This window comes from Streptomyces sp. NPDC020681, from assembly GCF_044334895.1.
GTDB lineage: Bacteria > Actinomycetota > Actinomycetes > Streptomycetales > Streptomycetaceae > Streptomyces.
This window is the reverse complement of the sequence record NZ_JBIRTX010000014.1, coordinates 1-54,076: the sequence shown is the minus strand read 5'-3', so window position 1 is coordinate 54,076 and position 54,076 is coordinate 1. Positions and strand designations below refer to the sequence as shown.

General features: G+C 67.1%; 64 protein-coding genes and 4 tRNA genes (1 of these 68 cut by a window edge). 9 read left to right on the top strand and 59 right to left on the bottom strand.

The genetic code is table 11. The features are described from left to right. Nucleotides 1-314 carry the beginning of an ABC-F family ATP-binding cassette domain-containing protein gene (locus ACH4YL_RS28420; protein WP_398510281.1) on the bottom strand. Its footprint begins 1,306 nt before the window's first position, so the window shows 314 of its 1,620 coding nt (coding positions 1-314); its start codon is at nt 312-314; the stop codon falls past the left edge of the window. 56 nt (nt 315-370) lie between these two features. Here ACH4YL_RS28420 and ACH4YL_RS28415 point away from each other — a divergent pair, with 56 nt between their 5' ends. Then, a complete protein-coding gene (locus tag ACH4YL_RS28415) occupies nt 371-1,294 on the top strand; it encodes a hypothetical protein (protein WP_398510280.1) in 924 nt (307 codons plus the stop codon). Here the strand turns inward: ACH4YL_RS28415 and truA are convergent. The 31 genes from truA to rpsJ form a co-directional block, all read right to left on the bottom strand. After that, a complete protein-coding gene (gene truA, locus ACH4YL_RS28410) occupies nt 1,265-2,134 on the bottom strand; it encodes a tRNA pseudouridine(38-40) synthase TruA (RefSeq protein WP_398510279.1) in 870 nt (289 codons plus the stop codon). The two genes, ACH4YL_RS28415 and truA, sit on opposite strands and share 30 nt — an antisense overlap. 85 nt (nt 2,135-2,219) lie before the next feature. Next, the gene (rplQ, locus tag ACH4YL_RS28405) at nt 2,220-2,711 is read right to left on the bottom strand and encodes a 50S ribosomal protein L17 (RefSeq protein WP_398510278.1); all 492 of its coding nucleotides are present in this window, start codon (nt 2,709-2,711) and stop codon (nt 2,220-2,222) included. A gap of 80 nt (nt 2,712-2,791) precedes the next feature. Beyond that, entirely contained in the window at nt 2,792-3,814 is a 1,023-nt protein-coding gene (locus ACH4YL_RS28400) for a DNA-directed RNA polymerase subunit alpha (RefSeq protein WP_146481858.1), read from the bottom strand. Nucleotides 3,815-3,930: 116 nt separating this feature from the next. After that, nucleotides 3,931-4,335, bottom strand: coding sequence for a 30S ribosomal protein S11 (gene rpsK / locus ACH4YL_RS28395; protein ID WP_003956432.1), 405 nt, complete (start codon nt 4,333-4,335; stop codon nt 3,931-3,933). A gap of 65 nt (nt 4,336-4,400) precedes the next feature. Next, nucleotides 4,401-4,781 (bottom strand): 30S ribosomal protein S13, encoded by a 381-nt coding sequence (gene rpsM, locus ACH4YL_RS28390; RefSeq protein WP_398510277.1) that lies wholly within the window; start codon nt 4,779-4,781, stop codon nt 4,401-4,403. A 199-nt stretch (nt 4,782-4,980) separates the two neighbouring features. Beyond that, nucleotides 4,981-5,094, bottom strand: a complete 114-nt coding sequence (rpmJ, locus tag ACH4YL_RS28385) for a 50S ribosomal protein L36 (protein WP_003956441.1) — start codon at nt 5,092-5,094, stop codon at nt 4,981-4,983. A 58-nt stretch (nt 5,095-5,152) separates the two neighbouring features. Continuing rightward, nucleotides 5,153-5,374, bottom strand: coding sequence for a translation initiation factor IF-1 (infA, locus tag ACH4YL_RS28380; protein WP_003956442.1), 222 nt, complete (start codon nt 5,372-5,374; stop codon nt 5,153-5,155). 196 nt (nt 5,375-5,570) lie between these two features. Continuing rightward, nucleotides 5,571-6,407 (bottom strand): type I methionyl aminopeptidase, encoded by an 837-nt coding sequence (map, locus tag ACH4YL_RS28375; protein WP_398510276.1) that lies wholly within the window; start codon nt 6,405-6,407, stop codon nt 5,571-5,573. Between the two features lie 106 nt (nt 6,408-6,513). Beyond that, entirely contained in the window at nt 6,514-7,182 is a 669-nt protein-coding gene (locus ACH4YL_RS28370; RefSeq protein ID WP_398510275.1) for an adenylate kinase, read from the bottom strand. Then, a complete protein-coding gene (secY, locus tag ACH4YL_RS28365; RefSeq protein ID WP_398510274.1) occupies nt 7,182-8,501 on the bottom strand; it encodes a preprotein translocase subunit SecY in 1,320 nt (439 codons plus the stop codon). The genes ACH4YL_RS28370 and secY overlap by 1 nt, the downstream gene beginning before the upstream one ends. A gap of 249 nt (nt 8,502-8,750) precedes the next feature. Next, on the bottom strand, nt 8,751-9,206 hold the full coding sequence (gene rplO / locus ACH4YL_RS28360) for a 50S ribosomal protein L15 (protein WP_142214197.1): 456 nt from the start codon (nt 9,204-9,206) through the stop codon (nt 8,751-8,753). A 1-nt stretch (nt 9,207) separates the two neighbouring features. Continuing rightward, nucleotides 9,208-9,390, bottom strand: a complete 183-nt coding sequence (rpmD, locus tag ACH4YL_RS28355; RefSeq protein ID WP_398510273.1) for a 50S ribosomal protein L30 — start codon at nt 9,388-9,390, stop codon at nt 9,208-9,210. Between the two features lie 2 nt (nt 9,391-9,392). Further along, nucleotides 9,393-9,998, bottom strand: coding sequence for a 30S ribosomal protein S5 (gene rpsE, locus ACH4YL_RS28350; protein ID WP_005313527.1), 606 nt, complete (start codon nt 9,996-9,998; stop codon nt 9,393-9,395). Between the two features lie 45 nt (nt 9,999-10,043). Then, nucleotides 10,044-10,427 (bottom strand): 50S ribosomal protein L18, encoded by a 384-nt coding sequence (rplR, locus tag ACH4YL_RS28345; protein ID WP_329022220.1) that lies wholly within the window; start codon nt 10,425-10,427, stop codon nt 10,044-10,046. A 3-nt stretch (nt 10,428-10,430) separates the two neighbouring features. Continuing rightward, nucleotides 10,431-10,970 carry a 50S ribosomal protein L6 gene (gene rplF / locus ACH4YL_RS28340; RefSeq protein WP_398510272.1) on the bottom strand — a complete coding sequence of 180 codons (540 nt, stop codon included), beginning with the start codon at nt 10,968-10,970 and terminating at the stop codon, nt 10,431-10,433. A gap of 21 nt (nt 10,971-10,991) precedes the next feature. Further along, a complete protein-coding gene (rpsH, locus tag ACH4YL_RS28335) occupies nt 10,992-11,390 on the bottom strand; it encodes a 30S ribosomal protein S8 (RefSeq protein ID WP_006347222.1) in 399 nt (132 codons plus the stop codon). 210 nt (nt 11,391-11,600) lie between these two features. Continuing rightward, nucleotides 11,601-11,786, bottom strand: a complete 186-nt coding sequence (locus ACH4YL_RS28330; protein WP_003956452.1) for a type Z 30S ribosomal protein S14 — start codon at nt 11,784-11,786, stop codon at nt 11,601-11,603. 5 nt (nt 11,787-11,791) lie between these two features. Further along, the gene (gene rplE / locus ACH4YL_RS28325) at nt 11,792-12,349 is read right to left on the bottom strand and encodes a 50S ribosomal protein L5 (RefSeq protein WP_398510271.1); all 558 of its coding nucleotides are present in this window, start codon (nt 12,347-12,349) and stop codon (nt 11,792-11,794) included. Next, nucleotides 12,349-12,672 (bottom strand): 50S ribosomal protein L24, encoded by a 324-nt coding sequence (gene rplX / locus ACH4YL_RS28320; protein ID WP_385576793.1) that lies wholly within the window; start codon nt 12,670-12,672, stop codon nt 12,349-12,351. The genes rplE and rplX overlap by 1 nt, the downstream gene beginning before the upstream one ends. A gap of 2 nt (nt 12,673-12,674) precedes the next feature. Further along, nucleotides 12,675-13,043 (bottom strand): 50S ribosomal protein L14, encoded by a 369-nt coding sequence (gene rplN / locus ACH4YL_RS28315; RefSeq protein ID WP_003956455.1) that lies wholly within the window; start codon nt 13,041-13,043, stop codon nt 12,675-12,677. A 143-nt stretch (nt 13,044-13,186) separates the two neighbouring features. Beyond that, nucleotides 13,187-13,474, bottom strand: coding sequence for a 30S ribosomal protein S17 (gene rpsQ / locus ACH4YL_RS28310; RefSeq protein WP_398510270.1), 288 nt, complete (start codon nt 13,472-13,474; stop codon nt 13,187-13,189). Next, complete coding sequence (gene rpmC, locus ACH4YL_RS28305) at nt 13,474-13,698, bottom strand: 50S ribosomal protein L29 (protein WP_006347226.1); 225 nt, start codon at nt 13,696-13,698, stop codon at nt 13,474-13,476. The genes rpsQ and rpmC overlap by 1 nt, the downstream gene beginning before the upstream one ends. After that, on the bottom strand, nt 13,698-14,117 hold the full coding sequence (gene rplP, locus ACH4YL_RS28300; protein WP_014047785.1) for a 50S ribosomal protein L16: 420 nt from the start codon (nt 14,115-14,117) through the stop codon (nt 13,698-13,700). The genes rpmC and rplP overlap by 1 nt, the downstream gene beginning before the upstream one ends. A gap of 5 nt (nt 14,118-14,122) precedes the next feature. Next, nucleotides 14,123-14,968 (bottom strand): 30S ribosomal protein S3, encoded by an 846-nt coding sequence (rpsC, locus tag ACH4YL_RS28295; protein WP_398510269.1) that lies wholly within the window; start codon nt 14,966-14,968, stop codon nt 14,123-14,125. After that, entirely contained in the window at nt 14,968-15,315 is a 348-nt protein-coding gene (gene rplV / locus ACH4YL_RS28290; protein ID WP_004571827.1) for a 50S ribosomal protein L22, read from the bottom strand. The genes rpsC and rplV overlap by 1 nt, the downstream gene beginning before the upstream one ends. A gap of 41 nt (nt 15,316-15,356) precedes the next feature. After that, on the bottom strand, nt 15,357-15,638 hold the full coding sequence (gene rpsS / locus ACH4YL_RS28285; RefSeq protein ID WP_003956461.1) for a 30S ribosomal protein S19: 282 nt from the start codon (nt 15,636-15,638) through the stop codon (nt 15,357-15,359). Between the two features lie 12 nt (nt 15,639-15,650). After that, complete coding sequence (gene rplB / locus ACH4YL_RS28280; protein WP_398510268.1) at nt 15,651-16,487, bottom strand: 50S ribosomal protein L2; 837 nt, start codon at nt 16,485-16,487, stop codon at nt 15,651-15,653. A gap of 39 nt (nt 16,488-16,526) precedes the next feature. Continuing rightward, on the bottom strand, nt 16,527-16,850 hold the full coding sequence (gene rplW, locus ACH4YL_RS28275; RefSeq protein WP_352205676.1) for a 50S ribosomal protein L23: 324 nt from the start codon (nt 16,848-16,850) through the stop codon (nt 16,527-16,529). Next, nucleotides 16,850-17,509 (bottom strand): 50S ribosomal protein L4, encoded by a 660-nt coding sequence (gene rplD / locus ACH4YL_RS28270; RefSeq protein ID WP_398510267.1) that lies wholly within the window; start codon nt 17,507-17,509, stop codon nt 16,850-16,852. The genes rplW and rplD overlap by 1 nt, the downstream gene beginning before the upstream one ends. 5 nt (nt 17,510-17,514) lie before the next feature. Further along, nucleotides 17,515-18,159 (bottom strand): 50S ribosomal protein L3, encoded by a 645-nt coding sequence (rplC, locus tag ACH4YL_RS28265; protein ID WP_398510266.1) that lies wholly within the window; start codon nt 18,157-18,159, stop codon nt 17,515-17,517. A gap of 14 nt (nt 18,160-18,173) precedes the next feature. Next, nucleotides 18,174-18,482: a 30S ribosomal protein S10 gene (gene rpsJ / locus ACH4YL_RS28260; protein WP_003948644.1), complete on the bottom strand. Its 309-nt coding sequence runs from the start codon at nt 18,480-18,482 to the stop codon at nt 18,174-18,176. A 711-nt stretch (nt 18,483-19,193) separates the two neighbouring features. Between rpsJ and ACH4YL_RS28255 the strand changes: the two genes are divergently transcribed. Further along, a complete protein-coding gene (locus tag ACH4YL_RS28255; protein ID WP_398510444.1) occupies nt 19,194-21,281 on the top strand; it encodes a PIG-L family deacetylase in 2,088 nt (695 codons plus the stop codon). Between the two features lie 106 nt (nt 21,282-21,387). Here the strand turns inward: ACH4YL_RS28255 and tuf are convergent, their stop codons facing one another. From tuf to ACH4YL_RS28185, 14 genes are all read right to left on the bottom strand, one after another. Then, nucleotides 21,388-22,581, bottom strand: a complete 1,194-nt coding sequence (gene tuf / locus ACH4YL_RS28250; RefSeq protein ID WP_398510265.1) for an elongation factor Tu — start codon at nt 22,579-22,581, stop codon at nt 21,388-21,390. Between the two features lie 144 nt (nt 22,582-22,725). Further along, nucleotides 22,726-24,852, bottom strand: a complete 2,127-nt coding sequence (gene fusA / locus ACH4YL_RS28245) for an elongation factor G (protein WP_398510264.1) — start codon at nt 24,850-24,852, stop codon at nt 22,726-22,728. 38 nt (nt 24,853-24,890) lie between these two features. After that, nucleotides 24,891-25,361, bottom strand: a complete 471-nt coding sequence (gene rpsG / locus ACH4YL_RS28240) for a 30S ribosomal protein S7 (RefSeq protein WP_398510263.1) — start codon at nt 25,359-25,361, stop codon at nt 24,891-24,893. 2 nt (nt 25,362-25,363) lie between these two features. After that, nucleotides 25,364-25,735 (bottom strand): 30S ribosomal protein S12, encoded by a 372-nt coding sequence (gene rpsL / locus ACH4YL_RS28235; protein ID WP_003948652.1) that lies wholly within the window; start codon nt 25,733-25,735, stop codon nt 25,364-25,366. Between the two features lie 321 nt (nt 25,736-26,056). After that, entirely contained in the window at nt 26,057-29,956 is a 3,900-nt protein-coding gene (locus ACH4YL_RS28230) for a DNA-directed RNA polymerase subunit beta' (protein WP_398510262.1), read from the bottom strand. Between the two features lie 97 nt (nt 29,957-30,053). Then, on the bottom strand, nt 30,054-33,536 hold the full coding sequence (rpoB, locus tag ACH4YL_RS28225) for a DNA-directed RNA polymerase subunit beta (RefSeq protein WP_398510261.1): 3,483 nt from the start codon (nt 33,534-33,536) through the stop codon (nt 30,054-30,056). A 568-nt stretch (nt 33,537-34,104) separates the two neighbouring features. Then, on the bottom strand, nt 34,105-34,488 hold the full coding sequence (gene rplL, locus ACH4YL_RS28220; RefSeq protein ID WP_398510260.1) for a 50S ribosomal protein L7/L12: 384 nt from the start codon (nt 34,486-34,488) through the stop codon (nt 34,105-34,107). Nucleotides 34,489-34,594: 106 nt separating this feature from the next. Then, the gene (gene rplJ / locus ACH4YL_RS28215) at nt 34,595-35,125 is read right to left on the bottom strand and encodes a 50S ribosomal protein L10 (RefSeq protein WP_398510259.1); all 531 of its coding nucleotides are present in this window, start codon (nt 35,123-35,125) and stop codon (nt 34,595-34,597) included. Nucleotides 35,126-35,415: 290 nt separating this feature from the next. Beyond that, on the bottom strand, nt 35,416-36,351 hold the full coding sequence (locus ACH4YL_RS28210) for a hypothetical protein (protein WP_398510258.1): 936 nt from the start codon (nt 36,349-36,351) through the stop codon (nt 35,416-35,418). Between the two features lie 142 nt (nt 36,352-36,493). After that, a complete protein-coding gene (gene rplA, locus ACH4YL_RS28205; RefSeq protein ID WP_398510257.1) occupies nt 36,494-37,216 on the bottom strand; it encodes a 50S ribosomal protein L1 in 723 nt (240 codons plus the stop codon). A 73-nt stretch (nt 37,217-37,289) separates the two neighbouring features. Then, nucleotides 37,290-37,724 carry a 50S ribosomal protein L11 gene (gene rplK, locus ACH4YL_RS28200; protein WP_003956479.1) on the bottom strand — a complete coding sequence of 145 codons (435 nt, stop codon included), beginning with the start codon at nt 37,722-37,724 and terminating at the stop codon, nt 37,290-37,292. 146 nt (nt 37,725-37,870) lie between these two features. After that, a complete protein-coding gene (gene nusG, locus ACH4YL_RS28195; RefSeq protein WP_398510256.1) occupies nt 37,871-38,743 on the bottom strand; it encodes a transcription termination/antitermination protein NusG in 873 nt (290 codons plus the stop codon). Nucleotides 38,744-38,819: 76 nt separating this feature from the next. Next, a complete protein-coding gene (secE, locus tag ACH4YL_RS28190) occupies nt 38,820-39,104 on the bottom strand; it encodes a preprotein translocase subunit SecE (protein ID WP_398510255.1) in 285 nt (94 codons plus the stop codon). A gap of 108 nt (nt 39,105-39,212) precedes the next feature. Next, nucleotides 39,213-39,285 (bottom strand) — tRNA-Trp (locus ACH4YL_RS28185). 271 nt (nt 39,286-39,556) lie between these two features. Between ACH4YL_RS28185 and ACH4YL_RS28180 the strand changes: the two genes are divergently transcribed. Next, nucleotides 39,557-40,783: a pyridoxal phosphate-dependent aminotransferase gene (locus tag ACH4YL_RS28180; protein ID WP_398510254.1), complete on the top strand. Its 1,227-nt coding sequence runs from the start codon at nt 39,557-39,559 to the stop codon at nt 40,781-40,783. Between the two features lie 118 nt (nt 40,784-40,901). Further along, nucleotides 40,902-41,921, top strand: coding sequence for an adenosine deaminase (locus ACH4YL_RS28175; RefSeq protein WP_398510253.1), 1,020 nt, complete (start codon nt 40,902-40,904; stop codon nt 41,919-41,921). On the opposite strand, the gene ACH4YL_RS28170 is transcribed toward ACH4YL_RS28175, so the two are convergent. Further along, nucleotides 41,918-42,523, bottom strand: coding sequence for a TetR/AcrR family transcriptional regulator (locus ACH4YL_RS28170; RefSeq protein WP_398510252.1), 606 nt, complete (start codon nt 42,521-42,523; stop codon nt 41,918-41,920). The two genes, ACH4YL_RS28175 and ACH4YL_RS28170, sit on opposite strands and share 4 nt — an antisense overlap. Before the next feature lie 87 nt (nt 42,524-42,610). Between ACH4YL_RS28170 and ACH4YL_RS28165 the strand changes: the two genes are divergently transcribed. Further along, on the top strand, nt 42,611-43,243 hold the full coding sequence (locus tag ACH4YL_RS28165; protein WP_398510251.1) for an NAD(P)-dependent oxidoreductase: 633 nt from the start codon (nt 42,611-42,613) through the stop codon (nt 43,241-43,243). 3 nt (nt 43,244-43,246) lie between these two features. Here ACH4YL_RS28165 and ACH4YL_RS28160 read toward each other — a convergent pair whose 3' ends face one another. The 10 genes from ACH4YL_RS28160 to ACH4YL_RS28115 all read right to left on the bottom strand — a co-directional run bounded on the left by ACH4YL_RS28160 (nt 43,247) and on the right by ACH4YL_RS28115 (nt 49,548). Further along, nucleotides 43,247-44,107, bottom strand: coding sequence for a hypothetical protein (locus tag ACH4YL_RS28160; protein WP_398510250.1), 861 nt, complete (start codon nt 44,105-44,107; stop codon nt 43,247-43,249). After that, nucleotides 44,104-44,628, bottom strand: a complete 525-nt coding sequence (locus ACH4YL_RS28155) for a SigE family RNA polymerase sigma factor (protein ID WP_398510249.1) — start codon at nt 44,626-44,628, stop codon at nt 44,104-44,106. Before ACH4YL_RS28155 ends, ACH4YL_RS28160 begins: the two co-directional genes overlap by 4 nt. Nucleotides 44,629-44,763: 135 nt before the next feature. Beyond that, entirely contained in the window at nt 44,764-45,864 is a 1,101-nt protein-coding gene (locus ACH4YL_RS28150; RefSeq protein ID WP_398510248.1) for a UDP-N-acetylmuramate dehydrogenase, read from the bottom strand. Nucleotides 45,865-45,923: 59 nt separating this feature from the next. Beyond that, a complete protein-coding gene (locus tag ACH4YL_RS28145; protein ID WP_398510247.1) occupies nt 45,924-47,372 on the bottom strand; it encodes a DHA2 family efflux MFS transporter permease subunit in 1,449 nt (482 codons plus the stop codon). Between the two features lie 83 nt (nt 47,373-47,455). Further along, nucleotides 47,456-48,007, bottom strand: a complete 552-nt coding sequence (locus tag ACH4YL_RS28140) for a TetR/AcrR family transcriptional regulator (RefSeq protein WP_398510246.1) — start codon at nt 48,005-48,007, stop codon at nt 47,456-47,458. 128 nt (nt 48,008-48,135) lie between these two features. Beyond that, entirely contained in the window at nt 48,136-48,564 is a 429-nt protein-coding gene (locus ACH4YL_RS28135; RefSeq protein ID WP_398510245.1) for a MaoC family dehydratase, read from the bottom strand. Beyond that, entirely contained in the window at nt 48,564-49,016 is a 453-nt protein-coding gene (locus tag ACH4YL_RS28130) for a MaoC family dehydratase N-terminal domain-containing protein (RefSeq protein ID WP_398510244.1), read from the bottom strand. The genes ACH4YL_RS28135 and ACH4YL_RS28130 overlap by 1 nt, the downstream gene beginning before the upstream one ends. Nucleotides 49,017-49,102: 86 nt before the next feature. Continuing rightward, nucleotides 49,103-49,267, bottom strand: coding sequence for a 50S ribosomal protein L33 (rpmG, locus tag ACH4YL_RS28125; protein ID WP_003956487.1), 165 nt, complete (start codon nt 49,265-49,267; stop codon nt 49,103-49,105). Between the two features lie 89 nt (nt 49,268-49,356). After that, nucleotides 49,357-49,429 (bottom strand) — tRNA-Met (locus ACH4YL_RS28120). A gap of 46 nt (nt 49,430-49,475) precedes the next feature. Further along, nucleotides 49,476-49,548: transfer RNA gene (locus ACH4YL_RS28115), tRNA-Thr, on the bottom strand. Between the two features lie 288 nt (nt 49,549-49,836). On the opposite strand from ACH4YL_RS28115, the gene ACH4YL_RS28110 reads away from it, so the two are divergent. From ACH4YL_RS28110 to ACH4YL_RS28100, 3 genes are all read left to right on the top strand, one after another. Continuing rightward, the gene (locus tag ACH4YL_RS28110) at nt 49,837-51,069 is read left to right on the top strand and encodes a hydrolase (RefSeq protein WP_398510243.1); all 1,233 of its coding nucleotides are present in this window, start codon (nt 49,837-49,839) and stop codon (nt 51,067-51,069) included. Nucleotides 51,070-51,145: 76 nt separating this feature from the next. After that, on the top strand, nt 51,146-51,802 hold the full coding sequence (locus ACH4YL_RS28105) for an SDR family oxidoreductase (RefSeq protein WP_398510242.1): 657 nt from the start codon (nt 51,146-51,148) through the stop codon (nt 51,800-51,802). Nucleotides 51,803-51,880: 78 nt separating this feature from the next. Beyond that, nucleotides 51,881-52,378: a GyrI-like domain-containing protein gene (locus ACH4YL_RS28100; protein WP_398510241.1), complete on the top strand. Its 498-nt coding sequence runs from the start codon at nt 51,881-51,883 to the stop codon at nt 52,376-52,378. 69 nt (nt 52,379-52,447) lie between these two features. Here the strand turns inward: ACH4YL_RS28100 and ACH4YL_RS28095 are convergent, their stop codons facing one another. Continuing rightward, nucleotides 52,448-53,101 carry a class I SAM-dependent DNA methyltransferase gene (locus tag ACH4YL_RS28095; protein WP_398510240.1) on the bottom strand — a complete coding sequence of 218 codons (654 nt, stop codon included), beginning with the start codon at nt 53,099-53,101 and terminating at the stop codon, nt 52,448-52,450. A 112-nt stretch (nt 53,102-53,213) separates the two neighbouring features. Next, nucleotides 53,214-53,295: transfer RNA gene (locus ACH4YL_RS28090), tRNA-Tyr, on the bottom strand. A gap of 195 nt (nt 53,296-53,490) precedes the next feature. On the opposite strand from ACH4YL_RS28090, the gene ACH4YL_RS28085 reads away from it, so the two are divergent. Next, nucleotides 53,491-53,979: a YajQ family cyclic di-GMP-binding protein gene (locus ACH4YL_RS28085; protein ID WP_398510239.1), complete on the top strand. Its 489-nt coding sequence runs from the start codon at nt 53,491-53,493 to the stop codon at nt 53,977-53,979. Nucleotides 53,980-54,076: the final 97 nt, after the last annotated feature.

Here is a 54,076-nt window from a genome sequence, read left to right as displayed (position 1 = left end):
GCCGCGTCCACGGCCTTGGCCGCCTCGCGGATCCGCGGCTGGGCGAGCGACACCAGCAGATCCCGTACGGTCCGCTCGTCCCGCACCGAGCCGATGAACTGGCGCATCACACCGAGCCCGCCGCTGACCGTGACCGAGCCTCCGTGCGGCTGGAGCTCGCCGGCGATCAGCCGCAGCAGGGTCGTCTTGCCCGCGCCGTTCGCCCCGACCAGGGCGACCACCGCGCCATCCCCGACCCGGAACGAAGCGTCCCCGAGGAGCACCCGCCCGTCCGGCAGGTAGTACTCCAGATGCGCGGCCTCGAGATGTCCCATGCTCCGCATTCTCACTGCCGACACCGCTCTCGCCCAACAGGTTTAAGATGCGCGGCATGAGCTTTGGGCAGGGGGGTCCTCAGTGGAGCCCCGGTGGACAGAATCAGGATCCGTACAACTCCGGTCAGAGAGTGCCGGATCCCTTCGGGCTGCGCGCTTCCGCCCAAGGGGACACACCTGACTGGGCCGCGATGGCCGACGCCTCCGCCTCCAGAGCCCGCCGCAGGCGCTGGCTGCTGATCGGCGGCGGCGGACTGGCGACCGCCGCGGTCGCCGCGATCGTGGCGACCGCGATCGTCTCCTCCAACAGCGACTCCGGCAACCAGTCGTCGGACAAGACCGCGAGCCAGTTGCCCGGTGCGCCCGATCTGCCCAGCGACACCACGCAGCCCGAGCCGTCCTTCTCCTCGGTCGCGCCGCTGCCGCCGCCGAACCCGAAGGACTTCGTCTCCAACGAGAAGAAGGACACGGCGCCGCTGACCGCCGAAACCCTCTTCCCGGGCAAGAAGCTGACCATGGGTGACCGGGTCTACGCCAAGGGCGCCACGGCCCGTACCGGCAACTGCGCATCCGCCACCCAGGGCGCGCTCGGCGCGATCCTCGAGAGAAACGGCTGCGACCAGGTCTTCCGCGCCACCTACAGCAAGGACGGCATCGCGGTCACCGTCGGCGTCGCCGTCTTCGGCACCGAGCCGGAGGCCAAGAAGGCGGCAGCGCAGGCGGACGGCAATGTCACCCCGCTCACCGGCGCCGGTGTCCCCGCGTTCTGCAAGGGCGGCCCGGTCTGCCGCTTCACCGCCAACTCCTACGGCCGCTACGCCTACTTCACCGCCACCGGCTACACCAAGGCCAAGTCCGTCACCAAGGGCGACAGCAAGGCGTTCCAGACCGGCGACGACCTGGCGGAGTTCACCTTCCGTCAGATCGTGCGCCGCGGCGAGGCCCAGGCCTCAGAAGCAGCCACCGCTCCCGCCGGCTGACCCCGGCAGCGACCGCTTGTTGCGCGCCTCCCGGTTCCGGGCGGCGAGCAACTCGTCGGCCGGGTAACCGACTTCCTCCAGCGTGAGGCCGTGCGGCCGTACGACATGGACTGCCGAGTCCCGTACGCCGCCGGCCAGCACCTTCGCCGGCCACTCCACCGGCCGGTGCCCGTCGCCGACGAACAGCAGCGCGCCGACCAGCGAGCGCACCATGTTGTGGCAGAAGGCGTCCGCCTTCACGGTCGCGGTGATGACCCCGGACGCGTCCCGCTCCCAGGACAGCCGCTGGAGCGTACGGATGGTCGTGGCGCCCTCGCGCTTCTTGCAGTACGCGGCGAAGTCGTGCTCACCGACGAGCCGTTCGGCGGCGGCGTTCATCGCCTCGACGTCCAACGGCCAGTCGTGCCACAGCACATGGCCGCGCAGCAGCGGGTCGACGCCGCCGGGATGGTCGGTGACGCGGTACGCGTAGCGCCGCCAGATCGCCGAGAAGCGCGCGTTGAACCCCGCCGGAGCCTCGGCCAGCCGCCAGATCCGCACATCGCGCGAGAGCCGCCCGGCGAGCCGCTTCAGCAGCTTGTCCTGATGCTCGGCCCAGACACTCTCGGGCAGATCGACGTGCGCCACCTGCCCGCGCGCATGCACCCCGGCATCGGTACGCCCGGCGACGGTCAGCTCGTACGTCTGCGAGGACCGCGTCACCGTACGCAGCGCATCCTCGATCTCCCCCTGGACGGTCCGCCGCCCGCCGGCCTGCTTGGCCCACCCGGAGAAGTCTTTCCCGTCGTACGACAGGTCCAGCCGCACCCGCACGAACCCGGCCTCAACTTCGTCACTCACGAAACAGTCCCTTTCACGGCTGTGGGCGGACGCGAAAGCGGGCCCACCCCGCAGGGGGTGGACCCGCTCAACACGAGGCGAAGCCTCAGGCGTCCTTGGACTCAGCCTCGGCGTCAGCCGGAACCGCGTCCTCGACGACCTCGTTCTTCTTGAGGGCGTCTTCCTTGACCGCGCGCTTCGTCGCGGCCTCGGCCTCGTCGACCGTCGCCTTCTTGGCGATCTCACCCTCGACCAGCTCGATCACAGCCATCGGGGCGTTGTCGCCACGACGGTTGCCGATCTTGGTGATGCGGGTGTAGCCACCGGGCCGCTCGGCGTACCGGGGAGCGATCTCGGTGAAGAGCGTGTGCACGATGCTCTTGTCCGTGATCGTCGCCAGCACCAGGCGACGGTTGTGGATGTCGCCCTTCTTGGCCTTGGTGATCAGTCGCTCCGCGACCGGACGAAGGCGGCGGGCCTTGGCCTCGGTCGTGGTGATGCGGCCGTGCTCGAAGAGCGACTTCGCGAGGTTCGCGAGAAGGAGCTTCTCGTGCGCAGCGCTGCCGCCCAGACGGGCGCCCTTGGCGGGCTTCGGCATGGTGTTTCTCCTTGTGATCTGCACCGGCCGTATCAGGTACCGGTGTCAGGACCCCGCAGGCGGACGCCTACGGGCAGCAATCAGTACTGCTCGGTCTCGACGAAACCGGCGTCCGCGTCGTCGTCGGCGCCAAAGGCGTCGGCGGCGGCGGTCGGGTCGAATCCGGGCGGGCTGTCCTTGAGGGCCAGGCCCATGCCGGCCAGCTTCGCCTTGACCTCGTCGATCGACTTCGCACCGAAGTTGCGGATGTCGAGCAGGTCGGCCTCGGAGCGCGCCACGAGCTCACCCACGGAGTGGATGCCCTCGCGCTTGAGGCAGTTGTACGAGCGAACGGTGAGCTCGAGCTCCTCGATCGGCAGCGCGAGATCGGCAGCGAGCGCGGCGTCCGTCGGGGACGGGCCCATGTCGATGCCCTCGGCGTCGATGTTGAGCTCGCGGGCCAGACCGAACAGCTCGACCAGGGTCTTACCGGCCGACGCCATCGCGTCACGGGGACGCATGGCCTGCTTGGTCTCGACGTCGACGATCAGCTTGTCGAAGTCGGTGCGCTGCTCGACACGGGTCGCCTCGACCTTGTACGTGACCTTGAGCACCGGCGAGTAGATGGAGTCGACCGGAATACGGCCGATCTCCTGGCCCACCTGCTTGTTCTGCACGGCGGAGACATAGCCGCGACCGCGCTCGACGGTCAGCTCCATCTCCAGCTTGCCCTTGCCGTTCAGCGTCGCGAGAACGAGGTCCGGGTTGTGGACCTCGACGCCGGCCGGCGGGGCGATGTCAGCAGCGGTGACCAGGCCGGGACCCTGCTTGCGCAGGTACATCACGACCGGCTCGTCGTGCTCCGAGGAGACGACCAGCTGCTTGATGTTCAGGATGAGGTCGGTCACGTCCTCCTTGACGCCCGGCACGGTGGTGAACTCGTGCAGGACACCGTCGACCCGGATGCTGGTGACAGCGGCGCCGGGGATCGAGGAGAGGAGCGTACGGCGAAGGGAGTTGCCGAGGGTGTAACCGAAGCCCGGCTCCAGCGGCTCGATCACGAACCGGGAGCGGTATTCGTCGACGACCTCTTCGGTCAGCGACGGACGCTGAGCGATAAGCATGAGAAATGCCTCCAGTCTTGGCACCCGCTATTTGATGCCAACGGAACAAGGGTACGGGCGGTACGGCACCGAAGCGCCATACCGCCCGCCAAACCATCCCCTGACGGGGACAGAAATCAGACGCGGCGACGCTTCGGGGGGCGGCAGCCGTTGTGCGGGGTGGGGGTGACGTCCTGGATCGAACCGACCTCGAGGCCCGTGGCCTGGAGGGAGCGGATCGCGGTCTCACGGCCGGAGCCGGGACCCTTGACGAAGACGTCGACCTTGCGCATGCCGTGCTCCTGCGCGCGGCGGGCGGCCGACTCGGCGGCCATCTGCGCGGCGAAGGGGGTGGACTTGCGCGAGCCCTTGAAGCCGACGTGGCCGGCGGAGGCCCAGGAGATCACGTTGCCCGAGGGGTCCGTGATCGAGACGATCGTGTTGTTGAACGTGCTCTTGATGTGCGCGTGGCCGTGAGCGACGTTCTTCTTTTCCTTGCGGCGCACCTTCTTGGCAGCGCCCTGACGACCCTTGGGGGGCATCTATTACTCCTACGGGAGGTGGTCGGTCCTACAGCGAAGACCGCTGATGAGCGTCCGGCTGAGGACTACTTCTTGCCCGGCTTCTTCTTACCGGCGATGGCGCGACGCGGGCCCTTGCGGGTACGCGCGTTCGTGCTGGTGCGCTGACCGTGGACCGGCAGGCCACGGCGGTGCCGCAGACCCTGGTAGCAGCCGATCTCGATCTTGCGGCGGATGTCGGCCTGGATCTCGCGACGGAGGTCACCCTCGGTCTTGAGGTTGGCGTCCACGTACTCGCGGAGCTTGACCAGGTCCTCTTCGGGCAGATCACGAACGCGGGTGTTCGGGTCGACACCGGTGGCCGCAAGGGCTTCCTTGGACCGGGTACGCCCGATGCCGAAGACATAGGTGAGGGCGATCTCGACGCGCTTCTCGCGCGGGAGGTCAACGCCGGAAAGGCGTGCCATTCATGGCTCCTGTTTGATTTCGGAGGTCTTCCACAGAGCCGTTCCGTGGCCGCCGACCCTTGGTGAAAGCGAGGGTGGTACGGACCAGGTCCCCGGCCTCCACCGGGGGTATCGCCGGCCGAAGCCAGGCGGACTCTGCGTATGTGCTTGCTTTACGTGCGTCGCGCGATGAACTGCGAGTCGTGCAGATGGTCGTGCGTCAGCCCTGGCGCTGCTTGTGGCGCAGGTTGTCGCAGATGACCATGACCCGGCCGTGACGGCGGATCACCTTGCACTTGTCGCAGATCTTCTTGACGCTCGGCTTGACCTTCATGGGATGTGAGGTTCTCCGGGTCAGTGCCTTCACCCCGGGAGCGGGGTGCGGGCAAGATCTACTTGTATCGGTAGACGATCCGCCCACGCGTCAGGTCGTACGGAGAGAGCTCCACCACGACCCGGTCGTCCGGAAGGATACGGATGTAGTGCATCCGCATCTTGCCGGAGATGTGCGCGAGGACCTTGTGACCGTTCTGGAGTTCCACCTTGAACATCGCGTTCGGGAGGGACTCGATCACGGTGCCCTCAATCTCGATGGCACCTTGCTTCTTGGCCACGCTTCGCCCTTCGAATCGGCTACCTTGATCAGCTCCCGGAAACGCGGTGTCCGAATGAGGACACACGGGTACACGAGAGCCGACGCATCAGTCTACGTCAGGCCATCCGAAAAGACGAATCCGCCAAGTTTGCCCATTGACGAAGATCGTTAAGCAGAGGCAACCGTTAAGCCGGGGCAACAGGACCGGGCATCGGTCAGCCGAGCGGGTCCGGCGCGGCCGTGATGCCGAGCTCCGCCAGCTTCGCCTTACCGCCGTCGGGAGCCGTCAGGACCACCAGGCCCTCTTCGGTCAGCGCGACCGAGTGCTCCCAGTGCGAGGACCAGGTCCCGTCGGTCGTGATGACCGTCCAGTCGTCCTCGAGCACCTCGGTGTGCGGGGTGCCCAGCGAGACCATCGGCTCGATCGCCAGGCAGAAGCCGGGCACCAGCTTCGGGCCCTTGCCCCGCTTCTTGGAGACGTAGTTCAGCAGGTGCGGGTCCATGTGCATCTCGGTCCCGATGCCGTGGCCGCCGTACTCCTCGATGATCCCGTACCGGCCGCCGCCCGGCTTCGGCTGGCGGCGGATGTACGTCTCGATCGCCCGGGAGACGTCCAGCAGCCGGTTGCCGTTCTTCATCGCGGCGATGCCGGCCCACATCGACTCCTCGGTGACCCGGGAGAGCTCGATCAGCTCCGGAGCGTGACCCGTGCCGACGAACGCCGTGTACGCGGCGTCGCCGTGCCAGCCGTCGACGATCGCGCCGGCGTCGACGGAGATGATGTCGCCGTCCTTCAGGACGGTCTTCTCGTCCGGGATGCCATGGACGACGACCTCGTTGGCCGAGGTGCAGATGGTCGCGGGGAACCCGCCGTAACCCAGGAAGTTCGACTTCGCACCGTGATCGGCGATCACCTTGCGTGCGACCTCGTCCAGATCCTTCGTGGTGGCGCCGGGCACGGCCGCTTCACGGGTCGCCGCATGGATCGCGGCGACGACCAGCCCCGCCTCGCGCATCTTCGCGATCTGTTCCGGGGTCTTGATCTGCACCATGCCCTCTGCCTTCCTGGGTCGGTCGCTGCTCGACAGTTCTGCTCAACAGTACGGCCGCGGTGCCCGTCGGACACCGCGGCCGTACAGAAGGTACTGCGGGTACTGCTCAGTCCTCGTCGCCCTCGTCGGGCTTCTTCAGCGCGTCCATCGCACGCTTGGTCACCTCGGTGACCTTGCCCAGCGCGGAGATGGTGACCACCAGGCCCTGGGCCTTGTAGTGATCGATGATCGGCTCGGTCTGCGTGTGGTAGACGTCGAGCCGGTTGCGCACCGTGTCCTCGGAGTCGTCCGCGCGCTGGTAGAGCTCGCCGCCGCAGGCGTCGCAGACGCCCTCCTTCTTCGGCGCCGAGTACGTCACGTGGAACACATGGCTGGAGTCGTTGCGGCAGATGCGGCGGCCCGCGATACGCCGTACGACCTCGTCCTCGGGGACCTCCAGATCGAGCACCGCGTCCAGCTGCATGCCCTCGGACTTCAGCATCGCGTCCAGCGCCTCGGCCTGCGAGACATTGCGCGGGAAGCCGTCCAGCAGGAAGCCGTTCTCGGCGTCCGGCTGTTCCATGCGGTCCTTGGCCATGCCGATGGTGACCTCGTCGGGCACCAGGTCTCCGGCATCCATGTAGGACTTGGCCTTGCGGCCCAGCTCGGTGCCCTGGCTGATGTTGGCGCGGAAGAGGTCGCCCGTGGAGATGTGCGGGATCGACAGATTCTCGGCGAGGTACGCAGCCTGCGTTCCCTTGCCGGCACCCGGCGGCCCGACGAGGACGATTCGCATCAGCGGAGGAACCCTTCGTAATTACGCTGCTGGAGCTGGCTCTCGATCTGCTTCACGGTCTCCAGACCCACACCCACGATGATCAGGATGCTTGTCCCGCCGAACGGGAAGTTCTGGTTTGCGCCGCCGAAGCCCGCCAACGCCATCGTTGGGACAAGAGCAATCAGACCCAGGTACAGCGAGCCCGGCCAAGTGATCCTGTTGAGCACGTAGCTCAGATACTCGGCTGTAGGTCGACCAGCCCGGATACCCGGGATGAAGCCACCATACTTCTTCATGTTGTCGGCGACTTCCTCGGGGTTGAACGAGATAGCCACATAGAAGAAGGCGAAGAACACGATCAGCAGGAAGTACGTGACGATGTAGTACGGGTGATCGCCCTTGACGAAGTGCTGCTCGATCCAAGTCTTCCAGCCGGACTGCTCGTTGGAGAACTGCGCCACCAACGCCGGGATGTAGAGCAGGGACGAGGCGAAGATGACCGGAATCACACCGGCCTGGTTCACCTTGAGCGGGATGTACGTGGACGTACCGCCGTACGACCGCCGTCCGATCATGCGCTTCGCGTACTGAACGGGGATGCGGCGCTGGGCCTGTTCGACGAAGACGACCAGGGCCACCATCACAAAGCCGATCAGGATGACCGTGCCGAACTCGATCCAGCCCTTGGCGAGCTTGCCGCTCTCCTTGATCGCCCAGAGGGCGCCCGGGAAGCCGGCGGCGATCGAGATGAACATCAGGATCGACATGCCGTTGCCGATGCCGCGGTCGGTGATCAGCTCACCGAGCCACATGACGGCCGCGGTGCCCGCGGTCATGGTGACCACCATCACGATGGTGGTGAAGATCGATTGGTTCGGAACGATCTGGTCGCCGACCGGGCATCCGCTGAACAGCGCTCCGCTGCGGGCAGTTGCCACCAGTCCGGTGCCCTGCAGCACGGCGAGCGCGACCGTGAGGTAACGGGTGTACTGAGTGATCTTCGCGGTGCCGGACTGACCCTCCTTCTTGAGGGCCTCCAGCCGCGGAATGACCACGGTCAGCAGCTGCAGGATGATGCTCGCCGTGATGTACGGCATGATGCCCAGCGCAAAAATGGTGATCTGCAGCAGCGCCCCGCCGCTGAACATGTTCACCAGGCCGAACAGGCTGTTGTTGCCCTTCGACGCCTGATCGACACAGATCTGCACGTTGCCGTAGTCGACACCCGGGACGGGGATGTGCGACCCGAGGCGGTACAGCACGATGATGAAGAGTGTGAAGAGCAGCTTCTTGCGCAGGTCGGGCGTCTTGAACGCCCGGGCGAACGCGGTGAGCACGGTGCCTCCTGCGACCCCCGCGCTACTGCGTCAGAGGTGACGGTATTGAGGATCGACGAATACGTAACAGGCAATCCGCACGATCTTACTTGGACAGACCGCGCGGTGAAGGGGCAGAACCCCCATTGTTCACAGCAACAGTGCACGCCACCTTACCGGCGGATGTGCCCCCCTAGGAACGACCAACCGGGGATGCCCCTTTTGGGAGGCATCCCCGGTCGTGTTCAGCTTTCAGCCATCGAACTCGTCTCAGACGAGCTCGGTGACGGTGCCGCCGGCAGCGGCAATCTTCTCCTTGGCGGAGCCGGAGACGGCGTCAACCGTCACCTGCAGCGCCACGGAGATCTCGCCCTGGCCCAGGACCTTGACGAGGCTGTTCTTGCGAACCGCGCCCTTGGCGACCAGGTCGGCCACCGTGACCTCTCCACCCTCGGGGTAGAGAGCGCCGAGCTTGTCCAGGTTCACGACCTGGTACTCGGTGCGGAACGGGTTCTTGAAGCCCTTGAGCTTCGGGAGACGCATGTGGAGGGGCATCTGCCCGCCCTCGAAGCGCTCCGGAACCTGGTAACGGGCCTTGGTGCCCTTGGTGCCACGACCAGCGGTCTTACCCTTGGACGCCTCACCACGACCCACACGGGTCTTGGCGGTCTTGGCGCCCGGGGCGGGCCGGAGGTTGTGGACCTTCAGCGGGTTGTTTTCCGCCATGTCAGTCGACCTCCTCAACCGTGACGAGGTGGCGGACGGTGTGCACCATACCGCGGAACTCGGGACGGTCTTCCTTGACAACCGTGTCGTTGACCTTCTTGAGGCCAAGCGAACGCAGGGTGTCGCGGTGGTTCTGCTTGCTGCCGATGTACGACTTCGTCTGCGTGATCTTGAGCTGAGCCATGATTACGCACCCGCTCCCGCACGTGCACGAAGGAGAGCCGCGGGGGCGACGTCCTCGAGGGGCAGACCACGGCGAGCCGCGATCTCCTCGGGACGCTGCAGGCCCTTGAGGGCCGCCACGGTCGCGTGCACGATGTTGATCGCGTTGTCGGAGCCGAGCGACTTCGACAGGATGTCGTGAACGCCGGCGCACTCCAGAACGGCGCGCACCGGGCCACCGGCGATAACACCGGTACCGGGGGAAGCCGGCTTGAGCAGAACGACGCCCGCAGCCTTCTCGCCCTGAATCGGGTGGGGGATGGTGCCCTGGATACGGGGGACCTTGAAGAAGTGCTTCTTGGCCTCCTCAACACCCTTGGCGATGGCGGCCGGCACCTCCTTGGCCTTGCCGTAACCGACACCCACGGTGCCGTCACCGTCACCCACCACGACGAGCGCGGTGAAGCTGAAGCGACGACCACCCTTCACAACCTTGGCGACGCGGTTGATCGCGACAACGCGCTCAACGTACGCGGTCTTCTCGGCGGCAGCTGCGCCGCCGTCACGGCCCTTCCGGTCCCGCCGCTCGCCGCCACCGGCACCGCTTCCGCGGCGCTGGGGTCCAGCCATTGGATTACCTCTCTCTGTTACGTCCGCTAGCTCCGGAACCGGGGCCTAGAACTTCAGCCCGGCTTCGCGGGCGGCGTCGGCCAGAGCGGCAATCCGCCCGGCGTACTGGTTGCCTCCACGGTCGAACACGACGGCCTCGACACCGGCGGCCTTGGCGCGCTCAGCGACCAGGGCACCGACCTGCTTGGCCTGGGCGCTCTTGTCGCCCTCGCCACCACGGATCGACGTGTCCAGGGTCGACGCCGACGCGAGCGTGTGGCCCGCGATGTCGTCGATGACCTGAGCCACGATGTGGCGGTTGGAACGCGTCACGACCAGGCGCGGGCGCTCCGGCGAACCGGAGATGCGCTTGCGGACGCGGATGTGGCGGCGCTTGATGGCGGCGCGCTTGTACGCGTCACCCTTGGCGATCTTCACACCGTATGCCATGGCTTACTTACCCGCCTTTCCGACCTTGCGGCGGATGACCTCGCCCGCGTACTTGACGCCCTTGGCCTTGTACGGGTCGGGCTTACGCAGCTTGCGGATGTTTGCGGCGACCTCGCCGACCTTCTGCTTGTCGATGCCCTCGACCGAGAACTTGGTCGGCGACTCGACCTTGAAGGAGATGCCCTCGGGCGCCTCCACCAGGATCGAGTGGCTGTAGCCGAGCTGGAACTCCAGGTTGGAGCCCTTCGCGGCAACGCGGTAACCGACACCGCTGATCTCGAGCGCCTTGACGTACCCCTGGGTCACGCCGGTGATCATGTTCGCCACCAGCGTGCGGGACAGGCCGTGCAGGGCCTTGTTCTGACGCTCGTCGTTCGGGCGCAGCACCTGAAGGGTGCCGTCCTCGCCCTTGGTGACCTCGATCGGCGCCGCAACGGTGTGCGAGAGGGCGCCCTTGGGGCCCTTCACCGCGACCGTACGGCCATCGATGGTGACGTCCACACCAGCGGGAACCTGAATGGGGAGCTTGCCGATACGCGACATTGGCTATTCCTCCGTTCCCGACTACCAGACGTAGGCGAGGACTTCCCCACCCACGCCCTTCTTCTGCGCCTGCTGGCCGGTCAGGAGGCCGTGGGACGTGGAGATGATCGCCACGCCGAGGCCACCGAGAACCTTGGGCAGATTGGTGGACTTCGCGTACACCCGGAGACCCGGCTTCGAGATCCGCTTGATGCCCGCGATGGAGCGCTCACGGTTCGGGCCGAACTTGAGCTCGAGGACGAGGTTCTTGCCGACCTCGGCGTCCTCGACCTTCCAGCCCGTGATGAAGCCCTCCTGCTGGAGGATCTCCGCGATGTGCGACTTGATCTTGCTGTGCGGCATGGTCACGGAGTCGTGGTACGCCGAGTTCGCGTTCCGCAGACGCGTAAGCATGTCTGCGATTGGATCAGTCATGGTCATGAATTGGCCTTCGGCCTCTCTCGCCGGGGTTTCCTGTATGCGCCATCCCTCTCCCCACTCAGTGGCGGGACGGGTGCGGTGCGGGGACCTACGGCGTAGTAAGTCGTACGGGGCGGCGGGCGCCCAACCCTCCAAGCCTACGGCATGAAAGGCGGGCCACCCTACCGACCCATTGCTTACCGAGAGTCTCCGGTAGTCCCAACTAGGGGATTACCAGGAGCTCTTGGTCACGCCCGGCAGCTCGCCACGGTGAGCCATCTCACGAAGGCACACGCGGCACAGGCCGAACTTGCGGTACACGGAGTGCGGGCGGCCACAGCGCTGGCAGCGGGTGTAGGCACGCACACCGAACTTGGGCTTACGAGCAGCCTTGGCAATAAGAGCCTTCTTCGCCATCTCGCTTACGCCTCCTTGAACGGGAAGCCGAGGTGACGAAGGAGCGCGCGGCCCTCAGCGTCGTTGGTCGCCGTGGTGACCACGGTGATGTCCATACCCCGGACGCGGTCGATCTTGTCCTGGTCGATCTCGTGGAACATGACCTGCTCCGTGAGACCGAAGGTGTAGTTGCCACGGCCGTCGAACTGCTTGGGGGACAGACCACGGAAGTCGCGGATGCGCGGAAGCGCGAGCGACAGGGTGCGGTCCAGGAACTCCCACATGCGGTCGCCACGAAGCGTGACGTGGGCACCGATCGGCTGGCCCTCACGCAGCTTGAACTGCGCGATGGACTTACGGGCCTTGGTGACGGCCGGCTTCTGGCCGGTGATCGTGGTGAGGTCCTTGATGGCACCATCGATCAGCTTGGAGTCGCGGGCGGCGTCGCCCACACCCATGTTGACCACGATCTTGACGAGGCCGGGGATCTGCATGACGTTCTCGTAAGAGAACTCCTCACGCAGCTTGCCCGCGATCTCCTCGCGGTACTTCGTCTTCAGACGCGGAGTCGTGGTGGTAGCCATCAGATGTCCTCACCCGTCCGCTTGGCAACGCGGATCTTGTTGCCTTCGTCGTCGAAGCGGTAACCGACGCGCGTGACGACCTTGTTGCCGTCCTTCTCCACGACGAGCTGAACATTGCTCACGTGAATCGGGGCCTCGGTCGTGACGATGCCACCGGTCTGCGAACCGCGAGCGGTCTGACCGGCCTTGGTGTGCTTCTTGACCCGGTTGACACCCTCGACCAGGACGCGGTCCTCGCGGGGGAAGGCCGCAATGACCTTGCCCTGCTTGCCGCGGTCCTTACCGGTGATGACCTGAACCAGGTCGCCCTTCTTGATCTTCATGCTTACAGCACCTCCGGCGCGAGCGAGATGATCTTCATGAACTTCTTCTCGCGCAGCTCACGGCCCACCGGGCCGAAGATACGGGTGCCGCGAGGGTCGCCGTCGTTCTTCAGAATGACGGCGGCGTTCTCGTCGAAGCGGATGTACGAGCCGTCCTGGCGGCGGCGCTCCTTGACGGTGCGAACGATGACCGCCTTGACGACGTCACCCTTCTTCACGTTGCCACCGGGGATCGCATCCTTGACGGTGGCGACGATGACGTCACCGATGCCCGCGTAGCGGCGACCGGAACCACCGAGAACACGGATGCAAAGGATCTCCTTGGCACCAGTGTTGTCGGCGACACGCAGTCGCGACTCCTGCTGGATCACGTCTATCTCCTGATCGTCTGCCGGTTCCCGGCGCGAGCTCATTCCGAGGAAGGAGCTCGCGCCGAGCCTGGCGGAACTTGTGCTGGGGCCGGAGCCCCAGCGGGGGGCATGCAGGGTCTCCCGTCAGGGAGAACCCCGCAAAATTACTTGGCCTTCTCGAGGATCTCGACGATGCGCCAGCGCTTCGTCGACGACAGCGGACGCGTCTCCATGATGAGGACGCGGTCGCCGACGCCGGCAGCGTTCTGCTCGTCGTGCGCCTTGAGCTTGTTCGTACGGCGGATGACCTTGCCGTACAGCGCGTGCTTCACGCGGTCCTCGACAGCGACGACGACGGTCTTGTCCATCTTGTCGCTGACGACCAGACCCTCACGGGTCTTGCGGAAACCGCGGGCGGCCTTGGTCTCTTCAGTCACATTGCTCTCGCTCATCAGGCGCTCTCCACCGTCTCGATGCCCAGCTCGCGCTCACGCATCAGGGTGTAGATCCGCGCGATGTCCTTCCGGACGGCCTTCAGCCGACCGTGGTTCTCGAGCTGACCGGTCGCCGCCTGGAAGCGGAGGTTGAACAGCTCTTCCTTGGCCTCGCGAAGCTTGTTGACAAGCTCCTCGTTGCCCAGCTCGCGCAGCTCGGACGCCTTGGTACCGGCCGACATCACGACTCACCTGCCTCGCGCCGAACGATCCGGCACTTCATCGGAAGCTTGTGAGCAGCGCGGGTGAGCGCCTCACGAGCAATCTTCTCGTTCGGGTAGGACAGCTCGAACATCACCCGACCAGGCTTGACGTTCGCGATCCACCACTCCGGGGAACCCTTACCGGAACCCATGCGGGTCTCGGCGGGCTTCTTGGTCAGCGGGCGGTCCGGGTAGATGTTGATCCAGACCTTGCCGCCACGCTTGATGTGGCGGGTCATCGCGATACGAGCCGCCTCGATCTGGCGGTTGGTCACGTACGCCGGAGTGAGGGCCTGGATGCCGTACTCGCCGAACGCAACCTGCGTACCACCCTTGGACATACCGCTGCGCTTCGGGTGGTGCTGCTTGCGGTGCTTGACCCTACGGGGGATCAGCATTTCGGTCAGGCCTCCGTTCCGGTGCTCTCAGCAGCCGGAGCAGCGGAAGCGGCGGGAGCGTCGGCCTTGGGGGCCTCGGCTGCCGGCGCAGACTGCTGCGGCTTGCGGCCGCGACCGCCACCACGCTCGCCACCACGGCCACCGCGGCCGGCCGGGCGGTCGGTGCCGCCTCGGGCCGGACGGTTGCCGGCACGGGCAGCGGCGTTCTCGGCGCGGACCTCGGCGATGTTCTTGACGTCGCCCTTGTAGATCCAGACCTTCACACCGATACGGCCGAAGGTCGTCTTGGCCTCGAAGAAGCCGTAGTCGACGTTCGCACGGAGCGTGTGCAGGGGCACGCGGCCCTCGCGGTAGAACTCCGAGCGGGACATCTCGGCGCCGCCGAGACGGCCGCCACACTGGATCTTGATGCCCTTGGCGCCGGCCTTCATCGAGCTCTGCATGCTCTTACGCATGGCCCGACGGAAGGAGACGCGGGAGGACAGCTGCTCGGCGACGGCCTGAGCCACCAGCTGAGCGTCCACCTCGGGGTTCTTGACCTCGAGGATGTTCAGCTGAACCTGCTTGCCGGTCAGCTTCTCCAGCTCGCCGCGGATACGGTCCGCCTCGGCGCCGCGGCGACCGATGACGATGCCCGGGCGGGCGGTGTGGATGTCAACGCGGACGCGGTCGCGGGTGCGCTCGATCTCAACCTTCGAGATACCGGCTCGCTCCATGCCCTTCGTCATCATGCGACGAATGGCGACGTCTTCCTTGACGTAGTCCTTGTACAGCTTGTCGGCGTACCAGCGGGACTTGAAGTCCGTGGTGATGCCGAGCCGGAACCCATGCGGGTTAACCTTCTGGCCCATTACCGGGTTCCTTCCTTGCTGCTGACGACCACGGTGATGTGGCTGGTCCGCTTACGGATCCGGTAGGCACGGCCCTGAGCACGCGGACGGAACCGCTTCAGGGTCGGGCCCTCATCGACGTACGCCTCGCTGATGACCAGCGAAGAGGCGTCGGTGTGGTCGTAGTTGTGTGCAGCGTTGGCAATGGCGCTGTCCAGCACCTTGCCAACCGGCACGCTCGCGGCCTGCGGGGCGAAACGCAGGACCGCCTGAGCCTCCGTGGCATCCATGCCACGGATGAGGTCCACCACTCGGCGGGCCTTCATGGGCGTGACGCGGATGTACCGCGCCTGGGCCCTGGCTTCCATGGTTGTCCCTTCGGTGTAAGTCATAGTCGTTCCACCCCGCCTTAGCGGCGCTTCGACTTCCGGTCGTCCTTGACGTGGCCGCGGAAGGTGCGAGTCGGCGAGAACTCGCCGAGCTTGTGGCCGACCATCGACTCGGTGACGAACACCGGGACGTGGGTCTTGCCGTTGTGCACCGCGATCGTGTGGCCCAGCATGGCCGGGACGATCATCGAGCGACGGGACCAGGTCTTGATGACGTTCTTGGTGCCGGCTTCGTTCTGAACATCCACCTTCTTGATGAGGTGGTCGTCGACGAAGGGCCCCTTCTTGAGACTGCGCGGCATCTAAACCCGCTCCTAGCGCTTCTTGTTCGTCTTGCGGCGGCGGACGATGTACTTGTTGCTCGCCTTCTTGGGAGAACGAGTACGACCCTCCTTCTGACCCCACGGGGAGACCGGGTGGCGACCACCGGAGGTCTTGCCCTCACCACCACCGTGCGGGTGGTCAACCGGGTTCATCGCGACACCGCGGACGGTCGGGCGAACGCCCTTCCAGCGCAGACGGCCGGCCTTGCCCCAGTTGATGTTCGACTGCTCGGCGTTGCCGACCTCGCCAATGGTGGCGCGGCAGCGGGCGTCGACCAGCCGGATCTCGCCGGACGGCATACGAAGGTGGGCCATCGTGCCCTCCTTCGCCAGCAGCTGCACGGAGGCACCCGCGGAACGGGCGAACTTCGCGCCGCCGCCGGGCCGCAGCTCGATGGCGTGGATGGTCGTACCGACCGGGATGTTGCGCAGCGCCAGGTTGTTGCCGGGCTTGATGTCGGCGGACGGACCGTTCTCGACACGGTCGCCCTGCGTCAGGCCCTTGGGCGCGATGATGTAGCGCTTCTCGCCGTCTGCGTAGTGCAGAAGCGCGATGCGCGCGGTGCGGTTCGGGTCGTACTCAATGTGAGCGACCTTGGCCGGCACGCCGTCCTTGTCGTGACGACGGAAGTCGATCACGCGGTAGGCGCGCTTGTGGCCACCGCCCTGGTGACGGACGGTCACACGACCGGTGTTGTTACGGCCGCCCTTGCTGTGCAGGGGGCGGACCAGCGACTTCTCCGGCGTGGACCGCGTGATCTCGACAAAGTCGGCGACGCTGGAGCCACGACGGCCCGGGGTCGTCGGCTTGTACTTGCGGATACCCATTTCTCAGTCCTCGTCCGATTCCGGACGACTCGACCTCCGTCAGGAGGTCGGGCCGCCGAAGATGTCGATACGGTCGCCCTCGGCGAGGGTCACGATGGCGCGCTTCGTGTTGGAGCGCTTGCCGAAACCAGTGCGGGTGCGCTTGCGCTTGCCCTGCCGGTTGATCGTGTTGACCCCGGTGACCTTGACCGAGAAGACCGCCTCGACGGCCTGCTTGATCTGGGTCTTGTTCGCGCGCGGGTCGACGATGAACGTGTACTTGTTCTCGTCCAGCAGCGCGTAGCTCTTCTCGGAAACCACCGGCTTGACGAGAATGTCGCGCGGGTCCGAGTACGTCTTGCTGGTGACGACGGCCTCAGTCATCAGGCGTCGCTCCCTTCGGTCTCATCGTTCCGGCCAGCAGGCGCGCCGGACACGAAAGACTCGAAAGCGGCCTGAGTGAAGACCACGTCGTCGGAGACGAGCACGTCGTACGTGTTCAGCTGGCCCGGCTCCAGGATGTGCACCTGGGGCAGGTTGCGGGCGGACAGCCACGCGGCCTCGTCCGAGCGCTCGACGATCAGGAGCAGGTTCTTGCGCTCCGAGATCTTGCCGAACAGCGTCTTGGCGGCCTTGGTGGAGATGTCACCCTCGACCACGCCGGAGACGACGTGGATGCGGGAGTTGCGGGCCCGGTCGGTGAGGGCACCGCGCAGGGCGGCGGCCTTCATCTTCTTCGGGGTCCGCTGCGAGTAGTCACGCGGCGTGGGGCCGTGGACGACGCCACCGCCGGCGAACTGCGGCGCACGGGTCGAACCCTGACGGGCGCGGCCGGTGCCCTTCTGGCGGTAAGGCTTCTTGCCACCACCGCGGACCTCGCCACGACGCTTGACCTTGTGCGTGCCCTGACGGGCGGCGGCCAGCTGCGCGACGACGACCTGGTGGATCAGCGGGATGCTGACCTTGGCGTCGAAGATCTCGGCCGGGAGCTCAACGGTCCCGGACTTGTCGCCCGCGGGCGACAGAATGTCAATGGTGCTCATAGTCCTCAGGCCCCCTTGGCCGCAGTGCGGACCAGGACCAGGCCGCCGTTCGGACCAGGAACCGCGCCCTTGATCAGGAGCAGGCCCTTCTCCGCGTCAACGGCGTGAACGGTCAGGTTCTGGGTGGTGACCCGCTCATTGCCCATACGGCCCGCCATGCGCATGCCCTTGAAGACACGCCCAGGGGTGGCACAGCCACCGATGGAACCGGGCGAGCGGTGCTTGCGCTGGGTGCCGTGACCGGCGCCGAGGCCCTTGAAGTTGTGACGCTTCATGACACCGGCGAAGCCCTTGCCCTTGCTCTTGCCCGTGACGTCAACCTTGACGCCGGACTCGAACACCTCGGCAGTGATCTCCTGGCCGAGCGTGTACTCGCTGGCGTTGGAGGTACGGAGCTCCACCAGGTGGCGGCGGGGGGTCACGTCGGCTTTGGCGAAGTGGCCCTTGAGGGGCTTGTTCACCTTGCGCGGGTCGATCTCGCCGAAGGCGATCTGGACCGACTCGTAGCCGTCGACGTCATTCGTACGGACCTGGGTCACAACGTTCGGACCGGCCTTGACCACAGTCACCGGGACGACACGGTTGTTCTCGTCCCAGACCTGGGTCATGCCGAGCTTCTCGCCCAGGATGCCCTTGATCTGCTTAGCCATCTCTTCCGCGCCTCTCAGAGCTTGATCTCGATGTCGACGCCGGCCGGAAGGTCCAGGCGCATCAACGAGTCAACGGTCTTGGGCGTCGGGTCGAGAATGTCGATCAGGCGCTTGTGCGTGCGCATCTCGAAGTGCTCGCGCGAGTCCTTGTACTTGTGCGGCGACTTGATGACGCAGTACACGTTCTTCTCAGTGGGCAGCGGCACCGGGCCCGCGACCGACGCACCAGTGCGGGTCACCGTCTCGACGATCTTCTTCGCCGATGAGTCGATGACCTCGTGGTCGTAGGCCTTGAGCCGGATGCGGATCTTCTGTCCCGCCATGGCTACTCAGTAGTCCTGTCTCTAGAAACGCTCTGGAACTCGGTCGGTCCTGCGTTTTTCTCCGACCCCCGCGGTCGGGCGTGTCGCACTCCCTCTACGAAGATCTCCCGAAGGATTTCCCAACCAAGGGGGTGCGGGCCTGAGCCGCGCGTCGGGGGAAAACACCCACCGAGTGCCTGGTCGGTACCGCGCTGACACTTCCCGGAAGATTCCCGTACGTCCGCTCCAGCGCTGCCTTACGGCAGATGGGGCGACGAGTACTGTGGGACTCGCTTCCGGTCCTCCCGGCGGGAGGCGCGCAGCATCGGCACTCAACCGAGCAACCTGGTTAGTGTGCCACAGCGGCCAGGGCCAGCGCCAATCGAGCCGAGAAGGTTACCCCGCGCCGGTCGGCTGTCAAACCGCGGCACGCACTGGACTCGTACGGACGCCTCTTACCTCCGTGCAAGATCACCCGCCGGCAGCCTCCGCCCCCTGCTCCGTCCCCGGTCACGCCGGTGTCGTGCTCGTCACAGTCGACCCCCGCCCGAGCCGCAAGGGCAACCCGGAGCGCCCAAACCCCGTCTAGTTGAGCGCGGTTGGCGGCTCTGACCACCCCTTCCGCGTGGTGGGGAGATCACGGTACGCAGACGGGGGCACGGCCCGCCCGCTGCGGGGGAAGCGGACGGAGCTCGACAAGTGAACGACAGCGCTGCGCGCACGCAGAGCGGTATGCCCCTGGCAGGTACCTCCGGCATACCCGGGCTCCGCCGGCGCAGTGTCGTCGCCGCCGTGGCAGTCGCCGCCGGTGCCACCGCCCTCGGAGCCTGTTCCGTCCCCGCACCCCGCCGTGCCGGGCCCGTCGCCGACCCCGCGCCGGGGATGGCCATCGCCAGCACCCGCCGCGCCCAGCTGATGCAGATCCTGGCGCACCCCGACGACGATCTGTACTTCATGAACCCCGACACCCAGCGGATGCTGGCCGCCGGGGTCCCGCTGGTCTGCGTCTATGTCACCGCCGGCGAGCACGACGGCAAGAACCGAATACCCGGCGACTGGGACGTCGAGGCCGACAAGAGCGGCTACTCCTCCGCCCGCCACCAGGGGCTGCGCCAGGCCTACGCCTCCCTGCTCGGCCTCGACCGCTTCACCGACTGGACCAAGGGCGTCGCCTCCCTGAACGGCGAGCACCGCGCGGAGATCAACACGCTCACCAACGGCAGCCGCCGGGTCGAGCTGATCTTCCTCAATCTCCCGATGCACACAAGCCGCCGCTATATGGCGCTGCCGAGCCTCTGGCGGGACCGCGCGCTCGGCCTGAACACCGTGATCTCCGCGGACTCTCCGCTGCGCAGGACGGTCTCGTACGACCACGACGAGCTCATCGACGTACTCGTCGGGCTCATGGAGCAGTACCGGCCCACCGTGATCCAGACGCTGGATCCCGACCCGGACATCCAGCACAGCGACGAGGCGACCCGCAAGAGGGACAGCGAGCAGCGCGGCTACTCGGATCACGCCGACCACACCGCCGTCGCCTGCTTCAGCTGGGCGGCCATGGTCCGCTGGGTCGCCGAGGCCACCGAGGACGGCGGTGAGGTGCCCGGCTTCGTCGCCACCTCGTTCCGCGGCTACTACAACCGCCACTGGCCGAAGAACCTGCCTCCCGCGGTGCTCCAGGAGAAGGCCGCCAGCCTCGTTCCGTACGGCGGCGACCCGGACTGGCAGTGCGGCAACCCGGCCGGCTGCGGCGACTACAACGTCGGCGGCACCCGCCCGCTCAAGAACAAGAAGGGCTGGGTCCGCTCCACCCACTACCGCTATCCGGGCGCCCGCCCCGCCGTCGCCGCCGAGCCCTCCGGCGGGCTCGTCGCATACGGAGTGCTCGGGCTGCGTGCCGTCCGCTGGCGCGAGACCCGGCCCGGCAGCGGTCGCTGGGGCAACCCGGACGATCTCGGCGGCGGCCCGCTCGCGCCGACGCTCGGCTCGGCCACGCTCGGCGACGGCCGCCAGTTGCTGTTCGCGCTCCGCTTCGCCGCACTCGACGGCCGGGGCGGGCCCAACCGGCGCGAGGTCGTGCTGCTCGAACAGCGCTCCCCCGGCGGCGAGTTCAAGGCCTGGGAAGGGCTCGGCAACCCGGAACGGGACGACGACCGGGGCCGCCGCATCGGCGTCCCGGTCGCGATCGCCTCCCCCGACGGCCGGGTGCACCTCTTCGTCCGCAACGCCGACCAGGGCATCAGTACCCGGGTCCGCGACAGGGACGGACGCTGGGACCGCTGGCGCGACCTCGGCGGGTCCGAGATCCAGGACGGCCTGTCGACCGTCGTCGACGGCGCGGGCCGGGTCCATGTCTTCGGCGCGGGACGCGACACCGTGCACCACTGGACGCAGGACACGATGGGGCTGCCGCTCACCTTCCGCCCGGGCGGCGATCTGCCGGCACCCGGCGACCCGCTCGCGCCACTGCCGACCGCGGACGGCGGCATCGAGCTGCTCTACCGCAGGCCGACGGGCGCGGCCGTGCTGGCCGTACGCCCCGGCGGCGCACCGGCCAGGCCGCGCAAGGAGGGCTTCGACGGCTACGGCCACCTCAGCGCGGCCGCGGCTCCCGGCGGTCCGGTGCTGCTCGGCAAGGACACCCGCGGACGCGTCCAACTCCGCTACGACAGAAGGCTTCTGACACGCACTCAAGGCACCGCTCCGCTGGACTCCCCCGCACTCCACCTGCGTGAGTCGGGCAGTCCCACGGCGGTCGGCATGGGCGCGGACGCGCACCCGTGGCTCTGGTCGCCCGAGGGCGCCACAGCCGCCGGCTGACCCGAATCCCAGGGCCGCACGGACACGCGGACAACGCGAAGGGCCCCGCACCAGTGGTGCGGGGCCCTTTGCTGCTGCTTCAGGAGCAACCAGGCCGGATCAACAATTACTTGTTGATCTTGATGACCTGGCCGGCGCCGACGGTCCGGCCACCCTCACGGATGGCGAACTTGAGGCCCTCCTCCATGGCGACCGGCTGGATCAGCTGGACGTTCATGGTGGTGTTGTCGCCCGGCATGACCATCTCGGTGCCCTCGGGGAGGGTCACGACGCCGGTCACGTCCGTGGTACGGAAGTAGAACTGCGGGCGGTAGTTGTTGAAGAACGGGGTGTGACGGCCACCCTCGTCCTTCGACAGGATGTAGGCCTGGGCCTCGAACTCGGTGTGCGGCGTGACCGAACCGGGCTTGATGATGACCTGGCCGCGCTCGACGTCCTCGCGCTTGATGCCACGGAGGAGCAGACCGACGTTCTCACCGGCCTGGCCCTCGTCGAGCAGCTTGCGGAACATCTCGATGCCGGTGACCGTGGTGGTGGTCTTCTCGGTCTTGATACCGACGATGTCGACGGTCTCGTTGACCTTGAGGATGCCACGCTCGATACGGCCGGTGACGACCGTGCCACGACCGGTGATCGTGAAGACGTCCTCGATCGGCATCAGGAACGGCTTGTCGACGTCACGCTCGGGCTGCGGGATCGCCTCGTCGACGGCGGCCATCAGGTTCAGGACCGACTGGCCCCACTCCTTGTCGCCCTCGAGAGCCTTGAGCGCCGAGACGCGCACGACCGGAAGGTCGTCGCCCGGGAACTCGTACTCGGAGAGGAGCTCACGGACCTCGAGCTCGACGAGCTCCATGATCTCCTCGTCGTCCACCATGTCGGCCTTGTTCAGGGCGACAACGATGTACGGAACGCCGACCTGGCGGGCCAGGAGCACGTGCTCCTTGGTCTGCGGCATCGGGCCGTCGGTGGCGGCGACCACGAGGATCGCGCCGTCCATCTGCGCGGCACCGGTGATCATGTTCTTGATGTAGTCCGCGTGACCGGGGCAGTCGACGTGCGCGTAGTGACGCGACTCGGTCTGGTACTCGACGTGCGCGATGGAGATCGTGATACCACGCTGGCGCTCTTCGGGCGCCTTGTCGATCTGGTCGAAGGCCGAGGCCTCGTTCAGGTCCGGGAACGCGTCATGCAGCACCTTGGTAATGGCGGCCGTGAGGGTCGTCTTACCGTGGTCGATGTGACCGATGGTGCCGATGTTGACGTGCGGCTTAGTCCGCTCGAACTTCGCCTTCGCCACTGGGGTCCTCCTGTGGAGTGGTTCTGTACGCCTTACTCATCGGCGCCAGGTGATCTTTGCTGGGGTGCCAGCCGCCAGGGTTCTTGCCTTGCGGGGTCGAACCCCGGCGGATGGTGTCAAGCCTAAAGCGTGAACTCGGGTGAGTTACTCGCCCTTGGCCTTCGCGATGATCTCCTCGGCGACGTTCCGCGGAACCTCGGCGTAGGAGTCGAACTGCATCGAGTAGCTTGCGCGACCCGAGGTCTTGCTGCGGAGGTCTCCGACGTAGCCGAACATCTCCGAGAGGGGCACAAGGCCCTTCACGACGCGAGCGCCGCTGCGCTCCTCCATGGCCTGGATCTGGCCACGGCGGGAGTTGAGGTCGCCGATGACATCGCCCATGTAGTCCTCGGGCGTGGTGACCTCGACGGCCATCATCGGCTCGAGGAGCACGGGGGACGCCTTGCGAGCACCCTCCTTGAACGCCTGCGAACCAGCGATCTTGAACGCGAGTTCGGAGGAGTCGACCTCGTGGTAGCCACCGTCGAGAAGGGTGACGCGGACGCCCACCATCTCGTAGCCGGCCAGGATGCCGAACTGCATGGCTTCCTGCGCACCCGCGTCCACCGAGGGGATGTACTCACGGGGGATGCGGCCACCGGTGACCTTGTTCACGAACTCGTAGGTCGCGTCGCCGCCCTCGATGGGCTCAAGCGCGATCTGCACCTTCGCGAACTGACCGGTACCACCGGTCTGCTTCTTGTGCGTGTAGTCGATACGCTCGACGGTCTTGCGGATCGTCTCGCGGTACGCGACCTGCGGCTTGCCGACGTTCGCCTCGACGCGGAACTCGCGCCGCATGCGGTCGACCAGCACCTCGAGGTGAAGCTCGCCCATACCACCGATGATGGTCTGGCCGGTCTCCTCGTCCGAGTGGACCTGGAAGGAGGGGTCCTCCTCCGCGAGACGCTGGATGGCGACACCCAGCTTCTCCTGGTCACCCTTGGACTTGGGCTCGATCGCGACCTGGATGACCGGCGCCGGGAAGTCCATGGACTCCAGGATCACCGGGTTCTTGTCGTCGCACAGCGTCTCACCGGTGGTGGTCTGCTTCAGGCCCATGACGGCGACGATGTCACCGGCGCCCACCGACTCGATCTCCTCACGCTTGTTCGCGTGCATGCGGTAGATCTTGCCGATGCGCTCCTTCTTGCCCTTGGTGGGGTTCAGCACAGCAGTGCCGGACTCCAGGCGACCCGAGTAGACCCGGATGAAGGTGAGCTTGCCCAGGTGCGGGTCGCTCGCGATCTTGAAGGCCAGGGCGGACAGCGGCTCGTCGTCGGACGGCTTGCGCTTGACGACCGTCTCCGGGTCCTTCACGTCGTGGCCTTCGATGGCCTCGACGTCCAGGGGAGAAGGCAGGTAGCGCACGACCGCGTCGAGCAGCGGCTGAACACCCTTGTTCTTGAAGGCGGTACCGCAGAACACCGGGGTGACGGTGGTGCCGCCGCCCTTGCCGGACGCGATGGTGATACGACGGATCGCGGCGTACAGCTGCTCCTCGGTGGGCTCGACGCCCTCCAGGTACAGCTCCATGACCTCTTCGTCGTTCTCCGCGACGGTCTCGACCAGCTTGCCGCGCCACTCCTCGGCGGCCTCGGTGTGCGTGGCCGGGATGTCGACGACGTCGTACATCTCGCCCTTGGTGGCCTCGGCGGACCAGACAAGAGCCTTCATACGAACGAGGTCGACGATGCCCTTGAAGTCCATCTCGGCGCCGATCGGCAGCTGCATCACGATCGGGGTCGCACCGAGGCGGTCCACGATCATGTCGACGCAGCGGTGGAACTCGGCGCCGGTACGGTCGAGCTTGTTGACGAAGCAGATGCGCGGAACGCCGTAGCGGTCCGCCTGACGCCAGACGGTCTCGGACTGCGGCTCAACGCCGGCGACACCGTCGAACACCGTGACGGCACCGTCGAGCACGCGGAGCGAACGCTCCACCTCGACCGTGAAGTCGACGTGACCCGGGGTGTCGATGATGTTGATGGTGTGATCGACGTCCTCGAGCGGCCAGTGACAGGTCGTCGCGGCGGACGTGATCGTGATGCCGCGCTCCTGCTCCTGCTCCATCCAGTCCATCGTGGCAGCGCCGTCGTGGACCTCACCGATCTTGTAGCTCACACCGGTGTAAAACAGGATGCGCTCGGTGGTCGTCGTCTTGCCCGCGTCGATGTGGGCCATGATCCCAATGTTGCGGACCTTGGCCAGGTCAAGCGAAGTGGTGGCCATAAGGCTCAATCTTCTCTCGGTCTCGATGTGGGTAGCGACTACCAGCGGTAGTGCGCGAAGGCCTTGTTGGACTCGGCCATCTTGTGCGTGTCCTCACGCTTCTTGACCGAAGCGCCGAGGCCGTTGGAGGCGTCGAGCAGTTCGTTCGTGAGGCGCTCGGTCATGGTCTTCTCGCGGCGGGCGCGGGAGTAACCCACGACCCAGCGGAGCGCGAGGGTGGCGGCGCGACCGGGCTTGACCTCGATCGGCACCTGGTAGGTGGCGCCACCGACACGGCGGGACTTGACCTCGAGAGACGGCTTGACGTTCTCGAGGGCGCGCTTCAGCGTGATGACCGGGTCAGCGCCGGTCTTCTCGCGGAGGCCTTCCATGGCGCCGTAGACGATGCGCTCGGCAGTGGAACGCTTGCCGTTGAGCAGAATCTTGTTGATGAGCGAGGTCACCAGAGGAGAACCGTAAACCGGGTCGATGATGACCGGGCGCTTCGGGGCGGGGCCCTTACGAGGCATTCTTACTTCTCCTTCTTGGCGCCGTAGCGGCTGCGGGCCTGCTTGCGGTTCTTGACACCCTGGGTGTCGAGGGAACCGCGGATGATCTTGTAACGAACACCCGGCAGGTCCTTCACACGGCCACCACGCACGAGCACGATGGAGTGCTCCTGCAGGTTGTGTCCCTCACCCGGAATGTAGGCCGTGACCTCGATGCCGGAGGTCAGACGCACACGCGCGACCTTCCGCAGCGCCGAGTTCGGCTTCTTCGGGGTGGTCGTGAACACACGCGTGCAGACGCCGCGACGCTGAGGGGAACCCTCGAGTGCGGGCGTCTTGTTCTTCTCGACCTTGTCCTGCCGGCCCTTACGGACCAGCTGCTGGATCGTAGGCACTACTTCTCCGGTTTCTGTGTGCCGTTAGTGAAACTAACCTGGAACGTCTCCGACCCACGCGGTCGGGTGTGTCGAATACTGCAGACTCCCGCCGCAAGGCGAAGAGAGGCGCAGATTACGGTGGCCGATTTTTCAGACTCGCCGTGCGGCTGAAGACACGCACACGAGCCCAGGCACACCCCAGGCACAAGGTCAGAGCGTACCTACCGCATCGGCTCCGGTCAAAACAACTGCACACGCGCAGGACACACCTGCCCGCAACATACGGCACAGGGCGGCCATCCCGCGAGGGATGACCGCCCTGTGGCCGGTTGCTACTGCTTACTGGTTGTACGGACCGTAGTCGTAGTCCTCCAGCGGAACGGCCTGGCCGGAGCCGGTACCGAACGGCGAGTAGTCGATGTCGTCGTAGCCGACGGCCGAGTACATCGCGGCCTTGGCCTCCTCGGTGGGCTCCACCCGGATGTTGCGGTAACGGGCCAGGCCCGTTCCGGCCGGGATGAGCTTACCGATGATGACGTTCTCCTTGAGGCCGATCAGGGAGTCCGACTTGGCGTTGATCGCCGCGTCGGTCAGAACCCTGGTCGTCTCCTGGAAGGACGCCGCCGACAGCCACGACTCGGTCGCCAGCGAGGCCTTGGTGATACCCATCAGCTGCGGACGGCCGGAGGCGGGGTGACCGCCCTCGGTGACCACACGACGGTTCTCGGTCTCGAACTTCGAGCGCTCGACCAGCTCGCCGGGCAGCAGCTCGGCGTCGCCGGACTCGATGATCGTCACACGGCGCAGCATCTGCCGGATGATGATCTCGATGTGCTTGTCGTGGATCGACACACCCTGCGAGTTGTAGACCTTCTGGACCTCGCCGACCAGGTGGACCTGGACCGCGCGCTGACCGAGGATCCGCAGCACGTCGTGCGGGTTGGTGGCACCCACGGTGAGCTTCTGGCCCACCTCGACGTGGTCGCCCTCGCCCACCAGCAGACGGGCACGCTTCGAGATCGGGAACGGCGTCTCGTCGCTGCCGTCGTCCGGAGTGACGACGAGCTTCTTGGTCTTCTCGGTCTCCTCGATACGGACGCGGCCGGCCGCCTCCGAGATCGGGGCGACACCCTTGGGCGTACGAGCCTCGAAGAGCTCGACGACACGGGGCAGACCCTGGGTGATGTCGTCACCGGCCACACCACCGGTGTGGAAGGTACGCATCGTCAGCTGCGTGCCGGGCTCACCGATGGACTGGGCGGCGATGATGCCGACCGCCTCACCGATGTCGACCAGCTTGCCGGTGGCCAGCGAACGGCCGTAGCAGTACGCACACGTGCCGACCGCGGACTCACAGGTCAGGACCGAGCGGGTCTTGACCTCCTCGACCCCGGCGCCGACGAGAGCGTCGATGAGCACGTCACCGAGGTCGACATTGGCAGGCGCGATGACCTTGCCGTCGACGACGACGTCCTCGGCGAGCATCCGTGCGTACACGGACGTCTCGACGTCCTCCGCCTTGCGAAGAACACCGCCGGCGTCCTTCTCGGCGATCCGCAGCTTCAGACCGCGGTCGGTGCCACAGTCCTCTTCGCGGATGATGACGTCCTGCGAGACGTCCACCAGACGACGGGTCAGGTAACCCGAGTCGGCGGTACGCAGGGCGGTGTCCGCCAGACCCTTACGGGCACCGTGCGTGGAGATGAAGTACTCCAGCACGGACAGGCCCTCGCGGAAGGACGCCTTGATCGGACGCGGGATGGTCTCGTTCTTGGCATTGGACACCAGACCACGCATACCGGCGATCTGACGCATCTGCATCATGTTTCCGCGAGCACCCGAGTTGACCATCATGAAGATGGGGTTGGTCTTCGGGAAGTTCGCGTTCATCGCCTCGGCAACCTCGTTGGTCGCCTTGGTCCAGATGGTGATGAGCTCCTGCGTGCGCTCCTGCTTGGTGATCAGACCGCGCTCGTACTGCTTCTGGACCTTCTCGTCCTGCGCCTCGTAGCCCGCGACGATCGCCTTCTTGGCCTCGGGGACCACGACGTCGGAGATGGCCACGGTGACACCGGAACGGGTCGCCCAGAAGAAGCCCGCCGCCTTCAGGTTGTCGAGCGTCGCCGCCACGATGACCTTGGGGTAGCGCTCGGCCAGGTCGTTGACGATCTCGGAGAGCTGCTTCTTGCCCACCGAGTAGTCGACGAACGGGTAGTCCTCGGGCAGCAGCTCGTTGAAGAGCGCGCGGCCCAGAGTCGTACGCAGCCGGAAGCTGTCACCCTGCTGCCACTCCGGGTCGCCCTCTTCCTGCGCCGGCGGGGTCCAGCCGCGCGGCGGGATGGTGCCCACCGGGAAGCGGATGTCGACCTTCGCCTGGAGCGAGAGCTCGCGGGCGTCGAACGCCATGATCGCCTCGGCCGTGGAGCCGAAGGAGCGGCCTTCGCCGATGACCTTGCGCTCTTCCTCGTCGGTCGTGAGGAAGAACAGGCCCAGCACCATGTCCTGGGTCGGCATGGTGACCGGACGGCCGTCGGCCGGCTTCAGGATGTTGTTCGAGGACAGCATCAGGATGCGGGCCTCCGCCTGCGCCTCCGCGGACAGCGGCAGGTGCACGGCCATCTGGTCACCGTCGAAGTCCGCGTTGAACGCGGTGCAGACGAGCGGGTGAATCTGAATGGCCTTGCCCTCGACCAGCTGCGGCTCGAAGGCCTGGATGCCGAGGCGGTGCAGGGTCGGCGCACGGTTCAGCAGCACCGGGTGCTCGGCGATGACCTCTTCGAGGACGTCGTACACCACGGTGCGACCGCGCTCGACCATGCGCTTGGCCGACTTGATGTTCTGCGCGTGGTTCAGGTCGACCAGACGCTTCATCACGAACGGCTTGAAGAGCTCCAGCGCCATGGCCTTGGGCAGACCACACTGGTGCAGCTTCAGCTGCGGGCCGACGACGATGACGGAACGCGCCGAGTAGTCGACTCGCTTGCCGAGCAGGTTCTGACGGAAACGACCCTGCTTGCCCTTGAGCATGTCGCTCAGGGACTTCAGCGGGCGGTTGCCGGGACCGGTGACCGGGCGACCGCGGCGGCCGTTGTCGAACAGCGCGTCGACGGCCTCCTGCAGCATCCGCTTCTCGTTGTTCACGATGATCTCGGGGGCGCCGAGGTCAAGGAGACGCTTGAGGCGGTTGTTGCGGTTGATCACACGGCGGTACAGGTCGTTCAGGTCGGAGGTCGCGAAGCGGCCACCGTCCAGCTGCACCATCGGACGCAGGTCCGGCGGGATGACCGGCACGCAGTCCAGCACCATGCCCTTGGGGCTGTTGCTGGTCTGCAGGAACGCGGAGACGACCTTGAGGCGCTTGAGCGCACGGGTCTTCTTCTGGCCCTTGCCGGTACGGATGATCTCGCGGAGGCGCTCGGCCTCCTCGTCGAGGTCGAAGGACTCCAGGCGCTTCTGCAGCGCCGCAGCACCCATCGAACCGTCGAAGTACGTGCCGAAGCGGTCACGCAGCTCGCGGTAGAGCAGCTCGTCGCCCTCCAGGTCCTGGACCTTGAGGTTCTTGAACCGGTTCCACACCTCGTCGAGACGGTCGATCTCGCGCTGCGCACGGTCGCGCAGCTGCTTCATCTCACGCTCGGCGCCTTCGCGCACCTTGCGGCGCACGTCGGCCTTGGCGCCCTCGGCCTCGAGCTCGGCCAGGTCGGTCTCGAGCTTCTTGGCGCGGGCCTCGAGGTCGGCGTCGCGGCGGTTCTCGACCTGCTGGCGCTCGACGGAGACATGCGCCTCCAGCGACGGCAGATCGCGCGTACGGCGCTCCTCGTCCACGAACGTGATCATGTACGCGGCGAAGTAGATGACCTTCTCGAGGTCCTTCGGCGCCAGGTCCAGCAGGTAGCCAAGACGCGACGGAACGCCCTTGAAGTACCAGATGTGGGTGACGGGCGCGGCCAGCTCAATGTGGCCCATCCGCTCACGGCGCACCTTGGCGCGAGTGACCTCGACGCCACAGCGCTCACAGATGATGCCCTTGAAGCGGACACGCTTGTACTTGCCGCAGTAGCACTCCCAGTCCCGGGTCGGACCGAAGATCTTCTCGCAGAAGAGTCCGTCCTTCTCGGGCTTGAGCGTGCGGTAGTTGATGGTCTCCGGCTTCTTTACCTCGCCGTGCGACCACTGTCGGATGTCGTCCGCGGTGGCAAGGCCGATCCGCAGCTCGTCGAAGAAGTTGACGTCGAGCACTTGTCGTCAATCCCTCTTTCGGGGTCGTGTCTCAATCATGGTCTGTACGGGTCCGGGGCACGGCCGGGGCTCCTTGCGAGAGCCCCGACCAGACCCGTCAGACCTCTTCGACGCTGCTCGGCTCGCGCCGGGACAGGTCGATGCCGAGCTCCTCCGCTGCGCGGAAGACGTCCTCGTCGGTGTCGCGCATCTCGATGGACATGCCGTCCGAGGACAGCACCTCCACGTTCAGGCAGAGCGACTGCATTTCCTTGATGAGCACCTTGAAGGACTCGGGAATGCCGGGCTCGGGGATGTTCTCGCCCTTGACGATGGCCTCGTAGACCTTCACGCGGCCGGTGACGTCGTCGGACTTGATGGTCAGCAGCTCCTGGAGGGCGTATGCGGCGCCATAAGCCTCCAGCGCCCACACCTCCATTTCACCGAATCGCTGGCCACCGAACTGAGCCTTACCACCCAGCGGCTGCTGGGTGATCATCGAGTACGGGCCGGTCGAGCGGGCGTGCAGCTTGTCGTCGACCAGGTGGTGGAGCTTGAGGATGTACATGTACCCGATCGAGATCGGGTCCGGGAACGGCTCGCCGGAGCGGCCGTCGAACAGGTTCGCCTTGCCGGACGGCTGCACCATGCGGCTGCCGTCGCGGTTCGGGATCGTGGACTCGAAGAGACCGGAGATCTCGTCCTCGCGCGCACCGTCGAAGACCGGGGTCGCGACATTGGTGCCGGCGGCGACCTCGTCGGCGCCGATCGCCTTCAGCCGCTCCATCCACTCCTCGCTGCCCTCGACCTTCCAGCCCTGGCTGGCGAGCCAGCCGAGGTGGATCTCGAGGACCTGTCCCGGGTTCATTCGGGACGGGACGCCCAGCGGGTTGAGGATGATGTCGACCGGGGTGCCGTCCTCCAGGAACGGCATGTCCTCGATCGGCAGGATCTTCGAGATGACGCCCTTGTTGCCGTGACGGCCGGCGAGCTTGTCACCATCGGTGATCTTGCGCTTCTGCGCGACGTACACGCGAACCAGCTGGTTCACGCCCGGCGGCAGCTCGTCGCCCTCCTCGCGGTCGAAGACGCGTACGCCGATGACCTTGCCGGTCTCGCCGTGCGGCACCTTCAGCGAGGTGTCACGGACCTCACGCGCCTTCTCACCGAAGATCGCGCGGAGCAGGCGCTCCTCCGGGGTCAGCTCGGTCTCGCCCTTGGGCGTGACCTTGCCGACCAGGATGTCGCCGGCCACGACCTCGGCGCCGATGCGGATGATGCCCCGCTCGTCGAGGTCCGCGAGGACCTCCTCGGAGACGTTCGGGATGTCCCGGGTGATCTCCTCGGGGCCGAGCTTGGTGTCACGGGCGTCGACCTCGTGCTCCTCGATGTGGATCGAGGAGAGGACGTCGTCCTGCACGAGGCGCTGCGACAGGATGATCGCGTCCTCGTAGTTGTGACCCTCCCACGGCATGAACGCCACGAGCAGGTTCTTGCCGAGCGCCATCTCGCCGGCCTCGGTGGCCGGACCGTCGGCGAGGACCTGGCCCTCGACGACCCGCGAGCCCTCGTCCACGATGACCTTCTGGTTCACCGAGGTGCCCTGGTTCGAGCGGGAGAACTTCGCGACGCGGTACGTGGTGTACGTGCCGTCGTCGTTGGCCACGGTGATGTAGTCCGCGGAGACCTCCTGGACCACACCGTCCTTCTCGGCCTTGATGACGTCACCGGCGTCGACCGCACAGCGGTACTCCATGCCGGTGCCGACCAGCGGCGCCTCGGCCGTGATCAGCGGAACGGCCTGGCGCATCATGTTCGCGCCCATGAGGGCACGGTTGGCGTCGTCGTGCTCGAGGAACGGGATCATGGCGGTCGCGACCGACACCATCTGGCGCGGCGAGACGTCCATGTAGTCCACGTCGGAGCCCGGCACGTAGTCGACCTCGCCGCCACGACGGCGGACCAGGACACGCGCTTCGGCGAAGCGCATGTCGTCGGTCAGCGCGGCGTTGGCCTGCGCGATGACGAACCGGTCTTCCTCGTCGGCGGTCAGGTAGTCGACCTCGTCGGTCACCTGGTCGTCGGCGACCCTGCGGTACGGCGTCTCGACGAAGCCGAACGCGTTGACCCGGCCGTACGAGGCGAGCGAGCCGATCAGACCGATGTTCGGGCCTTCAGGGGTCTCGATCGGGCACATGCGGCCGTAGTGCGACGGGTGCACGTCACGGACCTCGAAGCCGGCCCGCTCACGGGAGAGACCACCCGGGCCAAGAGCCGACAGACGGCGCTTGTGGGTGAGACCCGACAGCGGGTTGTTCTGGTCCATGAACTGCGACAGCTGGCTGGTGCCGAAGAACTCCTTGATGGAGGCGACGACCGGCCGGATATTGATCAGGGTCTGCGGCGTGATCGCTTCGACATCCTGGGTCGTCATGCGCTCACGCACGACGCGCTCCATACGAGCCAGACCCGTACGGACCTGGTTCTGGATGAGCTCGCCGACGTTGCGCAGACGGCGGTTGCCGAAGTGGTCGATGTCGTCGGTCTCGACGACGATCTGGGTGCCGCTCTCGCCGACCGTCTCGGTCTCCCCGGCGTGCAGCTTGACCAGGTACTTGATGGTCGCAATGACGTCGTCGGTGGTGAGCACGCCGGCGTCCAGCGGCTCATCCGCGCCGAGCTTCTTGTTCACCTTGTAGCGGCCGACCTTCGCGAGGTCGTAGCGCTTCGGGTTGAAGTAGAGGTTCTCGAGCAGCGTCTGAGCAGCCTCACGCGTGGGCGGCTCGCCCGGGCGCAGCTTGCGGTAGATGTCGAGCAGCGCGTCGTCCTGGCCCTGGGTGTGGTCCTTCTCCAGGGTGGCGCGCATCGACTCGTACTCGCCGAACTCCTCGAGGATCTGCTCGGTGGTCCAACCGAGAGCCTTGAGCAGTACGGTCACGGACTGCTTGCGCTTGCGGTCGATGCGGACACCGACCATGTCGCGCTTGTCGATCTCCATCTCGAGCCAGGCACCCCGGGACGGGATGATCTTGGCCGTGAAGATGTCCTTGTCGGACGTCTTGTCGATGGAAGAGTCGAAGTACACACCCGGCGAGCGGACCAGCTGCGACACCACGACACGCTCGGTGCCGTTGATGACGAAGGTGCCCTTGTTGGTCATGAGCGGGAAGTCGCCCATGAAGACCGTCTGGGACTTGATCTCGCCGGTCTCGTTGTTGGTGAACTCGGCAGTGACGAACAGGGGCGCGGCGTATGTGAAGTCGCGCTCCTTGCACTCGTCGATGGAGTTCTTCGGAGGCTCGAAACGGTGGTCGCGGAAGGTCAGCGACATCGACCCGGAGAAGTCCTCGATCGGAGAGATCTCCTCGAAGATCTCTTCCAGACCGGACTTCGTGGGGACGTCCTGTCCGCTGTCCAGAGCCGCCTCGACTCGAGCCTTCCAAGCGGCATTGCCGAGCAGCCAGTCAAAGCTCTCGGTCTGCAGCGCAAGGAGGTTCGGAACCTCGAGGGGCTCCTTGATCTTTGCAAAGGAGATGCGCAGCGGGGCGGTGCTGGCGCCGTTGTTCGTATTCGCGGTCGAGGCGTTGCGCGAGGCGGCCAAGAGGGGGTCCTTCCGAGGGCTCGGACTCACTACGCGCGTACCGGTCCCATGCCGGGCACAAAGACAGACGCTCCCGATCCGGTCAAAAAGGCCAGGTCAGGGATGCTTCGGTCAACAATGCTCATGCGTGGGGATGCCCCTGGTGACGGGCAGGGGGCAGTTAACAGGCAGCGCAAAGGGTCAGTGTAGCCACTTGGCACACTGATGTCCAGTGCGGGTTTTCGAGACCCTCGTTGTTCTCAACTCCGCGTAAGCCCTCGCGCCAAGAGGCGCACATCCTTACTGCCCGTTCGGTCGTCGATCCATGCCTCGGATCCGGATCGTTGTGACGACGCGTCCTGAGAATTGCGCGCTGCGTGCGGTTCGTCAAGGCCCCCCAACCCAAACTCGCTGCTGAGATCGTCACTGGCCAGGGTCGGCGGCGCACGGCGAAGATCACGATACTCGCCGCCGCTCGAAGAACAAGAGAGCACTCGCACAACGCCGAAGGGCGACCACCCGGATGGGTGATCGCCCTTCGCTGTGCCTCTCGCGGCCCCTCTCGGAGCCGTGTCAGAGACTCAGAGGGTCACTTGACCTCGACGGAGGCGCCGGCGCCCTTGAGGGACTCGGCAGCCTTCTCAGCGGCCTCCTTGGCGACCTTCTCGAGGACCGGCTTCGGGGCGCCGTCCACGAGGTCCTTGGCCTCCTTGAGACCCAGCGAGGTCAGCTCACGCACGACCTTGATGACCTGGATCTTCTTCTCGCCGGCGCCGGTGAGGATGACGTCGAACTCGTCCTGCTCGGCAGCGGCCTCGGCGACCGGGGCACCCGGGCCCGCAACGGCAACGGCGGCCGGGGCGGCAGCGGTGACGTCGAACTTCTCCTCGAAGGCCTTCACGAACTCGGAGAGCTCGATGAGGGTCATCTCCTCGAACTGCGCAAGCAGGTCGTCCTGGCTGAGCTTCGCCATGATGGCGGTCCTTCCACTAATTCGGCTGGTGCCGGATGTATATGTCGGCGGGCGTGCGGCCCGCTGCGACCAGCGACGTCAGACGCTGATCAATGCGCGAGCCGAATTACTCGGCACCGCCCTGCTCGGCCTTCTTGGCACGAAGCGCCTCCGCGGTGCGGACGAACTTCGAGGGAAGCGCCTGGAAGAGCGCGGCAGCCTGGGACTGCTTGCCCTTCATGGCGCCCGCCAGCTTGGCGAGCAGAACCTCGCGGGACTCGAGGTCCGCAAGCTTCTTGATCTCATCAGCGGTAAGCGCCTTACCGTCAAGGACACCGCCCTTGATGATGAGGTTGGGGTTGTCCTTGGCGAAGTCACGAAGACCCTTCGCCGACTCCACCGGGTCACCGGTGACGAAGGCAACCGCCGTCGGACCCGCGAACAGGTCGTCGAGCGTGTTGATCCCGGCCTCGTTGGCCGCAATCTTGGTCAGCGTGTTCTTCACCACGGCGTACTGGGCGTTCTCACCGAGTGAACGGCGCAGCTGCTTCAGCTGAGCCACGGTGAGACCCCGGTACTCGGTCAGCACAGCGGCGTTCGAGCTGCGGAACTGGTCCGCGAGCTCGGCTACCGCGGCAGCCTTGTCGGGCCTTGCCATAGAGCGTCGGCCTCCTTCCGGGTGATGAGGACCGCTCAGAAGGGGCTGGGCAAAACGAAACGCCCCGGCGCAGGCGCACGGGGCGTGGCTCGACCGATCGCGCTCTTGAAAAAGAGCGGCACCCGGGAACTCATCCACAGTCACCTGCGCAGGACGTCCGCAGCTAGCGGATCCTTCGGCCGCCGCACCCTCTTACGAGGACACAGCAACGACCAGCGGTCTTTGGCTTCTGTGGAAGAGTACGGGACGGGTTCCCGGTCAGGCAAATCGGGCCATCCGGGGGATGGCCGTCAGACCTTGTCGGCGTCCTTCAGGCCCTCGCTGAGCTCCTTCAGCATCTCCATGAGGTCGAAGGTGTCGGCGGCCGGCGGCGCCTTGACCGCGGCCTTCGCGCCGTAGTCCGAGTAGTTGGCGACGATCTTGACCTTGCCCTCGGGGCTGTCCATGCCGACGTCCATCTTGACCGGGTAGTCGTCCTCGTTGACCCAGACCTCGGTGTCGTAGCCCTTGATCCCGGACTTCTTCATGTTCGCGAGAAGGTCCTTGCGCTCCTGCGCGGTCAGGGCCTTGAGCGACTCGTTGGACGCCACCATCTCGTCGAGCGTGAGCGTGCCCTTGTAGTGCTGGGCCTCGACTCCGTCGATCTTCTCCGAGCCCAGGTGCTTGAGGTTCGGCGAGTCGAGCAGCATCGCCAGCTGCTTGGCCGGGTCCTGGTTCATGCTCTCCAGGCTGCCGGTCATCTGCTTCTGCATCGCCTTGTTCCCCGATGCCTCGGCGGCCGCGCCGAGGTCGAGCTTCATCCAGCGCTTGCCGTCCATGTTCTTGGCCATCTTCGGGCCCATGTCCATGAACATCACGTCGTTCAGCCACACCATGCGGATCTGCTCCGGTGCGTCCGGATCAGCCTTGAACATGGAGCCCTTCATGGTCATGTCCATCACCGTGGGGTCCCACCCCATGACTCCGGACATCTCCATGGTGCCGCCGCCATCCATCGTGGCCGGCATCGACATCGTCATACGGACCTTGGCCGACTTGGCGGCCGACGTCTTCTTGAACGCCGCTGTGAGAACCTGCGTCACCGCGTCGCGGGACTGCGTCTCAGCCTTCTGCGGCGCGTCCGCGGCCTTCTTCTCCCCGTTGCCGCCCTGACAGCCTGCCACCGCGGCAATGACGGCCACAGCCGTCAGCGAGACGCCGACGCGCCTCCATGCGGACATGGTCATGCCCCACCCCTTGTTGTCTACGAACTCTCGAACCGTAGCGCACACGTACGACACGGGGACAACAGAAAACCGGCCCCCGCGCCTTGTGAGAGGTGCGGGGGCCGGCTTCGGTTCGCGAGACCCGCGACTGCCGTCAGAAGACTCAGACGGCGGCCGGGTCCTCCTCGACGAGGAGGTTGCGGGTGCGGTTGGAGTCCAGCGGGATGCCGGGGCCCATCGTCGTCGCCAGGGTCGCCTTCTTGATGTAGCGGCCCTTCGCGGCGGACGGCTTGAGACGGAGGATCTCCTCCAGCGCCGCGGCGTAGTTCTCGACCAGCTTCGTCTCGTCGAAGGAGACCTTGCCGATGATGAAGTGCAGGTTCGAGTGCTTGTCGACGCGGAACTCGATCTTGCCACCCTTGATCTCGGTGACAGCCTTGGCGACGTCCATGGTGACGGTGCCGGTCTTCGGGTTCGGCATCAGACCACGCGGACCGAGCACGCGGCCGAGACGGCCGACCTTGCCCATGAGGTCCGGGGTGGCGACGACGGCGTCGAAGTCCAGTCGGCCCTTCGACACCTCGTCGATGAGCTCGTCGGCGCCGACGATGTCGGCGCCCGCGGCACGCGCGGCCTCGGCACGGTCACCGGTCGCGAAGACCAGGACCCGGGCGGTCTTGCCGGTGCCGTGCGGAAGGTTCACGGTGCCACGGACCATCTGGTCGGCCTTGCGCGGGTCAACGCCCAGACGCATGGCGACCTCGACGGTGCCGTCGAACTTCGTGCCGGTGGTGTCCTTGGCAAGACGGACGGCCTCGAGCGGGGCGTACAGCTTCTCCCGGTCGATCTTGGCGTCCGCAGCGCGGAGAGTCTTGCTGCGCTTCACTGCTGCTCCTTGGTTCAGGTATGGAGTCGTGGTGCGGACCAGCGGGGTCCTACCACAGGTCTTACGGGGGCTGTCAGCCCTCGACCGTGATGCCCATCGAACGGGCGGTGCCCGCGATGATCTTCTCCGCGGCGTCCAGGTCGTTGGCGTTCAGGTCGGGCATCTTGGTGGTGGCGATGTCACGGACCTGGTCGCGCGTCAGCTTGGCGACCTTGGTCTTGTGCGGCTCGCCGGAGCCCTTGTCCACACCCGCGGCCTTGAGGATCAGCTTGGCGGCCGGCGGAGTCTTGGTGACGAAGGTGAAGGAACGGTCCTCGTAGACCGTGATCTCCACCGGCACGACCATGCCACGCTGCGACTCGGTCGCGGCGTTGTAGGCCTTGCAGAACTCCATGATGTTGACGCCGTGCTGACCGAGCGCGGGGCCGACCGGCGGAGCCGGGTTGGCCGCGCCGGCCTGGATCTGGAGCTTGATAAGCCCCGTGACCTTCTTCTTCTTGGGAGGCATTCCGGGTCCTCTTCCTAACTTCCTGATTTCTTGTTGCCCAAAGGCAACCGCACCACGATAGCTGGCATCGTGGTGCGGGGTGAAACCGAGCAGGTCAGCCCGGCTGCAAGAGCCGACCTGACCTGGACGGAAAAGCGCGCCGCGAGCTAGTTCTTCTGGATCTGGTCGAAGCTCAGCTCGACGGGGGTCTCGCGGCCGAAGATCTCGACAAGGCCCTTGACCTTCTTCGAGTCGGCGTTGATCTCGTTGATCGTCGCCTGCAGCGTGGCGAACGGGCCGTCCGTGACGGTGACCGAGTCGCCGACCTCGAAGTCCAGCACCTGGACCTCGACCTTGCGAGCGGGAGCCGGCTTGCCCTCGGCCTCGGCTGCCTCGCGGGCGGCCTTCTCCTCGGCCTCCGGAGCGAGCATCTTGACGATCTCGTCCAGGGTCAGCGGGTACGGGTCGTAGGCGTTGCCCACGAAGCCGGTGACGCCGGGGGTGTTGCGGACGACGCCCCAGGACTCGTTCGTCAGGTCCATGCGGACCAGGACGTATCCGGGAAGCTTGTTCTGGCGGACGTTCTTGCGCTCGCCGTTCTTGATCTGGACGATCTCTTCCTCGGGCACTTCGGCCTGGTAGATGAAGTCCTCGACGTTCAGGGAGACGGCGCGCTGCTCAAGGTTGGCCTTCACGCGCTTCTCGTATCCGGCGTACGTGTGGATGACGTACCACTCGCCGGGCAGAAGGCGCAGCTCGTCGCGGAGCGCCTGGATCGGGTCGACCGGGGCCTCGGCCTCCTCGGCGGGCGCCTCCTCGGCGACCTCGGCCTCGTCCGCGGGCACGTCCTCGGCGACCTCGGCTACGGCCTCGGCCTCCTCGTCGACGTCGATCGCGGTCTCTTCGGCCGGCTCGTCCGCAGCGGCGTCAGCAGCTTCCGCCTGGTCGTCGTCGGCCGCCTCAACGATGTCGAGCTCGTCCTCGGCGGACTCAGGGTTCTCGCCTGGCTCAACGGCCTCGTTCAGGTTCGGGTCAGACACGGTGGCTGCTTCTTCCTGGATACAGATGGGTGGAACATGCGAAAAGGGCCGCCGTTACCGGCCGCCCTTCGCGGGATCAGCCGAAGACGTACTTGACGGCTTCCTGGAACCCATAGTCAATCACGGTCACCAGACCAATCATGACGACAACGAAGACAATCACCACTGTGGTGTACGTCGTCAGCTGGTTCCGAGTGGGCCAGACGACCTTGCGCAGTTCGGCGACAATCTGCCGGTAGAAGAGCGCGAGGCGGCCCAGAGGGCCCTTCTTCCCGCGCTTCCCGCCCTTGCGCGACTTCTTCGACTGGGGCGCCTCGTCCTCGGCATCAGGCGTGTCGATGGAGCCCACGGCGTCCGTCACGTTCTTTCACCTGATTCCGGGTCGTGGCCGCGCCGCGCCCTATCGAGCCGCACGGCGGTTCATTGAATGTACGTACATGCGCACACATCCTCGCGAAGGCGTGTGTAGCAGGGCCGGAGGGACTTGAACCCCCAACCGCTGGTTTTGGAGACCAGTGCTCTACCAATTGAGCTACGACCCTTTGTGGCTTCACCCAACCTACCCCATCCGAAGATGTGGTTGGTGTGGGCCAACGACGAGTGAGTGTACGTGGTCGCAGGCCCGGCGTCGAACAGATAGCTCCCAAGCGGTTCTTGTCCGCCACCACGGCCACCATCCCGTCCGCTCCGTCCCGCTCCTGCACCCCTTCTTTTGTCCGCTCCCGCCCGCTCCTGTCCGCTCCTTGTCCGGTCCTTGTCCGCGACTCGGAACTCGTGTGCCGGGCGCGTTGGCCGTCTGGGAGCATGGGCCGTATGAGCGCTGCAACCTCTCCCACCGAGCGCCGGGTCTCCGTGCGCATCGGCGCGATCTCCGAGTCCGCGACCCTCGCCGTCGACGCCAAGGCCAAGGCCCTCAAGGCCGCCGGACGTCCGGTGATCGGCTTCGGCGCCGGTGAGCCTGACTTCCCGACCCCGGACTACATCGTCGAAGCCGCCATCGAGGCCTGCAAGAACCCGAAGTACCACCGCTACACCCCGGCCGGCGGGCTCCCTGAGCTCAAGAAGGCCATCGCGGCCAAGACGCTGCGCGACTCCGGGTACGAGGTGGATCCCGCGCAGATCCTGGTCACCAACGGCGGCAAGCAGGCGATCTACGAGGCGTTCGCGGCGATCCTGGACCCGGGCGACGAGGTGATCGTCCCGGCTCCGTACTGGACGACCTACCCCGAGTCGATCCGGCTCGCGGGCGGCGTCCCGGTCGAGGTGGTGGCCGACGAGACGACCGGTTACCGCGTCTCCGTGGAGCAGCTGGAGGCCGCGCGCACCGAGCGTACGAAGGTCGTGCTCTTCGTCTCCCCGTCCAACCCGACCGGCGCGGTCTACAGCCGTGAGGACTCCGAGGCGATCGGCCGCTGGGCCCACGAGCACGGCCTGTGGGTGCTGACGGATGAGATCTACGAGCACCTTGTGTATGGCGACGCCACCTTCGCCTCGCTGCCCGCGCTGGTGCCCGAGCTGCGTGACAAGTGCATCGTGGTCAACGGTGTGGCCAAGACCTATGCGATGACCGGTTGGCGGGTGGGCTGGATCATCGGCCCGAAGGATGTGGTCAAGGCCGCGACCAACCTGCAGTCGCACGCCACGTCCAACGTGTCGAACGTCGCGCAGGTCGCCGCGCTCGCTGCCGTCTCCGGTTCGCTGGACGCCGTGGCCGAGATGCGCACCGCCTTCGACCGCCGCCGCCAGACGATCGTGCGGATGCTCAACGAGATCGACGGCGTGCTGTGCCCGGAGCCGGAGGGTGCGTTCTACGTCTACCCGTCGGTCAAGGGCCTGCTGGGCAAGGAGATCCGCGGGAAGCGTCCCGCGACCTCGGTGGAGCTGGCGGCGCTGATCCTGGACGAGGCCGAGGTGGCGGTCGTCCCGGGCGAGGCCTTCGGCACTCCGGGCTATGTGCGGCTGTCGTACGCGCTGGGCGACGAGGACCTGGTGGAGGGCGTGGCCCGTCTCCAGAAGCTGCTCGCGGAAGCGCGCGACTAGCGGATCCGAAGTCACACGGGCTCCTGGCTGAGGCCAGGGGCCCGTTTCTTCGTTCGGGCAAGAACCCGATCGAGGAATCCGGCTTTCCGACGGCGCGGCCGTACGGCAAGATCCTGGGATGGACCGCGTACGTGACCTGACCCAGCTGCCCAAGGCTCATCTGCATCTGCATTTCACCGGTTCGATGCGGCCCAGCACCCTGCTTGAGCTGGCCGACAAGTACGGCGTCCATCTGCCCGACGCTCTGACCGGTGGCGAACCGCCCAAGCTGCGGGCCACCGACGAACGCGGCTGGTTCCGCTTCCAGCGGCTCTACGACATCGCGCGGTCCTGTCTGCGCTCCCCCGAGGACATCCAGCGCCTGGTGCGCGAGGCGGCCGAGGAGGATGTGCGGGACGGCTCGGGCTGGCTCGAAATACAGGTCGACCCGACCTCGTACGCCCCGATGCTGGGCGGCCTGATCCCGGCGCTGGAGATCATCCTGGACGCGGTGGACAGCGCGGCCCGGGAGACCGGTCTCGGACTGCGGGTGCTGGTGGCCGCCAACCGTATGAAACACCCGCTGGACGCCCGCACGCTGGCGCGCCTCGCCGTGCGGTACGCGGACCGCGGAGTCGTCGGCTTCGGCCTCTCGAACGACGAACGCCGGGGCCTGGCACGGGACTTCGACCGCGCCTTCGCAATCGCCCGCGACGGCGGCCTGCTCGCGGCGCCCCACGGCGGCGAGCTGACGGGCCCCGCGTCCGTACGGGACTGCCTGGACGATCTGCATGCCTCCCGGATCGGGCACGGCGTGCGCGCGGCCGAGGATCCCCGGCTGCTGCGGAAGCTGGCCGAGCGCGGCGTGACGTGCGAGGTGTGCCCGTCGTCGAATGTGGCGCTGGGCGTGTACGAGAAGCCCGCCGATGTGCCGCTGCGGACGCTGTACGACGCGGGGGTGCCGATGGCGCTCGGGGCGGACGACCCGCTGCTCTTCGGCTCCCGGCTGGCCGCGCAGTACGAGTTCGCACGGAAGCACCACGGCTTCACGGACCCCGAACTGGCGGAGCTGGCACGCCAGTCGGTGCGAGGGTCGGCCGCTCCGGACGAGGTCCGCGCCAAGCTGCTGGCCGGGATCGACGCCTGGCTGGCGAGTTAGTCAGTCGGCCTGCCGATTCCGCTGAGCAGGGTACGGGCCAGGCCCTCGGCGAACTGGTCCAGCGGCTGCGGCGGCTGTCCGTCCTTGGTCGCGTCATAGGCAAAGGCGCGCTGGGCACAGGCACCGAGAAGCAGTGACGCGGCGGCGAAGGTGTCGGCCTCCGCGTCGATACGGCCGGCGTCCTGCTCGGCGCGGAGATATTCGTCCAGCCGGTGGATGGGCATGTGCGGCCCTCGGCCCAGCTCGCGCATGGCGGCGTCGTGACGCTGCTTGAGCTGGGGCTCGGCGTAGAGCGAGGCGGCGATCGGGAAGCTCTCGGCGTAGAACAGCGCGGCCTCGCGGGCGATCTCGGTCAGGTTCTCCTCGACGCTCCGCTCCCCCGGGTTCTCGATCAGCCTGCCCAGGAGTGGGTTGAGCCCGGGCAGCCGCTCCTTGAGCACGGTGACAAACAGTTCCTCCTTGCTGGCGAAGTACTTGTAGAGCGCCGCCTCCGAGCAGCCGGCCGCCTTGGCGATCTCCTTGGTGGTGGTGCGCGCGAGGCCGAGGCTGAGCATGAGCTCGTGCGCGGCATCGAGGAGGCGGGCGCGGGCCGGCTTCTGCATCGATCCTCCGACGGGTCTTGACTAGTGAGTGAATACTTACCCACTCTAGAGGTGAGTGAACACTTACCCACCTTGGAGGTGCGGGCGATGAGGCTCACGGTTTTCGGAGCGACGGGCAGGATCGGCCAGGAGATCGTCCAGCAGGCGCTGGCGGCAGGCCACGAGGTGACGGCGGTCGTGCGCGACCCGTCCTCGTTCACGATCGCAGGTCCCGGCCTGCAGGTCTTCCGGGCGGACTTGAAGGAGGGCGAGTCGCTGCGCGAGGCGGTCGCCGGACGGGATGCGGTGCTGTCGGGTCTCGGAGCCCGCAAGCGCGGGGACGCCGGGATCGCGGCGAAGCTGACGCGCTCGGTGCTCTGGGCGATGGAGGCGGAGGGCACCCGCCGCCTCCTGGTGGTGAGCGCCGCCCCGCTCGGCGAGACCGCGGAACACGAGCCGCTGCTCGACCGCGCGATGCTGGCGCTGATCAACTCACTGCTGAAGCCGGTGTACGACGACCTGCGGGCCATGGAGACCGACCTGGCCGCCAGCACCACTGACTGGACGTCGGTACGGCCGCCACGACTGCTGAACAAACCGCTGACGGGCACGTACCGGACGGTGGTCGGCGCGAACCCGCCGAGCGGCCGGACGATCGGGCGGGCGGATGTGGCGCACGCGATGCTGTCGATGGTGGAGGACGGGGGGACGGTCAAGCAGGGGGTGGGCGTGGCGTACTAGCGGCTACGAGCACATAGGGGGCTCTCCGTCGGCCGACGTGGTTGGCCGGAATTCAATCGGAGCGAGCCCAGGGGATTCAAAGCGGAGCGTGTCCCCCGACATCTTTATGAGGCCGGTCACGATGGTGTGCCTGCCGCTGCCGTCTATGCCGGTTTCCTGCGCGTAGTCGCGGACGGTAATCCACCCGCGCCCGTCGAAACCGGTGAATCGGAGACCGCAGTGAACGTAGAGATCATGCGGATACCAGAACCCGTCCACTGCCTCCTTGGGTGACTGTTCGAGGACCGGCGGCTTGTCCGGGTTCGGTGGAGGGAGGATGGGACAGTGCCCGCCGCCGGAGACAGGATGGAAGGTTAGGGACTGCTTCATGGGCCCGGATCCGAAGTCGAAGCGGGCGACGTCCTCCGAGATCAGGGTCATCCGGCCGGACACGCGGTCGCCGTGGCGAGTGAGCTCCGAAGTGGCCGCGGCGGAGCCGTCCTTCGCCGACCTTCCAGTGCTGGCCCACTTCCCGCCGCCGAACACCGCAAATTTCAGACCGCAGCTCTGGACCAGGTCGTACGGGTAGGCGACACCGATCTTCGGTTCGGTCGGCCCCAGCCGCAGAGGTGGGTCGTTGGCGACGCTCGCTGCGGTGGAGGGGTCAGCAGTCCCCGGCGTCTGGTCGGTCAGCCGCACGGCCAGCCCCGAACCTCCTGCAACCAGCACCACCGCGCAAGCCACCGCCGCCACCCTGCGCCGGGCACGAGCCCTGTGCGCCTTCGCCAGGAACGATTCCACCGGCGTCAGGCCACCGGCCCGGCCGCCGTCCAGCTCGGCCAGGTCCCGCAGGCCCTGCCTCAGCATTTCTTCTTCGTCGTTCACCGCGTCCCCCTTCCTGCGTAACCGGCGAGCGCGCCTGCCGCGCGCAGCCGCTCCAAAGCCCTGTTGGTACGGCTCTTGACCGTCCCGGGCGAACAGCCGAGCAGGTCGGCCGTCTGGTCCACCGACAGGTCCTCATAGAAACGGAGCACCACCACCGCGCGCTGGGCACGCGGCAGGCCGGCGAGTGCGCGGCCCAGTTCCAGCCTTGCCTCTGCGTTGCCTGCCATGTCGCCGCCGTCCGGGGCGAGGTCGCTTTCCGGGCGGACGACTTCCGTGTGCCAGCGACGCCGCCGCCAGGTCGCGTACAGATTGACCACGACCTTGCGCGCATACGCCTGAGGAGAATCCCAGCCCGCCGAGCGGCCCCAGTGCGTATAGACCCGTATCAAAGCGGTCTGCACAAGATCCTCGGCCGCATGCGGATCACCCGTCAGCAGACGAGCGGTCCGCAGCAGCGACACATGTGACGCCGTCACGAACTCCGCGAATTCGGAATCGCGAGCCGAGCTGCCCTGACGCATCGGCGCTCCCCCCGAGCAGTGTGTGGTCCGAAGACCCTGTCACCCACTCGACAACCTGGTGAGCCCGGCAGGTTCCATCCGATTTCAGCGGCAGTTGGCGGACGTGGCTCGCGGCTGTTGAGGCTGCTCAGGACGTCAGAGACTGACGCCGACCGTCACAGGCTCATTGACCAGCGTGACCCCGAACGCCTCCCGCACCCCGGCCGCGACCTCGCGGGCAAGAGCCAGCAGATCCTCCGTGGTGGCCTCGCCGCGGTTGGTGAGGGCGAGCGTGTGCTTGGTGGAGATGCGGGCCGGGCCGCTGCCGTACCCCTTGGTGAAGCCCGCCTTGTCGATCAACCAGGCCGCAGACGTCTTGGTGCGGCCGTCGCCCGCCGGGTACGCGGGCGGGGCGACGTCGTCGCCGAGCCGCGTGCGGACGCGGCTCAGGAAGGTCTCGTACTCCTCGGCCGTCAGGATCGGGTTGGTGAAGAACGAGCCGGCCGACCAGGTGTCGTGGTCCTCGGGGTCCAGCACCATGCCCTTGCCGGCGCGCAGGTCCAGTACCGCCCGGCGTACCGCCGCGAGCTCAACCCGGTCGCCGGCCTGGACACCGAGCACGCGAGCCGTCTCGGCGTATTTGATGGGTGCGGACAGCCCCTCCCGGTCCTCCAGCGCGAAGCGGACGCGGAGCACGACGAACCGGTCCGGGTGCTGCTTGAAGCGGCTGTGGCGGTAGGAGAAGTCGCACTCGGCGTTCGAGAGGGTGACCGTTTCGCCGCTGTGGCGGTCGTAGGCGATCACCTCCGTGATCGTCGACGAGACCTCCTGGCCGTAGGCGCCGACGTTCTGGATCGGGGTCGCGCCCGCCAAGCCTGGGATGCCGGCCAGGCACTCGATGCCCGCGAGACCCGCCTCGACGGTGCGTGCGACGGCGTCCGTCCAGACCTCACCGGCGGCCAACTCGAGCGTGGTGCCGACCAGTTCGAAGCCGCGCGTGGCGATCCGCAGCGCGGTGCCCTCGAAGCCCTTGTCGCCGATGACCAGATTGCTGCCGCCACCGATGATCAACAGCGGCGTGCCCGCGGTGTCCGCCTCGCGCACGGCGGAGATCACCTCGTCGTCGGTCGTGGCCGTGACGAGGCGGGTCGCTGGGCCGCCGAGCCGGAAGGTGGTCAGGGGGGCGAGGGGGGCGTCGTGGAGTTCCTGCACGGGGACAAGGGTACGGTCCGTGGCCCGCCGCTCCGGCGGGGCCACGGACCGACTGTGTAAGGACCGGGTGACGAACGGGGCCGCGGACACGGGACCCGCGGCCATCAGGCCACGGCCGGCTCTCGCTCCTCGGCACTCTGCGCCGACTTCTTCGTCGTCGCCCCGGCTCCGCTCCCGCCTCGACGGCCGGGGATCAGCAGCGCGGAGAGCGCTGCCAGGGCCACGGCCCCCGCGCCGATCCACAGGGCCGGGACGGTGCCTTCGGTGAAGGCGTCCGGAGTCTCGTACCCGCCCTGGGCCGCGAAGACCGCGCCCAGGATCGCGATGCCGAGCGCTCCGCCGACCTCGCGCAGCGCGTTGTTGGCTCCGGAGGCCATGCCCTGCTCGCCCGGGCGGACGCTGGACATGACCACACTGGCCGCCGGGGCGAAGTAGAGCGCCATGCCGACGCCACTGAAGATCAGCGCGGGCAACTGGGTCGCGTACGACACACCCGGCTCCAGGACCATGGCGAACATGGCGAGACCGATCGCCTGCAGGGCGAGGCCGGTGGCCACGACCGGGCGGCCGCCGATCTTGTCGGAGAGATATCCGGCGATGGGCGCGACGAGAAGCGGCATTCCGGTCCAGGGCAGCATGCGCAGCCCGGCCTGGGTGGGCGAGTAGCCGGCCACACCCTGCAGGAACTGGCTGAGCAGGAAGATCGAGCCGAACATCCCCAGGAACATCAGCAGGCTCGCCGCGTTGATCCCGAAGAATGCACGGTCCCTGAAGAGCCGCATCGGCAGCATCGGGTTCTTGCTGGTGATGCCGTGGCGTACGAACGCCAGCAGAAGGACCGCGCCCAGTATCAGGCTGCCCAGGATCGGCGTGCTGGTCCAGCCGTCCGCCTGGCCGTTGATCAGCGCGTAGACGATGCCGAAGAGACCGCCGCTGACGAGCAGGGTGCCGGGGACGTCGAGCCGGGCGTGCGGCGCGTAGGACTCGCCGAGGCGCGTCCGGGCGAGTGGCAGCAGGACAAGGCCGATCGGCACGTTCAGCCAGAAGATCCACTGCCAGGAGATGTGCTCGGTGAGGGTGCCGCCGATGAGCGGGCCGCTCGCCACGGCGAGACCGGTCACGGCGCTGAAGATGCCGAGTGCGGCACCGCGGCGGGCGGCGGGCACGGCGGCTGTCAGCAGGGTCAGCGTGAGCGGCATCATGACCGCGGCGCCGACGCCCTGGACGGCCCGCGCGGCGATCAGCGCGTCGATTCCGGGCGCCAGCGCGGCCGCCGCGGACGCGCCGGTGAAGATCGTCAGACCGACTATGAAGAGCCTGCGGCGGCCGAACCGGTCTCCGAGGGCCGCGCCCAGCATCAGCAGGACGGCGAAGGTGAGGGTGTACGCGCTCACCGTCCATTCGAGGTCCGCCAGGGCGCCGCCGAGGTCCTTGCGGATCGAGGGCAGGGCGGTGGTCACGACGAGGTTGTCGAGGGCCGCCATGAATCCGGCGACGCTGGTGATGACGAGAGCCCAAAGGGCGCTGCCGCGGCGGGCGGTTTGCTGGTTCATCGCTTCCCTCAGATGGTTAGTTATTGATTACTAACTTTCGCGGACAGACGTCACCCACCCGCCCAGGAGGCGGGCCGCTGCGACTAACGCGGAGCCTTCACCTTGGACATGTTGAGCCCGGACCAGACACGGTGATCCTCCGGGTAGCCCAGCGCCACCAGGACGTTGATCAGCATGCCGCAGCCGAGGAAGTCGGTCGTGCCCCTTACGTCCCCGGCGAACGCGACCTGCGCCTGGTCCCAGATCTCGGCCCAGCCTTCCCGGATCGCGTCACCGAACTCGTGGTCGCCCGCCGCCTCGGCGGAGGCCACCGCGACATACGTCTGCATCTGCATCAGCAGCCGGTCGCGGTCGTCGATCAGCCCCATGTAGGCCGACGCCATCGCCTCGCGAGGAGGCCGGTCGGACTGCAGAGCGTCGGCGAAGGCCGGTGGGGTCTCCTCCAGGCAGCGCATCGCGGCCGCCAGGAACAGCTCCCTCTTGTTCTTGAACAGCCGGAAGAGATACGGCTGGGAGACACCGACCCGCTTGGCGATCGCCTCCGTGGAGGTGCCGTCGTAGCCGCCGCGCGCGAACTCGGTGATCGCGGCACGGATGACGCTCTCTCGTCGCTCTTCTGCGCTCATCCTGACCATGCAGACTAAGTTAGTGACCAATCACTATCGAGTCAAGGCCTCGGCCCGTTTCCCGCGCGGGAGGCGCGCGTAAGGGGCACCTGCAATGACGGGGTGCCCCTTACTCAGCCGCACGACCGCTGCTTGCGTCAGGCGAGCTGCACTACGGCGCGGGACATCCCCAGCACCTTCTCGCCCTCGCTCGTCGCCGTGAGATCCACCCGCACGCGGTTGTCCTCGAGGAGCACCGCGACCTTGCCGCTGACCTCGATCACCGCACCCTTCTCGTCGTTCGGCACGACGACAGGCTTGGTGAAACGGACGCCGTACTCGACGACCGCACCCGGGTCGCCGACCCAGTCCGTCACCACGCGGACCGCCTCGGCCATGGTGAACATGCCGTGCGCGATGACATCCGGAAGGCCGACCTCCGTGGCGAACTTCTCGTTCCAGTGGATCGGGTTGAAGTCGCCGGAGGCGCCCGCGTACTGAACCAGCGTGGCCCGCGTCACAGGAAAGCTCTGCGCCGGCAGCTCGGTGCCGACCTCGACATCCGCATAAGAGATCTTCGCCGTCATCACGCCTCCTCGGCGGCGCGCGCCACCAGCTTGGTCCACGCGGTCACCACATGCCCGCCGGCCTCGTCCTGCACCTCGCCGCGGATTTCCACCACGTCGTTGCCCGCAAGGGACTTGATGCTCTCGATGGTCGAGACAACGGTCAGCCGGTCCCCGGCCCGCACCGGCCTGGTGTACGCGAACTTCTGGTCGCGGTGCACCACGCGGTCGTAGTCCAGTCCCAACTGCGGATCCTGAATGACCTCTTCCGCAGCCCTGAAAGTGATCGCAAAGGCGAAAGTCGGCGGAGCGATCACATCCAGGTGGCCGAGCTCTTTGGCGGCCACCGGGTCGGTGTACGCGGGATTGGCGTCGCCCACCGCCTCGGCGAACTCGCGGATCTTTTCCCGGCCGACCTCATAAGGCGAGGTGGGCGGATAAGTCCGCCCTACGAAGGACTGGTCGAGCGCCATGGACTGGCTCCCTCCTGACAGATGGACCTCAACAAACGACACGAGGCCGCCCCCGAGTCGGGGGCGGCCTCGTATACGAGCCTGATTCAGCGCGTTTCGCGGTGCGCCGTGTGCGAGTTGCAGCGCGGGCAGTGCTTCTTCATCTCAAGACGGTCCGGGTTGTTACGCCGGTTCTTCTTGGTGATGTAGTTCCGCTCCTTGCACTCCACGCAGGCCAGCGTGATCTTCGGGCGGACGTCGGTGGCAGCCACGTGAGTGCTCCTTGGACGGACAGATTGACGGATGAACGCATAAAAGAGTAGCCGATCGGAGGACCGACCCCGCAATCGGCTACTGTCTGTAGCGGTGACCGGACTTGAACCGGTGACACAGCGATTATGAGCCGCTTGCTCTACCGACTGAGCTACACCGCTGCGATACCGGATCTCCTCGCCCGAAGACGAGGATCACCGACATCAGAGCCCCAATACGGAATCGAACCGTAGACCTTCTCCTTACCATGGAGACGCTCTACCGACTGAGCTATTGGGGCGAGCGATGAAGACATTACACGGTCGGTCGCCGATCGCCCAAATCCGTTTCGCCGCCCCTCGTCCGGCCTCCGCCACTCCTCCGGCACTGCTGTGCCGGCCCGCTGGCCTGCCACGAGGTGCTTCACTCTCCGGCTCCTCACCACCCCTGTCCCGTACGCCACTCGTGGCCACACCGGTACGACTATTTCGCTCCTCCTCGAAGCGTGCTCGGAGCACCCCTAGGCTCGACCACACGCTGCGTGATCTTGCCTCTTCACTACGCGGCCCGAGCCCCACGCAGGAGCGCGATGCCCGACAGCCAGCCGCAGCCCCCCGACGGCGCCACCGCTGACACCACTGCGCTGCTGCTCTGCGGCGCCCGGCTGACGGACGGCCGCACCGTCGACGTACGGCTCAGCGGCGGGCGCATCGAGGCGGTCGGCACCGCCGGCAGCCTCACCCCGCACTCCACCCGTGTGGATCTGAGCGGCTATCTGCTGCTGCCCGCGCCGGCCGAGCCGCACGGCCACGGCGACACCGCGCTCACCGCGGACTCCCCCGGCCCGGTCTCGTACGACACCGAGGACGTCCAGCGGCGCGCCACCGAGGCCGCGCTGCTGCAGCTCGGACATGGCGCGACGGCGCTGCGTTCGCACGTACGGATCGGTGATGTCCAGGGCCTCGGACCGCTGGAGGCGGTGCTGCAGGCGCGGCGTTCGCTGCGCGGGCTCGCCGATCTGGCGGCGGTCGCCGTGCCACGGCTGCTCACAGGGGTCGCCGGGGCGGACGGTCTGGCGATGCTGCGGGACGCGGTGAAGATGGGCGCGGGAGTGGTGGGCGGATGCCCGGACGCCGATCCCGATCCGACCGGCTACGCGGAGGCCGTGCTCGAGGTCGCGGCCGAGCACGGCTGCCCCGTCGATCTGCACACGCACGCCGACGATCCCGCGCGGCTCGGGCGGTTGGCGGCGATGGCCGGCGGGCTGCGGTCCGGCGTGGTGATCGGGCCGTGCGCGGGCCTCTCGCGGCAGCCGCGCGAGGTGGCCTCCAGGGCCGCGGACCAGCTCGCGGCGGCCGGCGTCACCGTGGTCTGTCTGCCACAGGGCGGCTGCGCGGGGGTGGAACACCGCGGCAACGCGCCGGTGCGTCTGCTGCGCGCGGCCGGGGTGCGGGTCGCGGCCGGCGGCGGGGCACTGCGGGACGTGTCGAACCCGGTGGGCCGCGGCGATCCGCTGGAGGCCGCATATCTCCTGGCGTCGCAGGGCGGAATGCGCGCGCACGACGCGTACGGGGCGGTGGCGACGGCCGCGCGGGAGGCGATGGGGCTCCCTGAAGTACGGGTGGAAGCCGGGTTTCCCGCGGAGCTGCTGGCTGTGCGCGGCGAGCGGATGTCGGGCGTGCTGTCGCTCGCGTACAGCCGGATCGTCATCCACCGTGGGCGTGTGGTGGCGCGGACGAGCGCGGTGCGTGAGTACTGCGACTCGGCCGCGGCGGTGGCGCTCGAACTGCCGCGTCAGGGGCGGCCGGACACCTGCCCCTGACCTCGTTCTGGCGTATGGACGCCGGAGAAGGCCCGTCCGTGAGCGCGGTCGGCGCCGGGGACGTACCGTCGTACTCATGCGCATTGTCATCGCTGGAGGACACGGTCAGATCGCACTCCGACTCGAGCGGCTGCTCTCGGCCGGCGGGCACGAGGTGGCGGGCATCATCCGCAGACCGGAACAGACCGACGACCTGCGCGATGCCGGAGCGGAACCGGTTGTCCTGGACCTGGAGTCGGCCTCCGTCGAGGAGGTGGCGGCGGTGCTCCAGGGCGCCGACGCGGCGATCTTCGCGGCGGGCGCGGGCCCCGGCAGCGGCGTCGCCCGCAAGGAAACGGTGGACCGCGGGGCGGCGGTGCTGTTCGCGGACGCGGCGGAACGGGCAGGCGTACGGCGCTACATCGTGGTGTCGTCGATGGGCGCGAACGCGCAGCACCCGGGCGACGGGCAGTTCGACGCCTATCTGCGGGCGAAGGGCGCGGCGGACGACGACGTACGGTCCAGGTCCGGACTCGCCTGGACGGTTCTGCGCCCGGGCGCACTGACGAACGACGCGGGCACCGGTCTCGTACAGCTGAAAGCTTCGACGGGGCGCGGGGCGGTGCCGCGTGACGATGTGGCGGCGGTGCTCGCGGAGCTTGTCGAGACACCGGGCACGGCCGGGCTGACGCTGGAACTGATCAGCGGTGCGGTGCCGGTGACCGTTGCCGTGAAGGACATCGCCGGAAACTGAACGCGCCGCGGCGCCCGGATGCCGGGGCACCGATGAATTCCGGGTCTCCATGCGGCCCTTGATGTCATGAGGGAAAACATGAGTGAGCTCAAACCGGCGATCGTGCAGCGTGCGGAGCAGCCGTATGCCTTCATCCGTGGATCCGTGCGCATGGACGCGTTCGCCCTGATCGCCGACCGGCTCGGCGAACTGATCGGCTGGGTGGCCGGCCAGGGCGTGGAGTTCGCCGGCGCGCCCTTCTTCCGCTTCAACAGCATCGACATGGAGGGCGAGTCGGAGGTCGAGGCGGGCCTGCCGGTCGCGTCCGTTCCGGAGCCGGAGGGTGACATCAGGGTGGCGGTCCTGCCCGCCGGCCGCTATGTGACGGTCACTCATCTCGGCCACCCGGACCAGTTGTTCGGGGTCATCACGTCGCTGCGGGAGTGGGCCGCCCGGGAGGGCCTGACGTGGGACATGACGGAGGTGGACGGCGCGGAGCGCTGGGCGTGCCGGCTGGAGTCGTATCTGACCGACCCGCGCGAGGAGCCGGACATGAACAAGTGGGAGATCGAGCTGGCGTTCCGGCTGGCCGACTGAGGGCGAGCGGCGTGGCCGGGGCTGAGAGCCCGGGTCCGGCGAGACGCGGGCCCGGGCGGGAGACGGCGGCTACGGGCTCGCCGGCTTGTACGCCAAGAGGTGCGCCTGCGGGGTTTTCTCGGTTCCCTCGGACTCGCGCACCAGCCGGGCCCGCACGGTGAACCCGGCCCGGCTCAGCTGCTCGGCGATCCGGTCGGGCGACAACCGATGGAAGTCGAGCGCGACTTCGTGACCGAACGCCTCGGCGAAGTGCCGCGGTTCGTCGCCAACCTGGAAGGCGAGCAGCAGATGGCCGCCAGGCGCCAGCACGCGGTGGAACTCGGCGAACACCGGCGGCTGCCGCTCCGGCGGGATGTGGATGACGGAGTACCAGGCCACGAGGCCGCCGAGGGTTCCGTCCGTCAGATCCAGGGCGGTCATCGAACCCTCGTCGAACCGCAGACCGGGGTGCTCACGCCGGGCGAGCGCGACCATTGCCGGCGACAGGTCGACGCCGGACACGGACAGCCCGAGCGAGTGCAGGTGAGCCGCAATGCGGCCGGGCCCGGAGCCGACCTCGAGCACCGGACCGCCGCCGTCGGCCTGAACGAGTTCGGCGAACACGGCGAGCATCGCGCGGCCCAGCGGATTGGCCTCGAGCTCGCTGCGGACGCGCTCGGCGTAGTCGACGGCGATGGCGTCGTAGCCTGCGCGGGTGGTGCTCAGGTAGGTCGCTTCGATCACGGCCGAGGACGGTAGCCGGTGCGACCGAGGCGCGTCAGTGCGCCCGTCCCGCCACGCATACGACGATGGCCCCTGGTCAGCGTTTCCGCAGATCAGGGGCCATCTTTTCGCGTGGCGGCGCCAGGATTCGAACCTGGGTAGGCTAAGCCGACGGATTTACAGTCCGCTCCCATTGGCCACTCGGGCACACCGCCATGGGATGTCGCCTTGGGAAGGACCGCTGTTGTGGCGGTGCTCCGTGGCAACGACGTAAACGATACCTGATGCCCAGGGGTGCTTCGCCACCGGATTGATCAGCACTCTGGGCAGGTACGGGTGGCTAGGCTTGCCGGAGCGGTTCGGTCTTACCGGCCGCGACTCCACGCACCCGATACAAGGAGCCACAGGACATGGCCGACTCCAGTTTCGACATCGTCTCGAAGGTAGAGCGGCAGGAGGTCGACAACGCCCTCAACCAGGCCGCGAAGGAGATCTCTCAGCGCTACGACTTCAAGAACGTCGGGGCTTCGATCGCCTGGTCCGGCGAGAAGATCCTGATGCAGGCAAACTCCGAGGAGCGGGTCACCGCCATCCTCGATGTCTTCCAGTCCAAGCTGATCAAGCGCGGGATCTCGCTGAAGGCGCTGGACGCGGGTGAGCCGCAGCTGTCCGGCAAGGAGTACAAGATCTTCGCCTCCATCGAGGAGGGCATCTCCCAGGAGAACGCCAAGAAGGTCGCGAAGATCATCCGCGACGAGGGCCCGAAGGGCGTCAAGGCGCAGGTCCAGGGCGAGGAGCTGCGAGTCAGCTCGAAGAGCCGGGACGACCTGCAGGCCGTGCAGGCGCTGTTGAAGGGGCAGGACTTCGACTTTGCTCTGCAGTTTGTGAACTACCGCTGATCCGGGCGGGAGCGCCGGGGCGGGGGGGGGGGGGGGGGCGGGGGCGCGCCGGCGCCGCCCCCGGTCCGGCGGCCCCGCGGCGGCGGGGGCGGGCTGG

Bases quoted from the DNA above. Each gene is read 5' to 3' on its own strand.
- ACH4YL_RS28175 (WP_398510253.1), top strand. From the start codon at position 40,902: ATGGACCGCGTACGTGACCTGACCCAGCTGCCCAAGGCTCATCTGCAT.
- rpmC (WP_006347226.1), bottom strand. From the start codon at position 13,698: ATGTCGGCCGGTACCAAGGCGTCCGAGCTGCGCGAGCTGGGCAACGAG.
- rplO (WP_142214197.1), bottom strand. From the start codon at position 9,206: ATGGCGGAAAACAACCCGCTGAAGGTCCACAACCTCCGGCCCGCCCCG.
- rplQ (WP_398510278.1), bottom strand. From the start codon at position 2,711: ATGCCGAAGCCCGCCAAGGGCGCCCGTCTGGGCGGCAGCGCTGCGCAC.
- ACH4YL_RS28155 (WP_398510249.1), bottom strand. From the start codon at position 44,628: ATGCGTCAGGGCAGCTCGGCTCGCGATTCCGAATTCGCGGAGTTCGTG.
- ACH4YL_RS28400 (WP_146481858.1), bottom strand. From the start codon at position 3,814: ATGCTTATCGCTCAGCGTCCGTCGCTGACCGAAGAGGTCGTCGACGAA.
- ACH4YL_RS28210 (WP_398510258.1), bottom strand. From the start codon at position 36,351: ATGACCATGTCCGCATGGAGGCGCGTCGGCGTCTCGCTGACGGCTGTG.
- ACH4YL_RS28135 (WP_398510245.1), bottom strand. From the start codon at position 48,564: ATGACGGCGAAGATCTCTTATGCGGATGTCGAGGTCGGCACCGAGCTG.
- rplR (WP_329022220.1), bottom strand. From the start codon at position 10,427: ATGGCATACGGTGTGAAGATCGCCAAGGGTGACGCGTACAAGCGCGCC.
- rpmJ (WP_003956441.1), bottom strand. From the start codon at position 5,094: ATGAAGGTCAAGCCGAGCGTCAAGAAGATCTGCGACAAGTGCAAGGTG.
- rplK (WP_003956479.1), bottom strand. From the start codon at position 37,724: ATGCCTCCCAAGAAGAAGAAGGTCACGGGGCTTATCAAGCTCCAGATC.
- map (WP_398510276.1), bottom strand. From the start codon at position 6,407: ATGGTGCAGATCAAGACCCCGGAACAGATCGCGAAGATGCGCGAGGCG.
- rpsJ (WP_003948644.1), bottom strand. From the start codon at position 18,482: ATGGCGGGACAGAAGATCCGCATCCGGCTCAAGGCCTACGACCACGAG.
- ACH4YL_RS28370 (WP_398510275.1), bottom strand. From the start codon at position 7,182: ATGCGAATCGTCCTCGTCGGGCCGCCGGGTGCCGGCAAGGGAACGCAG.
- ACH4YL_RS28110 (WP_398510243.1), top strand. From the start codon at position 49,837: ATGCCCGACAGCCAGCCGCAGCCCCCCGACGGCGCCACCGCTGACACC.
- ACH4YL_RS28085 (WP_398510239.1), top strand. From the start codon at position 53,491: ATGGCCGACTCCAGTTTCGACATCGTCTCGAAGGTAGAGCGGCAGGAG.
- rpsE (WP_005313527.1), bottom strand. From the start codon at position 9,998: ATGGCTGGACCCCAGCGCCGCGGAAGCGGTGCCGGTGGCGGCGAGCGG.
- rplP (WP_014047785.1), bottom strand. From the start codon at position 14,117: ATGCTGATCCCCCGTAGGGTCAAGCACCGCAAGCAGCACCACCCGAAG.
- rpsC (WP_398510269.1), bottom strand. From the start codon at position 14,968: ATGGGCCAGAAGGTTAACCCGCATGGGTTCCGGCTCGGCATCACCACG.
- ACH4YL_RS28330 (WP_003956452.1), bottom strand. From the start codon at position 11,786: ATGGCGAAGAAGGCTCTTATTGCCAAGGCTGCTCGTAAGCCCAAGTTC.
- rplC (WP_398510266.1), bottom strand. From the start codon at position 18,159: ATGGCTAAGCAGATCAAGGGCATCCTGGGCGAGAAGCTCGGCATGACC.
- rplV (WP_004571827.1), bottom strand. From the start codon at position 15,315: ATGGAAGCCAGGGCCCAGGCGCGGTACATCCGCGTCACGCCCATGAAG.
- ACH4YL_RS28130 (WP_398510244.1), bottom strand. From the start codon at position 49,016: ATGGCGCTCGACCAGTCCTTCGTAGGGCGGACTTATCCGCCCACCTCG.
- rpsK (WP_003956432.1), bottom strand. From the start codon at position 4,335: ATGCCCCCCAAGGGTCGTCAGGGCGCTGCCAAGAAGGTGCGCCGCAAG.
- ACH4YL_RS28140 (WP_398510246.1), bottom strand. From the start codon at position 48,007: ATGGTCAGGATGAGCGCAGAAGAGCGACGAGAGAGCGTCATCCGTGCC.
- ACH4YL_RS28165 (WP_398510251.1), top strand. From the start codon at position 42,611: ATGAGGCTCACGGTTTTCGGAGCGACGGGCAGGATCGGCCAGGAGATC.
- rplB (WP_398510268.1), bottom strand. From the start codon at position 16,487: ATGGGTATCCGCAAGTACAAGCCGACGACCCCGGGCCGTCGTGGCTCC.
- ACH4YL_RS28180 (WP_398510254.1), top strand. From the start codon at position 39,557: ATGAGCGCTGCAACCTCTCCCACCGAGCGCCGGGTCTCCGTGCGCATC.
- rpsG (WP_398510263.1), bottom strand. From the start codon at position 25,361: ATGCCTCGTAAGGGCCCCGCCCCGAAGCGCCCGGTCATCATCGACCCG.
- rplE (WP_398510271.1), bottom strand. From the start codon at position 12,349: ATGGCTACCACCACGACTCCGCGTCTGAAGACGAAGTACCGCGAGGAG.
- ACH4YL_RS28415 (WP_398510280.1), top strand. From the start codon at position 371: ATGAGCTTTGGGCAGGGGGGTCCTCAGTGGAGCCCCGGTGGACAGAAT.
- rplJ (WP_398510259.1), bottom strand. From the start codon at position 35,125: ATGGCAAGGCCCGACAAGGCTGCCGCGGTAGCCGAGCTCGCGGACCAG.
- rpmD (WP_398510273.1), bottom strand. From the start codon at position 9,390: ATGGCTCAGCTCAAGATCACGCAGACGAAGTCGTACATCGGCAGCAAG.
- rpsM (WP_398510277.1), bottom strand. From the start codon at position 4,781: ATGGCACGCCTTTCCGGCGTTGACCTCCCGCGCGAGAAGCGCGTCGAG.
- ACH4YL_RS28145 (WP_398510247.1), bottom strand. From the start codon at position 47,372: ATGAACCAGCAAACCGCCCGCCGCGGCAGCGCCCTTTGGGCTCTCGTC.
- ACH4YL_RS28170 (WP_398510252.1), bottom strand. From the start codon at position 42,523: ATGCAGAAGCCGGCCCGCGCCCGCCTCCTCGATGCCGCGCACGAGCTC.
- rplD (WP_398510267.1), bottom strand. From the start codon at position 17,509: ATGAGCACCATTGACATTCTGTCGCCCGCGGGCGACAAGTCCGGGACC.
- rpsQ (WP_398510270.1), bottom strand. From the start codon at position 13,474: ATGAGCGAGAGCAATGTGACTGAAGAGACCAAGGCCGCCCGCGGTTTC.
- rpsS (WP_003956461.1), bottom strand. From the start codon at position 15,638: ATGCCGCGCAGTCTCAAGAAGGGGCCCTTCGTCGACGACCACCTCATC.
- rplL (WP_398510260.1), bottom strand. From the start codon at position 34,488: ATGGCGAAGCTCAGCCAGGACGACCTGCTTGCGCAGTTCGAGGAGATG.
- fusA (WP_398510264.1), bottom strand. From the start codon at position 24,852: ATGGCCACCACTTCGCTTGACCTGGCCAAGGTCCGCAACATTGGGATC.
- rplF (WP_398510272.1), bottom strand. From the start codon at position 10,970: ATGTCGCGTATCGGCAAGCTCCCCATTCAGGTTCCCGCTGGTGTGGAC.
- ACH4YL_RS28105 (WP_398510242.1), top strand. From the start codon at position 51,146: ATGCGCATTGTCATCGCTGGAGGACACGGTCAGATCGCACTCCGACTC.
- rpsH (WP_006347222.1), bottom strand. From the start codon at position 11,390: ATGACCATGACTGATCCAATCGCAGACATGCTTACGCGTCTGCGGAAC.
- rplW (WP_352205676.1), bottom strand. From the start codon at position 16,850: ATGACTGAGGCCGTCGTCACCAGCAAGACGTACTCGGACCCGCGCGAC.
- rplX (WP_385576793.1), bottom strand. From the start codon at position 12,672: ATGAAGATCAAGAAGGGCGACCTGGTTCAGGTCATCACCGGTAAGGAC.
- ACH4YL_RS28255 (WP_398510444.1), top strand. From the start codon at position 19,194: ATGCCCCTGGCAGGTACCTCCGGCATACCCGGGCTCCGCCGGCGCAGT.
- ACH4YL_RS28100 (WP_398510241.1), top strand. From the start codon at position 51,881: ATGAGTGAGCTCAAACCGGCGATCGTGCAGCGTGCGGAGCAGCCGTAT.